This window comes from Citrobacter sp. EC_71 (assembly GCF_019584005.1).
GTDB classification, from domain to species: Bacteria; Pseudomonadota; Gammaproteobacteria; order Enterobacterales; family Enterobacteriaceae; genus Citrobacter; species Citrobacter werkmanii.
In genome coordinates, this window is sequence record NZ_VDAY01000015.1 from 57,672 (window position 1) to 115,342 (window position 57,671).

The window sequence follows — 57,671 nt, forward strand, 5'->3', positions numbered from 1 at the left end:
AAACACGCTATTCCCGCAAACATTGCGGATCGTTGCCTGATAAATCCGGAGCAGTACGCAGAGAAATACCAGCAATCCGTTAACGAACCCGACACATTTTGGGGCGAGCAGGGAAAGATTCTCGATTGGATCAAGCCGTACAGCCAGGTGAAGAACACCTCCTTCGCACCAGGCAACGTGTCTATTAAATGGTACGAAGACGGCACCCTGAACCTGGCCGCAAACTGCCTTGACCGTCACCTGCAGGCAAATGGCGATCGTACCGCCATCATCTGGGAAGGCGATGACGCTACCCAAAGCAAAAACATTACCTATCGCGAGTTGCATCGCGATGTCTGCCGTTTCGCCAATACGCTACTGGATTTAGGCATTAAAAAAGGTGACGTAGTGGCCATTTATATGCCGATGGTGCCAGAGGCTGCGGTTGCCATGCTGGCCTGTGCCCGCATTGGGGCAGTGCATTCTGTCATCTTCGGTGGTTTCTCACCGGAAGCCGTCGCCGGACGTATTATCGACTCCAATTCACGCCTGGTGATCACCGCCGACGAAGGCGTACGCGCCGGGCGCGCTATCCCACTGAAAAAGAACGTGGATGATGCGCTGAAAAATCCAAACGTGAAAACCGTTGAACATGTGGTCGTCCTCAAACGTACCGGAGGTAAAACGGAGTGGCAGGAAGGCCGTGACCTGTGGTGGTCCGATCTTATCGAGAAGGCCAGCTCAGAACACCAACCGGAAGAAATGAACGCGGAAGATCCACTGTTTATCCTGTATACCTCCGGTTCAACCGGCAAGCCGAAAGGCGTGCTGCACACTACCGGCGGGTATCTGGTCTACGCCGCAACCACCTTTAAGTACGTGTTTGACTACCATCAGGGCGATATCTATTGGTGTACCGCTGACGTGGGTTGGGTAACCGGGCACAGCTACCTGCTGTACGGTCCGCTGGCCTGCGGCGCAACCACGCTGATGTTCGAAGGCGTGCCCAACTGGCCTACTCCGGCACGAATGTCGCAGGTTGTAGACAAGCACCAGGTCAATATTCTGTATACCGCGCCGACCGCCATCCGCGCTCTGATGGCCGAAGGCGATAAAGCGATTGAAGGTACTGACCGTTCGTCGCTGCGCATCCTGGGTTCCGTTGGCGAGCCAATCAACCCGGAAGCGTGGGAATGGTACTGGAAGAAGATCGGCAACGAAAAATGTCCGGTCGTCGATACCTGGTGGCAGACCGAAACCGGTGGATTCATGATCACCCCGCTGCCGGGCGCCACTGAGCTGAAAGCCGGTTCCGCAACCCGTCCGTTCTTTGGCGTGCAGCCTGCGATTGTCGATAACGAGGGTAATCCGCTGGAAGGCGCAACCGAAGGCAACCTGGTCATTACCGACTCGTGGCCGGGCCAGGCGAGAACGCTGTTTGGCGATCATGAACGTTTTGAACAGACCTATTTCTCCACCTTCAAGAATATGTACTTCAGCGGCGACGGCGCCCGCCGTGATGAAGATGGTTATTACTGGATCACCGGACGCGTGGACGATGTGCTGAACGTCTCTGGTCACCGTCTGGGCACGGCAGAAATCGAATCGGCGTTGGTGTCGCATCCGAAGATTGCCGAAGCCGCGGTGGTCGGTATTCCGCATAATATTAAAGGCCAGGCGATCTACGCCTACGTCACGCTGAATCACGGTGAAGAGCCGTCGCCTGAGTTGTATGCAGAAGTTCGCAACTGGGTACGCAAAGAAATTGGCCCGCTGGCAACGCCAGATGTGCTGCACTGGACCGATTCACTGCCGAAAACCCGCTCCGGCAAAATTATGCGCCGCATTCTGCGCAAAATCGCGGCGGGCGATACCAGCAATCTGGGCGATACCTCAACCCTCGCCGATCCAGGCGTCGTTGAGAAACTGCTCGAAGAGAAGCAGGCCATCGCGATGCCATCATAACCATAACCGTGAAATGCCCGATGGCGCGCTGCTTATCGGGCCTACAAATCCTATCCCTACCCCTCCCCTGAGCGGGAGGGAAATATAAAAACCCTCCCCCAAAGGATTTCGTGTTACAGGAAGGCGGCAAGCGAGCACATCCTCAGGAGCATAGTTCACTATGTGACTGGGGTGACAAATCTGTCTGGAACAGATTTGAACGTTACTTGTAACGGCCCCACCGGGGCGAGGCCCAGGGATGGGCCGAGTAACGAGTGCGGCCAACGAACCTGTAGCGCGAAAGACGCAGGGGACCTCTGGAGAGCTCTGTGATGAATGACAATATTTATCAGCGGATAGAAGACAGTGCGCGTTTCAGGGAGTTAGTTGAAAAAAGGCAACGGTTTGCCACCATTCTGTCCATCATCATGCTGGCAGTTTACATCAGCTTTATTTTACTGATTGCCTTTGCGCCTGGTTGGCTGGGTACTCCGCTGCACGCGGGAACCAGCGTCACCCGGGGTATTCCGATTGGGGTCGGCGTGATCCTTATCTCCTTCATCCTGACCGGGATCTATATCTGGCGGGCAAACGGTGAATTCGATCGCCTGAACAATGCGGTTCTGCACGAGGTTAAAGCATCATGAAGAGAGTCCTGACGGCGCTTGCCGCCACGCTGCCCTTCGCCGCAAACGCGGCGGATGCTATAAGCGGAGCAGTCCAACGCCAGCCAACCAACTGGCAGGCGATTATCATGTTCCTGATTTTCGTCATCTTTACGCTTGGTATTACCTACTGGGCGTCTAAGCGCGTACGTTCGCGCAATGACTATTACACCGCTGGCGGTAACATCACCGGTTTCCAGAACGGGCTGGCGATTGCGGGCGACTATATGTCTGCTGCATCGTTCCTCGGGATTTCCGCGCTGGTCTTTACCTCCGGTTATGACGGACTGATTTACTCGCTCGGCTTCCTGGTCGGCTGGCCAATTATCCTGTTCCTGATTGCTGAACGTCTGCGTAACCTTGGTCGCTACACCTTTGCCGACGTGGCCTCTTATCGCCTGAAACAAGGTCCAATTCGTATTCTCTCGGCCTGTGGTTCCCTGGTGGTGGTCGCGCTGTATCTGATCGCGCAGATGGTCGGCGCGGGTAAGCTGATTGAGCTGCTGTTTGGCCTGAACTACCACATTGCCGTCGTACTGGTTGGCGTATTGATGATGATGTATGTCCTGTTTGGCGGCATGCTGGCAACCACCTGGGTACAGATCATCAAAGCCGTTCTGTTGCTGTTCGGCGCCAGCTTTATGGCCTTTATGGTGATGAAGCACGTTGGCTTTAGCTTCAACAATCTGTTCACCGAAGCGATGGCGATACACCCGAAAGGTTCAGCCATTATGAGTCCGGGCGGGCTGGTGAAAGATCCGATCTCCGCGCTGTCGTTAGGTCTCGGCCTGATGTTTGGTACGGCGGGCTTGCCGCACATCCTAATGCGTTTCTTCACGGTCAGCGACGCCCGCGAAGCGCGTAAGAGCGTGTTCTATGCCACCGGTTTTATGGGGTATTTCTACATCCTGACCTTTATCATCGGCTTTGGCGCGATCATGCTGGTTGGTGCCAACCCTGCGTATAAAGACGCTGCTGGCGCGCTTATCGGCGGTAACAACATGGCGGCGGTACATCTGGCGAATGCGGTGGGCGGGAACCTGTTCCTCGGCTTCATCTCGGCAGTGGCGTTTGCCACCATTCTGGCAGTGGTTGCTGGTTTGACGCTGGCGGGGGCATCGGCAGTTTCTCACGACCTGTACGCCAACGTATTCCGCAAAGGCACAACCGAGCGCGAAGAGCTGAAGGTATCGAAAATTACCGTACTGGTGCTGGGTGTGATTGCTATCGTGCTCGGCGTGCTGTTCGAAAACCAGAACATCGCCTTCATGGTGGGACTGGCATTTGCTATCGCAGCCAGCTGTAACTTCCCTATCATTCTGCTCTCCATGTACTGGTCAAAACTGACCACGCGTGGCGCAATGATGGGCGGCTGGTTAGGTCTGCTGACGGCCGTCGTGCTGATGGTGCTTGGCCCAACAATTTGGGTACAAATCCTGGGTCACGAAAAAGCCATTTTCCCGTATGAGTATCCGGCGCTGTTCTCCATCAGCGTAGCGTTCCTCGGGATCTGGTTCTTCTCTGCTACCGATAACTCAGAAGAAGGTAACCGCGAACGCGAGCAGTTCCGTGCTCAGTTCATCCGTTCCCAGACCGGGTATGGCGTAGAACAAGGTCGCGCGCACTAATCTTCCCTCTCCTCCGGCTTCCGGGCCGGAGGATTACTGCCTCTCTCAGAACATCAGCCTTGCAACCAGCGGCGCTACCAGCACCATCACCACGCCAGAAAGCATCATCACCAGGCTAGCCACTACGCCCTCCTGTTGGCCAAGCTCATATGAGCGAGCCGTGCCTGCGCCGTGCGATGCAGCGCCAAAACCTGCGCCTTTCGCCATCCCTTCGCGAATAGAGAGCCGCAAAAACAGCACATCGCCGACCGCCATCCCGAATACGCCAGTCACGACCACGAACAATGCCACCAGATCCGGTTGACCACCCAATGGCTCTGCCGCCGCCAGCGCAAATGGCGTAGTGACGGACCGCACCGCCAGACTGCGCTGAATTTCATCAGGCAGCATAAACAGGCGCGCCAACCAGACGGAACTGGTGACCGCCACCAGGGTCGCCGTAACCACACCCGCCGTCAGCGACATCCAGTGACGTTTAATCACGGAGAGGTTGTCATAGACCGGAACGGCGAAGGCAATGGTTGCAGGACCTAGCAGCCATAGCAGCCAGTGCGATTCACCAATATAGTTTTGCCAGGAGATATGTCCAAAGACCAACATCAGCACCAATAGCGCCGGAGTAAGCACTAACGGCATCAGCGGTAATTTACGAAAGCGGCGATACAGGCGCTTGTTGGCAAAATAGATGCCCAGCGTAATCACCAGACACAGCACGCTTAACTGGAAATTACTCACGGTTTAACCTGCTCATTTCATAGCGATACACTTTATCCACGACCCATGCCGTTGCGCCAAGCACCATCATCGTACTTAGCGCAATAACGGCAAAAATACGCCAGCCATCAACCAGTAGCAGTTGCGTATAGTTAACGACGGCGACCACCGCCGGGACAAAAAACAACAGCATTTCAGCCAGTAACCAGCGAGCACCCGCGCGGATCCAGTTCAGCGGGATAACCCGGCAGACAATCAACGCCAGCATCAGCACCATCCCAACCAGGTTGGCAGGAAGCGGCAGATGCAGCCAGGAGACAAGGTATTGAGCAAAAACAAAGAGACCTGCGTACAACAGAACCTGAACGGGGATCTGGAGTCGATGAATAACGGCAGGCGTCACGCGGCTTATCGCCACAGCCATGAGGGTATGTCCTTAAAAAATAGAGAGCGCCAGTATAGAGAGCCCCCGTCCAGGACTGAAATGAATTAAAATCATTGCAGGCATAGTCTTAAGGAATAATCATGGATATCAGAACGCTGCGATATTTTGTTGAGGTGGTGCGTCAGCAGAGCTTTACCCGCGCAGCGGAGAAACTCTTTGTCACCCAGCCCACCATCAGCAAAATGCTGAAGAACCTTGAAGACGAGCTTAATTGCACGCTGCTCATCCGCGACGGACGGCGGCTGTTGTTGACCGATACCGGACAGGTCGTGTTCGAACGCGGTCTGGCGATCCTCGCCGAGTTTCGCCAGCTCGAAGCAGAACTCAGCGACATCAATCACCTCAACAAGGGCGTGCTGCGCCTCGGTATCCCGCCTATGGTTGGTATGTTGATGGCTGGCCCCATCAGCCTTTTTCGCCAGCGTTATCCCGGCGTGGAACTGAAGGTGTCTGAATTTGGCGGTTTAACCGTCCAGCAGGCGGTGATGAACGGCGATCTGGATGTTGCGATGACCGCGCTACCGGTTGAAGAAGAGAGTGGTCTGGCGACTTTACCGCTTTTCAGTCATCCGCTCTGCGTGCTGGTCCCCCGCTCCGGTCAATGGACAACGTGCGACTCCATTTCCCCCGAAGCGCTGGCGGAGCATCCGCTGCTTATCTACAACGAAGATTTCGCGTTGAGCCGTCAACTGCTTGAATTGTTTAACCAGCACAACGTAAAACCGCGTATCGCTGTGCGTAGCGGACAGTGGGATTTTCTGGCGGCAATGGTCCAGGCCGGCGTCGGGATCGCCATTTTACCGGAGCCGATTTGCCAGCGACTGGATAAGCGAACGCTGCGCTGGATCCCTCTGGAAAGCGACTTACGCTGGCAGTTGGGCATGATTTGGCGCGAAGGTGTGTATCTGTCGCACAGCGCTCAGGCGTGGCTGAAATGCTGCGAAGGGTTTTGGTTAACGCAGGCGTCGTAAAATGCCGGATGCGGCGCAAACGCCTTATCCGGCCTACATCGTGCGACCCCGTAGGTCTGATAAGCGTAGCGCCATCAGGCACGTTCACCCGCATTAAAATCCATTATTTCACCTGCCCAATTTTGCGGGAACAAACCACGCCTCACATCGCGATGAAATGTTGAAAAAGGCCATGTCTGTACCTGTTTTACCCACCCGTGCTTCACTGGGTTAATGTAAATATAATCAACATGCTGGCGATAATCGTGCTCATCGCGGAGAGTGTGTTCCCAAAAGCGAGGTTGCCAAACATGTCGGGCAGACAATGATCGGGTGAAATGCTTCTTAATTTCCCGCCAGCAGGATGAAAAATCAGCGTCATTTTCAGGCAACGTCCAGATGCAATGCATATGCTCAGGCAATACGACCCAGGCATTGATCCGAAATGGTCTGGCCGTTTTGACCGCAGCGATTGCACACCGAAGCGCGTGAATGTTGGCTGTCAGAAGCTGGCTTCGACGGTCCTGCAGATTCACCGTAAAAAACCAGGTTCCTCCGTTGATGTAATTTCGTCGATAGTTGGACATGTTTCCCCCTTTTCTCAACCGTATGGAGAAAAGAGGGAATCGACAAGACAAGCAGATCAGTTCAGGAAAGCGGCTCGCAAATTACATGATGGTTAATTTTATGTAGGCCTGATAAGCGCAGCGCCATCAGGCACATCTTTCGCCGGATGCGGCGCGAACGCCTTATCCGGCCTACATCGTGCTACCGTTTATTGGTTCTCGATCAACAGCGCTTCCAGCAAATCCAGATCGTGCAATAGCTTTTGCAGCGTTTCATTGCTGATTTCACGCGTGGCGCGCAGATGATAAAGCTCGGCGCGTTCTGAACGCAGCGCCGCCAGACGGAACCGTCGCTCCAGGTTTTCTTCCTGCATCGAGCTTTCCACATCGTTGCGCCCGTCGGCGCGTCGGCGCAGGTTACCAATCACGCGTGAACTCACCTCGGTGAGCAACTGGTTATCGATGTTCTCTTCGGTGTCTGCGGCCAGTCGCTCCTCCATTTTCTGGATCGCGACAATCGCTACTTCCGCCGTGGCAGCGCGGGCAATGCGCTCCTCTTTTTGCTGTTGCGAATGGTCCGCTACTTCCAGATGTTGCAGCAGAATCGGCAGCATCACCACGCCGACAAACAGCGAGAACAGAATCACGCCCGCGGCGAGGAAGATCAGTTCATAACGCGCCGGGAAGCCGCTACCATCCGGTAACAACAGCGGAATGGAGAGCACACCGGCGAGGGTAATAGCCCCGCGAACGCCCGCAAAGGAGGCAATCAGGATTTCACGCGTTGTCCAGGAGCCAAACTCCATCGGCTTTTTCTTCAGGAAGCGCAGGCTGAACTTCTTCATGGTCCACAGCCAGCCAAAACGTACCAGCATCAGCGCGGCGTAAATCAGCACGATATCGGTAAACAGCATCCAGATTTCAACGTTCGGATCGACTTCTGCCGCCGCCAAAGATGACTCCAGAATTCCCGGCAACTGCAGTCCTAACAGTAAGAAGACCATGCCGTTAAACACAAATTCCAGCATCGCCCAGGTGCTGTTAGCACGTAAACGCATCGCCAGCGGCGCGCGGCGCATCACGCCGGAGCGGGTAATCGTCATGCCGGCAGCGACCGCCGCGAGGATACCTGAAACACCAATGTGTTCCGCAATCAGATAAGACGCAAACGGCAGCAGGAACAGAAGGACGATTTGCGTTGCTGGCTCATCACCGCCCCAGCGGCTAAGAAAACGCAGGGAGCGTCCGTATAACCAGCTGACGACAAAACCAGCCAGGATGCCGCCAATCGCCACTTTGAAGAACTCAACCGTCGCGCCGCCGACGGTAAATACCATCGTGCCCATCGCCACGGCCACGGCAAATTTCAGCGAGACCAGGCCGGACGCGTCGTTCATCAACGCTTCGCCCTGCAGGATGCCCATGATTTTCTTCGGGATACGCCCCTCACCTACAATACCGGAAAGGGCGACGGCATCGGTTGGCGACAGCACGGCCGCCAGCGCAAAAGCCGGGATGAGAGGGATCCCCGGCACCAGCCAGTAAATCATAAAGCCAATCCCGACCACCGTGACCAGAACCAGCGCCAGCGCAAGGCCGAAAATCTCTCGCCCGTGCTCCAGAAACTCACGCGTTGGCGTCTTCCAGCCATCGGCAAACAGCAGCGGCGGGATAAACAGAACCAGAAACAGCTCAGGATCGAATTCCACATGCAAACCAAACGTCGGCCACGCCAGCAAGGCGCCGATGGCGATCTGCATAAGGGGTAATGGGAGTTGGAAGGGCAATACGCGAGTAAATACCCCCGACAGCGAGACCACAAGGGTCATGATGAGTATGGTGAAAAAGATTTCCATGCGTTCCCTGTTTGCGATGTTTCTTATGATTGGTGATAAAGGCGTCGTGCCTTAATTCTATCTACTTGAGAGTAACGCAAAAGACAACGAGTGTGTTCTGAAAATAAAAACGGGCGGCCTGAGCCACCCGTTTTCAGGAGCCATCGAAGCAAAATCAAATAGCCCAACCGCCCGCGTAGAAGGCCACCAGCGCGATAGCAATCACCACCGTACCGATGTTCAGTTTGCGCCATTCACCAGAGACGATACGACCAATGACCAGGGTAGCAAAACCAATCATAATGCCGGTAACGATGTTACAGGTCAGCACGATAAATACTGCAGTGACCAGACCCGCCATCGCGTCGACAAAGTCAGCAAAGTCGATTTTCGCCACGTTGCTCAGCATCAGCAGCCCCACATACATCAGCGCAGGCGCCGTTGCGTAAACAGGAACAAGATAAGAAAGCGGAGAAAGGAACAGGATCAGCAGGAACAATACGCCAACGGTGATCGCCGTCAGGCCAGTTTTGCCACCTGCCGCCGTACCCGCTGCGGATTCAATGTAAACCGCCGCTGGTGCGGCCCCTACCAGACCAGAGAACACGCTGCTCAGGGAGTCGGTGGTCAGCGCTTTGCCGCCATCGATAATTTGTCCGTCTTTATCCAGCAGATTCGCCTGTCCGGCTACCGCGCGGATGGTTCCGGTCGCATCGAAGACAGCGGTCATGACCAGCGCCAGCACACTCGGCAGTACGATCGGGTTCAGTGCGCCCATAATATCCAGGCTGCCAATCAGCGAGTTGCCGTTTTCATCGCTCAGAGACGGCATGGCAAAAATACCGGAGAAATGCACGGCCGGATCGAAAATCAGGCCGACGATGGAGATACCGATAATGGTCAGCAGGATGCCGCCCGGTACTTTCAGTTTTTCGAGACCAATAATCACCGCCAGACCAACCAGCGACATAATCACCGGGAAGGTATCGAAGTCGCCCAGCGCAACCGGCAGGCCATCCAGCGGGTTCTTAATAACCAGACCAACGCCATTGGCCGCAATCAATAGCAGGAACAGGCCGATACCAATCCCCGTACCGTGCGCAACGCCCTGCGGCAGATTGCGCAGGATCCAGCTACGGATACCGGTCGCAGAAATGATGGTAAACAGAACCCCCATCAGGAACACCGCGCCCAACGCCACAGGCACGCTAATATGTTGTCCCAGCACCAGGCTGAATGCGGTAAACGCGGTCAGCGAAATGGCGCAGCCAATCGCCAACGGCAGGTTCGCCCACAGGCCCATAACAATAGAACCGACGCCCGCAACCAGACAGGTTGCCACAAACACAGCGGCAGGCGGGAATCCGGCTTTACCCAGCATCCCCGGAACGACGATAACGGAGTAGACCATGGCCAGGAACGTCGTTAATCCGGCAACGACTTCTTGACGAACGGTACTGCCGCGATGCGAAATTTTAAACCAGGCGTCGAGTGAGCCGCCGGTACGCGCTGAAGGCGTAGACATAGAAAACATCCCCTGAGAGTTTATTTTTTCGTCATTATGCGTGGTGGACAATCCACTGCCTGCTAAACGATTTCTCCATGTGCCAGCTTTGCGTCAATAGGGGTGTCGCAAAAAAGCAAACGTTTAGCTCCGCGCATAAAAAACGGGTGATAAAAAAAAGCAAACGATTATCCAGCGATCATACGTTGGTTTTCAACTGAACTTTGCCGCTTTTTACTCATTTCTTCTTATAATGCGCAAGAAATAGCCAGACGATGCGCAAACGTTATCGTCAATGCGCAATCTGGCAACAAATTTCGCTGAGTTATTACAAGATTTGCATTTATTTTTCACGTCTGCTCGCGCAAAAAAATGCATGAAGATGCGGAAAATTTTTTGGCTAAAAAGCAATCAATTCACTGGCAAATAGAACGGTGTGGCTTACACTTACTTTATCAACACAGACCGGAACCTCCCCAAACGTGCTCGACTGAGGGGTGTTGATGTCGGGGGAAACCCTCCCGTGAACCAACGGGATAGAGTGAAAGACAAAGACCGGAACCAAACTAAAGCGCCCTCTGTGGCGCTTTAGTTTTATACCAATCAATCGTCTTCCAGCAGGCGCGCCCCGGTCCCCTGCTCGCCAAGCTGATCGCCGGGGTTACGCAACGGGCAATCACTGCGGGATAAACAGCCGCAGCCAATACACCCATCCAGTTCATCGCGTAACGCCACCAGAGTATGAATGCGTCGGTCTAACTCCTCGCGCCATTGCGAAGAGAGTTGCTTCCACTCTTTGGCGCTGAGCGAATGCCCTTCCGGTAATACGCCTAACGCGTCGCCGATGGTGGCCAGTGGAATGCCGATACGTTGGGCAATCTTGATAATCGCGACATAACGCAACACATCGCGTTTGTATCGACGCTGATTGCCGCTGTTGCGCATACTGCTGATTAATCCTTTGCTTTCATAGAAATGCAGGGTCGATACCGCCACACCGCTACGCTTTGCAACTTCACCTGGCGTGAGCAGCGCTTTTATCCGGGGTAATTTCTTTTCCATAAATCGCTTTACCTCAAGTTAACTTGAGGAATTATACTCGCCCACAGACAAAACGACGAATCGAACACTGAGAAAGAGGCAACTCTATGTCCCATCAGCAGATTATTCAGACCCTTATTGAATGGATTGATGAACATATCGATCAACCGCTGAACATTGAGGCGGTTGCGAAAAAATCAGGTTACTCAAAGTGGTATTTGCAGAGAATGTTCCGCACGGTGATGCGCCAGACGCTGGGTGACTACATCCGCCAACGTCGGCTTCTGCTGGCCGCCGTTGAACTACGGACGACCGAACGGCCTATTTTCGATATTGCGATGGATCTTGGCTATGTATCGCAGCAAACCTTCTCGCGCGTATTTCGCCGAGAGTTTGATCGTACTCCCAGCGATTACCGCCACCGCCTGTAAAATTATTGCCCGCTCTGCGTCAGTATGGCGGGCGAGCGTTTTATCCAATCCATGAACTCCTGCGGCGGCAGCGCCTTCGCAAAATACCAGTCCTGGCAATACTGTACGCCGCGTTCAAGCAACCACGCGATTTGCTCCGCCGTTTCCACCCCTTCCGCAACCGTCTTCAGGTTTAAGCTTTGCGCCATCTCGATGATATGTTCGGCAATCAAGTGACTGGTGCTGTTAGTGGCCAGCGTGCTAATAAACGATTTGTCGATCTTCAGGATATCGATATTCAATGCTGACAAATTATGGAGGTTGGAATATCCCGTGCCAAAATCGTCAAACGCCACTTCAAAACCGGCCTGGCGGAACGCCTGGATGATGGGCGTCATTTTATGTACATCGATAAAGCCACGCTCTGTAACCTCAACTTTAATTTGCTGGGCCGCCACGGAGTACTCATGATTTTTTTCAGCAATCAGGGCAATCAGTCGTGATGAATGAAAGTCAGAAGCAGAGAGGTTAATCGAGATAGACAACTGAGGATTCGCCGAAAGAAAATACCCCAAATCGTTGAAGACTTCCTCAACAACGTAATCCGTGATCTGCTCAATCATTCCCTCTTTTTCCGCCAGCGGAATAAACTCCGTTGGGCTCATCACCTCACCTTTACAGCCTGGCCAGCGTAGCAAAGCCTCCGCCCCGACACATTGTCCATTTTTGATGTCAATGATCGGCTGGTAGTACAGGCAAAGCTGACGTTTCTTGATCGCACGTTTTAATAAGCGGCGGGGAGAGAGGTATTCCTGACGCGTGCGCCACCACATGAGCAGTATCAGGATGCTGCAGATAATCCCAAAGGGGATCGTTAACGCCGCCTCATGATAGAAAATCTGATTCACACGAGCGTCAGAGGTCGAAACAATAATCGCAATGGGTCGTTTTCCTGAATGTACGATGGTATAGAAGCGCTCGCCCTGCTGGAATGTTGAGGCCTCATCGCGTATCAGCGGCGAGAATTGCGCAATATTCGCCCCTTCGCTGGAAGAGAAAAAGGTATCTGTTACCGTGTCATACACCCCCCAGGACAGATCCGGATCATCTGACATGACTTCGCTGTAAGATAATGGATTGATGACGACAACGTAGTTTCCCCGTTGCATGTACGTCATTTTGTAGCCAGCGAAAAAGGGGGTATCGCGGTAGTAATAGATGGAGACGTCCGGCGCGCGTTTATAGTCGGCTGTCGCCATAATATATGGGACTCGCGGCATCATTGACGTAGAGCACAAAAAATGATCGCCCTGCGCATAAATTAGCTCACTGATATATAAACGACCACGAATAATATTCAGCATACTTTTCTGATGGGCAGGAGTACACATCTTACCCTGGTACAACTGGGCCATATCACGCGCTAAATCGGCCTGGAAGATCACCAATTCCGTTTTATTTAACACCAGTTGAGCAAAAGAGCTGAGTTGATTACGGGTTTCGGACATCGCCCGGATGTGAGCAAACCATAACGCCAGTACCACGGGGAGCAATACCACCATGAATGTTCCGAAGAACTTCAGCATCTTGCGTCGCGCACTGTGATTCATGTCAGCCCTATTTCCCTGTTTCGTATATGCCAGAACCCATTAGGCGGGATGCTATAAACACTGACTGATTAAGTTGCATGAATCTATCATTATTAGCAACAGACTTCTCTATGTAAAAATCTGATAATAGTTGATGATGATATTATTTTTCCGTAAGGCAAACTTAAAGTTATGCTTATTTCATAACATTATTATCAACAAGTAGTAATTTTTTATGAGCATTATCCTGGTCGCGTTTAAGAAATTCATTAAATTTTTTAACGAATAATTTAGGATAAACATAACAGGTAATTCATATGCATCTTTTTATTAGATTATTTGTTATCGGTTTTTTTATTAAACATAACCACATAGAAAGCATGGCTATTACCTTGCAAAAATAACCTCTAACACTGGTGAACAAACGAGCAAATGTGATATAGTTCACACAATTCATGTAACAGAAACAATGTTTCATTCGTGTTATTGCCCGTCGAGAGCCAGAGTACTACACCCTCGGTGAACACCCCCGCGCTGTCATGGGCATCAAGACTTTCTGAGGACGTTTTTTCATGGCAACGATAACAACTGGCGTGGTTCTTCTGCGATGGCAGCTACTCAGCGCGGTGCTGATGTTTTTAGCCAGTACGCTCAATATCCGTTTTCGTAAATCAGATTATATTGGCCTGGCCGTCATTAGTAGCGGTTTGGGACTGGTTTTCGCCTGCTGGTTTGCAACCGGGCTGCTCGGCATAACCCTGGTGGATATGTCCGCAATCTGGAAAAACATTGAAAACGTGATGGTTGAAGTGATGAGCCACACACCGCCAGACTGGCCGATGGTGTTGAACTGATAAAAAATTACATATGGCTACCCCAGTTTTGAGGTAGCCATAATTTTTCGTATAAAACAGAAAAGTTAGAACGGAATATCGTCGTCGAAATCCATCGGCGGCTCGTTAGACGGCGCTGCCGGAGCTGACTGCTGCGGGCGAGACTGCGCGCCGCCGCTGAACTGATTGCCGCCCTGCGGCTGCTGAGGCTGACCCCAACCACCCTGCTGCTGACCACCGCCTGCCGGAGCGCCACCACCCTGACGGCCGCCCAGCATTTGCATGGTGCCGCCAACGTTAACCACAACTTCAGTGGTGTACTTTTCTACGCCGGACTGATCGGTCCATTTGCGGGTACGCAGCTGGCCTTCAATATAGACCTGAGAACCTTTACGCAGATATTCGCTGGCGACTTCTGCCAGTTTGCCGAACAGCACAACACGGTGCCATTCAGTCTGCTCTTTCATTTCGCCGGTCGCTTTATCACGCCAGGATTCGGAAGTAGCCAGCGTAATGTTGGCAACTGCGCCACCATTCGGCATATAGCGTACTTCCGGGTCCTGGCCCAGATTACCGACGAGAATCACCTTGTTTACGCCTCTGCTGGCCATGATCGTGTCTCCTGAAAAACGTTACTGAATAAGTGTAAGCGCGGGATTGTAGCATTTCCAATAGCGCTTTTACTACGTTGCGAGATCGATTCCAGTAAACAACCCCGGATTGACATTGTTGCACAGACACCTGCGTTTTGCATTCCAATACTGTATATCCATTCAGGTCAGGTTGTGTCATAATTAACCGTTTGTGATCGCCGGTAGCACCATGCAGCCAGGCAAAAAAGCGTTTAATCCGGGAAAGATGAATGGATAAGATCGAAGTTCGGGGCGCCCGCACCCATAATCTCAAAAACATCAACCTCGTCATCCCGCGCGACAAGCTGATTGTCGTCACCGGGCTTTCGGGCTCAGGCAAATCTTCGCTCGCTTTCGACACCTTGTATGCCGAAGGACAGCGTCGTTACGTTGAATCCCTTTCCGCGTACGCGCGTCAGTTTTTGTCACTGATGGAAAAGCCGGATGTCGACCACATTGAGGGGCTGTCTCCCGCCATCTCAATTGAACAAAAATCGACGTCCCATAACCCGCGATCCACGGTAGGTACGATTACCGAAATTCACGACTATCTGCGCCTGCTGTTTGCCCGCGTTGGCGAACCGCGCTGTCCGGATCACGACGTTCCCCTGGCGGCGCAAACCGTTAGCCAGATGGTGGACAACGTCCTGTCGCAGCCGGAAGGTAAACGTCTGATGCTGCTGGCGCCGATTATTAAAGAGCGTAAAGGGGAGCACACTAAAACGCTGGAAAACCTGGCAGGCCAGGGCTATATCCGTGCCCGTATCGACGGGGAAGTGTGCGACCTGTCCGATCCGCCCAAGCTTGAGCTGCAAAAGAAACACACCATCGAAGTGGTGATTGACCGCTTTAAAGTACGTGACGATCTTACCCAGCGCCTGGCGGAATCGTTTGAAACCGCGCTGGAACTGTCCGGTGGTACGGCGGTGGTTGCCGATATGGACGACCCGAAAGCGGAAGAGCTGCTGTTCTCCGCCAACTTCGCCTGCCCGATCTGCGGTTACAGCATGCGCGAACTGGAACCGCGTCTGTTTTCATTCAACAACCCGGCGGGCGCATGCCCGACCTGTGACGGCCTCGGCGTACAACAGTATTTCGATCCTGACCGGGTGATTCAAAACCCGGAACTGTCGCTGGCCGGCGGCGCTATCCGCGGCTGGGATCGCCGCAACTTCTACTACTTCCAGATGCTTAAGTCACTGGCGGAACACTATAAATTCGACGTCGAAGCCCCATGGGCAAGCCTGACCCCCACCGTGCATAAAGTGGTGCTGTACGGTTCCGGTAAAGAGAATATCGAATTTAAATACATGAACGATCGCGGCGATACGTCCGTACGTCGCCATCCGTTCGAAGGCGTATTGCACAATATGGAGCGCCGTTATAAAGAGACGGAATCCAGCGCAGTACGTGAGGAATTAGCCAAATTCATCAGCAACCGCCCGTGCGCCAGCTGTGAAGGGACGCGTTTGCGCCGGGAAGCCCGTCACGTATTTGTCGAGAATACGCCGCTGCCCGCAATTTCCGACATGAGCATCGGCCATGCGATGGATTTCTTCAACAACCTGAAGCTTGCCGGCCAGCGAGCGAAGATTGCAGAGAAAATCCTGAAAGAGATTGGCGATCGTCTGAAGTTTCTGGTTAACGTCGGCCTCAACTACCTGACGCTGTCGCGTTCAGCGGAAACGCTCTCCGGCGGCGAAGCCCAACGTATTCGCCTGGCGAGCCAGATCGGCGCGGGTCTGGTCGGCGTGATGTACGTGCTGGATGAACCGTCTATTGGTCTGCATCAGCGCGATAACGAACGTCTGTTGGGCACGCTCATCCATCTGCGTAATCTGGGTAATACCGTGATTGTGGTCGAGCACGATGAAGATGCGATTCGCGCCGCTGACCACGTTATCGATATCGGCCCGGGCGCTGGCGTTCACGGCGGCCAGGTGGTTGCCGAAGGGACGCTCAATGACATCATGGCGGTGCCTGAGTCGCTGACCGGCCAGTACATGAGCGGTAAGCGTAAAATTGAAGTACCGAAACAGCGCGTGGCAGCCGATCCGGAAAAAGTGCTGAAGCTAACCGGCGCACGCGGCAACAACCTGAAAGATGTCACCCTGACGCTGCCGGTTGGCCTGTTCACCTGCATTACCGGGGTTTCCGGTTCGGGTAAATCGACGCTGATCAATGACACGCTGTTCCCGATTGCACAGACGGCGCTGAACGGCGCCACGCTGGCTGAACCTGCGCCGTACCGCGATGTTCAGGGCCTGGAACATTTCGACAAAGTGATCGACATTGACCAAAGCCCGATTGGTCGTACTCCGCGATCCAACCCGGCAACCTACACCGGTGTGTTTACGCCGGTGCGCGAACTGTTCGCTGGCGTACCAGAATCCCGCGCGCGCGGCTACACGCCGGGTCGTTTCAGCTTTAACGTTCGCGGCGGACGCTGTGAAGCCTGTCAGGGCGACGGCGTGATCAAAGTTGAAATGCACTTCCTGCCGGATATCTACGTGCCGTGCGACCAGTGTAAAGGCAAGCGCTATAACCGCGAAACGCTGGAGATTAAGTACAAGGGCAAGACCATCCACGAAGTGCTGGATATGACCATTGAAGAAGCACGCGAGTTCTTCGATGCCGTCCCGGCGCTGGCGCGTAAGCTACAAACGCTGATGGATGTGGGCCTGACGTATATCCGTCTCGGCCAGTCGGCCACTACGCTCTCCGGCGGCGAAGCGCAGCGCGTGAAGCTGGCGCGCGAACTGTCAAAACGCGGCACCGGGCAGACGTTGTATATCCTTGATGAGCCGACCACCGGTCTGCATTTTGCGGATATTCAGCAGTTGCTGGACGTGCTGCATCAGTTGCGCGATCAGGGCAACACCATCGTGGTGATTGAGCACAATCTGGACGTGATTAAAACGGCGGACTGGATTGTCGATCTCGGTCCGGAAGGCGGTAGCGGCGGCGGGGAAATTCTGGTCTCCGGCACACCAGAAACTGTCGCCGAGTGTGAAGCTTCACACACGGCACGCTTCCTCAAACCGTTGTTGTAATCATGCCCAATGGCGCAGCGCTTATCAGGGCTGCGCCAGTATCCGGCGTTTATCTTCCGGCAGCGTGTTCACCGCCAGCTGATAAGAGGCATCAACCAGATAATAAATCTGCGAATCCGGCAGCGAGCCGTCCAGATACACCGTGCTCCAGTGCGCTTTATTCAGATGCCTGCTTGGTCGTACATCGCTATGCTGCTGACGCAGTAATTCCGCCAGTTCAGGGCTGGTTTTCAGAGAGACCGCCGGGCGTTCTTCTACCTCTTTTACCATGGCAAAGAGTACATCTTCGACTTTGATTTGTGTGGCTTTCCAGTCACTGTGCACGCTCTGCTCCGCGCCCGTTTTTGCCATGCAGTATTGCAGCAACTCCGAATTCGTCATCTTTATTCCCCTTACCAGCACTCGCCTAATGAGAACATCTTTTATTCAGTGTGCAGCAAGTCCGCAAAAGGTAAAAGCCAGTAACGCAAATTTGTTTAAAAAACCACCAAATAGCAGCCTACGCCTTTAATACTCAGAATTAACGATCACCTCTTCACCAAACGCGCCAGCCTGGGGTAGCGGTTTATAGGTGGAGTTGGAGGCACGTAAAATACGAATACCGCGAATACCCACGTCGAGAGCGGCGGTGATGTCATTGTCAGAATCGCCGTAGAACATGCGCACGTTTTTATCCTGTAACCACTGCGTTTTGGTATTCTGGCCCGGCTTGTCGCCGGCAAAAATGACCGGATTCATATTGGCGGCTGGGATGTGAAAGTTATCAGCCAGCGTTTTCGATACCGTTTCAGTCTTCGTCGGGCTACGTCCGGTGACGAAGAAAATACTATCGCCACGACGCACGTGCATATCAATCAACTGACGCGCCACTTCTTTTGGAATACTGAACTCGTCCCAGCCGTTGTTCATTTTCTCCCAGAAAGCCGGATTCTTCAGGTAATCTTCACTGTCCGGAGAGTACGTTTTCTTACCGCGCCAGAAGCCAGGGCTGGAAAAAAGGACGGTGTCATCGATATCAAACCCGACGGCCATCGGCGGGCGGCCTGTCAGACTGTTTTCAATTTGCGCCACGGAAACCCAGTGAATGGGAGCCTGCTCGGCGAGTTTTGCAACGTTGGTGCCTGGATTGAGCTGCGAGGGAGAAGAAACTAATGCCTGAGCAGGCTGATTTAACGTGAACAATAAACAAACGGCACTCAGTGCCAACGTAAACTTGCGCATATTTTTCCCTAAGTAGTCAGTTAGTTATCATTTTTTTATTAACAACTGGTCAAAAAACTATCTGACCTTACCCCCTGAGGGAAGGGAAAGGAAGGATTTTCTCTGGTTTTATTACAGAAAAAGAGCACGATCACACAGAAAAGCGTGCCTGATAGCGCAACGCTCATCAGGCCTACAAACGAAAAATCCACTGCCTTTGTAGGCCGGATAAGGCGTTTACGCCGCCATCCGGCAACACTGTGCGAGAAATAACAAACCGGGTTAAATAACGGCAGCAAATGCCTTCGCCACGCGCTGCACGTTAGCGTGATTCAATCCGGCCACGCACATACGACCGCTGGCAATCAGGTACACGCCAAACTCATCACGCAGGCGATCGACCTGAGCGGCGCTAAGCCCGGTATAGCTGAACATTCCGCGCTGTTGCAGCAGGTAATCAAAGTTACGGCCAGGGATTTCAGCGCTCAGCACGTTAACCAGTTCCTGGCGCATTGCCAGGATGCGGGTCCGCATCTCTTCGACTTCTGTAAGCCAGCTGGCTTTCAGCGCGTCATCACCCAGTACCGTAGCGACCACCTGCGCACCAAAGTTCGGCGGGCTGGAGTAGTTACGACGTACGGTCGCTTTTAATTGCCCCAGAACGCGGCTGGCGGCATCGGCGTCTTCACATACCACAGACAGCCCACCGACGCGCTCGCCGTATAAAGAGAAGATTTTCGAGAATGAGTTACTGACCAGAGCGGGTAATCCGGCGCTGGCTATAGAGCGGATCGCGTAAGCATCGTCTTGCATTCCCCCGCCAAAGCCCTGATAAGCAATGTCGAGAAACGGGATCAGATCGCGCGATTTCAGAATCTCAATAACCGCATCCCATTGCGCAGGGGTTAAATCTGCACCGGTCGGGTTATGGCAGCACGGATGCAGCAGCACGATGCTGCGCGCCGGTAAGGTATTCAGCGTGGCCAGCAGGTCATTGAAACGTACCCCGTTGGTTTCGTTGTCATACCAGGGGTAAGTACTCACTTCGAATCCAGCCCCTTCAAAAATCGCGATATGGTTTTCCCATGTCGGATCGCTAACCCACACACCAGAGTCAGGGAAATAGCGTTTCAGGAAGTCTGCGCCAATTTTTAGCGCCCCGGAACCACCCAGCGTCTGAATGGTTGCGACACGCTGTTGCTGGAGAACCGGATGATCCGCGCCAAACAACAGCGGCGCAATGGTATGGCGATACGTGTTCAGACCTTCCATCGGTAGATACAACGAAGCGCCATGCGGTTTGGCATTGAGTCGGGCTTCCGCCTCCGCCACCGCTTTAAGCTGAGGAATAATGCCGTCTTCGTTGTAGTACAGGCCAATGCTGAGGTTCACTTTGTCGCTACGTGAATCTTCTTTGAATCGCTCCATGAGCGATAAAATCGGGTCGCCAGCGTAGGCGTCAACTTTTTGAAACACGAGGTGGTTCTCCAGGTTTACAGGCAGAGGATAAGAACACAATAAACCGGAAGCGGAAGAAGATCGAGAGGATGTTGCAGTTGGCGAGCATATTGCCGGATGGCGGGGTTCCCGCCTGTCCGGCATGTCATGAACTTAGTCGATATACTTCATCGCCACCCTTGAGGTCAGGCGTGTGATAAGTTCGTAAGCACTAACTTTCGTCATTTCAGCAATCCGTTCAACGGGCAAACCTTCACCCCAAAGAATCACAGAATCACCGGCCTTATCCTGCGCCCCGGGACCTAAATCGACGCAGATCATATCCATCGCGACGCGACCCACGATCGGCACTTCACGGCCATTGACCAGCACCGGTGTCCCAGACGGCGCCGCACGCGGGTAACCATCGCCATAACCCATCGCCACCACGCCTAAACGCGTGTCGCGCTCGCTCTGCCAGGTACCGCCATAGCCGACCGGTTCGCCCGCTTTGTGATCACGCACCGCAATCAGGCTGGAGGTTAGCGACATCACCGGCTGGCAGCCAAAATCGGCACCGATAGAGTGGTTTTCCAGCGGTGATACGCCGTACAGAATCAGCCCCGGGCGCGCCCAGTCGAAGTGAGACTGCGGCCACAGCAGAATACCGCCGGATGCGGCAATCGAACGCTGCCCCGGTTTGCCTTCACAGAAGCGATTAAAGATATCGAGCTGCTTTTCAGTCGCGCCACACTCAGGCTCGTCCGCGCGTGCAAAGTGGCTGACGATATTGACCGGCTGGCGCACATTTTCACATTGCGTCAGGCGCTGATAAAACGCTTCAGCCTGCTCAGGACGCACGCCCAGGCGGTGCATGCCGGTGTCGAGCTTCATCCAGACGGTAACGGGTTCAGCCAGTTTTGCGGCCTCCAGGGCCTCGAGCTGCTCCAGGTTGTGGACGGCAGTATGCAGACGCTGCGCGGAAATAGTCGGTAGATCGGAGGCATCAAAAAACCCCTCCAGCAGCAGGATGGGCTGCGTGATGCCTCCCGCGCGCAGCCGCAGGGCTTCTTCAAGACGAGCGACACCAAAAGCGTCCGCATCGGGGAGCGTTCGCGCGGTCTCTAACAGACCATGGCCGTAAGCGTTCGCTTTCACGACCGCAACCAGTTTACTGGCAGGAGCCAGTTCACGCAGACGTTGCAGGTTGTGTCGCAGAGCGCGGCGGTTAATAACTACAGTTGCCGCTTGCATTTGTATTCCTTAGAAATTACTCATCGTCATATTGAGGACCGGCATAGTTGTCGAATCGCGACCACTGTCCGTTAAACGTCAGGCGAACCGTTCCGATCGGACCGTTACGCTGCTTACCAATAATAATTTCGGCGATGCCTTTTAAGTCGCTGTTTTCGTGATAAACCTCATCACGATAGATAAACATGATTAAGTCGGCATCCTGCTCGATGGAGCCGGATTCACGCAGATCTGAGTTGACCGGACGCTTGTCGGCGCGTTGTTCCAGAGAGCGGTTAAGCTGCGACAGCGCCACCACCGGTACATGCAGTTCTTTCGCTAACGCTTTCAGCGAGCGGGAAATTTCAGCAATTTCCAGCGTACGGTTGTCGGAAAGCGACGGCACGCGCATCAGCTGCAGGTAGTCGATCATGATAAGTCCGATACCGCCGTGTTCACGGGCGATACGACGGGCACGCGAACGCACTTCCGTTGGCGTCAGGCCGGAGGAGTCATCAATATAGATGTTTCGTTTCTCCAGCAAAATACCCATTGTTCCGGAAATTCGCGCCCAGTCTTCGTCATCCAGTTGACCGGTACGGATTTTGGTTTGGTCTACGCGTGAGAGCGAGGCCAGGGAACGCATCATGATCTGTTCTGAGGGCATTTCCAGACTAAAGATAAGAACTGGCTTATCCTGCAACATCGCCGCGTTTTCGACGAGGTTCATTGCAAATGTCGTTTTACCCATCGACGGACGCGCAGCGACGATGATGAGGTCTGACGGCTGCAAACCAGCGGTTTTTTTGTTGAGGTCGTCATAACCGGTGTTCACCCCGGTAACGCCGTCGTGCGGCTGCTGGAATAGCTGCTCGATACGCGCGACGGTGGCGTCGAGCACATCGGTAATGTTTTTCGGGCCTTCGTCTTTGTTGGCGCGGCTTTCAGCGATTTTAAAGACGCGAGACTCCGCGAGATCCAGCAGGTCTTCACTGGAACGTCCTTGCGGATCGAATCCGGCTTCCGCAATTTCGTTCGCGACCGAAATCATGTCACGGACAACGGCACGTTCGCGAACGATATCCGCATAAGCGCTAATGTTGGCCGCACTTGGCGTATTTTTCGATAACTCAGCCAGGTACGCAAAACCGCCGACGCTGTCCAACTGGCCCTGAACTTCCAGCGACTCTGCCAGAGTAATCAGATCGATGGGTTTTCCCATCTCCTGCAAGCGATGCATTTCCGTGAAGATATGCCGGTGCGGGCGGGTATAAAAATCTTCCGCCACCACGCGTTCGGCCACGTCATCCCAGCGTTCGTTATCCAGCATTAAACCGCCCAACACCGACTGTTCCGCTTCAATCGAGTGCGGCGGTACTTTCAGCCCGGCGACCTGGGGATCGCGCTCACGAGCATCAGTCTGTTGTTTGTTGAAGGGTTTATTTCCTGCCATAGTGAATGGAGTTACCGAGATAATGATTGGGTCGAAAGATTACCACATTTCTTTTGGAGGAAGCATGGCAACACGTATTGAATTTCACAAGCATGGTGGGCCTGATGTACTCAAGGCTGTGGAGTTTACGCCAGTTGACCCGGCGGAAAACGAAATCCAGGTCGAGAATAAAGCGATTGGGATCAACTACATCGATACCTACATCCGCAGTGGTCTTTATCCACCACCTTCTCTGCCCAGCGGTCTGGGTACCGAAGCCGCGGGCGTGGTCAGCAAAGTTGGCAGCAAAGTGACGCACATTAAAGCTGGCGATCGCGTGGTGTATGCTCAGTCTGCGCTTGGCGCTTACAGCTCAGTGCATAACGTGCCGGCTGATAAAGCCGCTATTCTGCCTAACGCTATCTCATTTGAACAGGCAGCCGCCTCGTTTCTGAAGGGGCTGACCGTTTTTTACCTGTTACGCAAAACCTATGAAATCCAGCCTGACGAACCGTTTTTATTCCACGCAGCCGCAGGTGGCGTCGGTCTGATCGCTTGTCAGTGGGCGAAAGCGTTGGGAGCGAAACTGATTGGCACCGTCGGCAATGCGCAAAAAGCGCAAATTGCGCAGCAGGCCGGCGCGTGGCAGGTAATTAACTATCGTGAAGAAAGCATTGTTGAGCGGGTAAAAGAGATCACCGGCGGTAAAAAAGTGCGGGTGGTGTACGACTCGGTGGGGAAAGATACCTGGGAGGCGTCTCTCGATTGTCTGCAGCGCCGCGGACTGATGGTCAGTTTTGGCAACGCGTCCGGACCAGTGACCGGTGTAAATTTAGGGATTCTGAATCAGAAAGGTTCGCTATACGTGACCCGTCCCTCTCTGCAGGGTTACATCACCAACCACCGCGAATTAACCGAAGCCAGTAATGAGCTTTTCTCATTGATTGCCAGTGGGGTCATAAAAGTGGATGTCGCACCTGGTCAGACATTTGCGCTGCACGACGCGCAGCGTGCCCATGAAGTGCTGGAAAGTCGCGCCACGCAGGGATCGAGTCTGCTAATCCCGTAAAGAATTAGGGCTTCCCGCAGGAAGCCCTTTCTTTTTTTAGTTCGGCTGTATGTAGGGTACAGCTCGATGAATTCGTTAACCTGGCAATAGTGACAGATTTGATAATCAATTCCTATTTGGTTCTAAAGGCAATGTTTCAGGTTGTGACGGACCACTCAATACCTTAGTAAAATCGGCGGTTATTGCGCTGATACTGTGGGACTTTTGGCGCTTTTATCGCCTTGATCACCCACACCACGGCAACGGCCAATAGCAGCCAGGGCAACAGTTTAATCATCAAGGCAAATAGTCCGCCCAAAAACATCACGGCGGTGGCTACCACCAGCGCGGCCAGCACCCCCAGCAACGATACGCCGGTGACCATCAGCATGATAAAAAATCCAATCACAAAAAGTAGTTCCAGCATGACTCTCTCCCGAAATGAAATACTCTCCATTCCTTTACAAGAAACATGCCAAAGTTAATCTACTGATTTATAAACACAACGCCCCGTGACAAAGCACAGGGCGTGGTGAAATTAACTAACTATTAGTGAGAAACTAACGCTTATCGGCCACCAGCTTCAAAGCATGTTCCAGGACGTTAATATCGGCTCCGGCTTTATGCGCGTTCTCACTCAGGTAACGACGCCACTGACGTGCGCCGGGGATCCCCTGAAACAGTCCCAGCATATGGCGTGTGACATGCCCCAGATAAGTGCCCTGACTCAGTTCACGCTCAATATATGGGTACATGGCACGCACCACGGCGACCGGATCGGCATCATGGGTAGCGGCAGCAAAAATTTCGCGGTCGACCGACGCCAGAATTCCGGGATTTTGATAGGCTTCACGCCCCACCATCACGCCATCCATATGTTGCAGATGCTTTTTCGCTTCCTCCAGCGATTTAATACCGCCGTTGATCGACATCGTCAGATGCGGGAAATCACGCTTTAACTGATAAACACGGTCATAATCCAACGGTGGGATCTCGCGGTTTTCTTTCGGGCTTAACCCGGACAGCCAGGCCTTGCGGGCGTGGATGATAAACATCTCGCATTCGCCGTTGCCAGACACCGTGTTGATGAAGTCGCACAGGAATTCGTAGCTGTCCTGATCATCAATGCCGATTCGGGTCTTCACCGTCACCGGAATCGACACCACATCGCGCATCGCCTTGACGCAATCGGCGACCAGTTGCGCATTCCCCATCAGGCAGGCGCCAAACATGCCATTCTGTACGCGGTCGGAAGGACAACCCACATTGAGGTTAATTTCGTCATAGCCCCGCTGTTCAGCGAGCTTCGCACACTGCGCTAGCGCAGCCGGATCGCTCCCGCCCAGTTGCAACGCCACCGGATGTTCTTCTTCGCTATACGCCAGATAATCGCCTTTACCATGAATGATCGCTCCGGTGGTCACCATCTCCGTATACAGCAGCGTCTGGCGGGACAGTAGGCGCAAAAAGTAGCGGCAATGTCTGTCCGTCCAGTCGAGCATCGGCGCGATAGAAAAACGATGAGCGGGAAAAGCGGTAGACTGAGATTCAGGCAGCATGGCGAATATTCAAGCATCCGGTTAAAAAAGGGGCGCTACTATAGCATAGACCGGTGCGATAGTGCGCCTCATCATCGTGGCTACCGCAGCATATTCTCACAGTGCGTTATTTGCGCCCCGGCTTGCCGTCATGTGGGCCAAAAAACTGCGGCGGATGGTCAACCCAGCGATCTTCGCGCGTGGCGGCATAGACCGGATTAAGCGGGTAATAAATGCGATTATATTTTTTGTTTGCCTCACCCACGACCAGCAGGCGCACCTCTTCACTGGTGTTATTGATAAAGGTGTGACATACCCCGGTTCCAGCCGGAAAACCGACGCTGTCGCCAGGCTCGAGCTTCCATAAATAACCGTTGATCCAAGCTTCCGGATAGCCTTCCAGCACATAGATAAACTCTTCTTCATCGCTTTCCGCATGAGGATAAGATGTGCGACGCCCCGGCGGCAGGCGTTCATGATGAATACCCAGTCTTCCTAACCCCAGTTTACGGGCAAGCGGCGCGCCAATAGCAAAAAGTTCATTGCTGTCGGGGTAGGTGGAGTCATCAGCCCCCTCCACCTCTCGCCAGTGGCGAATACAGTCGGGTCTTTTCATGTTGATTCTCCAGAATACGATGCGTCAGGTATAGCACACAGCGGCGGATCTCGGCGTTTTATGCAGAACATGATAAAGTAAGGGATTAACCTTTCACACAAATCGAGGCGCCAAATGGACAAAACCACCACGCAGGAGTTATTGGCTCAAGCTGAAAAACTCTGTGCGCAACGCAACGTGCGGCTAACGCCACAGCGCCTCGAAGTGCTGCGCCTGATGAGCCTGCAGGAAGGCGCCATTAGCGCTTACGACCTGCTCGACCTGCTACGGGAAACCGAGCCGCAGGCCAAGCCGCCAACCGTTTATCGTGCGCTCGATTTTCTGCTGGAACAAGGTTTTGTACATAAAGTGGAATCGACCAACAGCTACGTGCTGTGTCACCTGTTCGATCAACCGACCCACAGTTCTGCGATGTTTATTTGCGATCGCTGTGGCGTGGTAAAAGAAGAGTGTGCGGAAGGTGTGGAAGACATCATGCATATGCTGGCGGCAAAAATGGGTTTTGCTCTGCGGCATAACGTGATTGAAGCTCACGGACTCTGCCCGGCATGCGTGGAGGTTGAAGCCTGTCGCCATCCAGGCGAATGCCAGCATGACCACTCAATTCTGGTGAAAAAGAAAGTCGGTCGCTAAGCAAGAGAGCGTACATCCCTGTACTCTCAGGAGGGGACTAATTACCAGCGGTAATCGTTGCGGGTTTCCCAGTCAGTGACTTCTTTCTCCGCCTGATCTTTTGCATAACCGTAACGCTCCTGGACTTTACCGACCAGCTGGTCACGTTTGCCTTCAATGACCGTCATATCATCGTCGGTCAGTTTGCCCCATTGCTCTTTCACTTTACCTTTGAACTGTTTCCAGTTACCGCCGACTTCGTCTTTATTCATCATCAAATCCTCATCGTTAGGTTGTGAATAGCCAGAGTATCTCGTCCAACTCTGCTATCTTTTCTGCTGGACGTGAGAATAAGTGTAGTCACTGATTCGGCATTCGATTCACTATTCAGAATTTTTAACCGTCAGGCTTCAACGAACCACGTCCCGTTGCGCCAGTGACGTCGCCAGATAAAGGCCAGCGAAAGCCCGCGCAGGGCAAGAAACACGGTGAGCGCCAGCCACAAGCCGTGGTTACCCAGCAGCGGTAGAGCCAGCAACGTTAATGCGAATCCCGCGGCGGCAACGGCCATGCTGTTGCGCATTTCTGCAGCCCGTGTTGCGCCGATAAACATACCGTCCAGCAAATAACACCAGACGCCAACCAGCGGCAAAATCACCTGCCAGATAAGATAGCGATCGGCCAGCAGTTGAATCTGCGGGAGCGAGGTTAGCAACGCTATAATGTGCTCGCCAAAGAGGGCATAAACCAGCGAAAACAGAATCGCCACAAGACCGGACTGTCGACAGGCTGCGCGCCAGACATCCAGTAACTGGCTGCCATCCCGTGCACCATAGGCCTGACCAGAATGCGCTTCCACTGCGTAGGCAAACCCGTCCAGCGCGTAGGCGGTAAAAGTCAGTAGAGTCATCAGAACAGCATTTACCGCAATGATATCGCTCCCCAGACGTGCGCCCAGCACCGTAATGGCACCAAAACAGAGCTGCAGCAACAGCGAGCGCAGCATGATGTCGCGGTTAAGCGCCAGTAAGCGGCGGAAATTGCCACGCCACGCTTGTTTCAACATTGCCAGCGAAATTCCGCGCATATGCAGGACTTTGCGGACCATTAACAGACCGATCAGCAAGGTGGCGTATTCAGCAATGACCGTTGCCAGCGCCGCGCCCTGCACGTTCATATGCAGGCCCATTACCAGCCATAAATCGAGCACAATGTTGAGAACATTACCGACTATCAGCAGGATAACCGGCGCCCGCGCATACTGAACGCCAAGCAGCCAGCCGAGCAGCACCAGATTCGCCAGAGACGCGGGTGCGCTTAACCAACGGATTTCCAGGAAACGTCGGGCCTGCTCCAGTACCGCTTCACTTCCCCCGACAATATGCAGAGCCAGATCGATAATCGGCGTACGAAACAGTGCGATAAGCAGCCCCGCACCCAGCGCCAGCATTAGCGGCTGCACCAGCGCACGCGCCAGTGCCTGCGGATTTTTCGCGCCAAATGCCTGGGCGGTAAGGCCCGTGGTGCTCATGCGTAAAAAAAGCAGCAGCATAAAGAGAAAACTGGTCGCGGTGGCGCCAACGGCAACGCCGCCAAGATAAATCGGGCTATCCAGATGACCAATGACCGCAGTATCGACCAATCCCAGCAAGGGAACGGTGATATTGGAGAAGATCATCGGTAAGGCTAGACGCCAGAGTGCTTTGTCGGAGGAGGTAAAGAAAGGCATGAAATAGCGCCTGAAAAGAAGTTAGACGTACTGGAAGATGTTGCTCAGGCCCGGTAAGCACAGCACCACCGGGCTAGTTGCCGGATGGCGACGCAAACGTCTTATCCGGCTGTCGGGAAAGCAACCTGTGATTACAGCCATTCACCGTTACGAATGACGCCTACCGCCAGCCCTTCAATAGTGAAGTTTTGCTCGCGCAGGTCGACCACAATCGGTTTGAATTCGCTGTTTTCTGGCAGAAGCTCAACCTTGTTGCCCTGTTTTTTCAGGCGTTTCACCGTCACTTCGTCGTCAATGCGCGCGACAACAACCTGACCGTTACGCACATCCTGTGTTTTATGCACGGCCAGCAAATCACCGTCCATAATCCCGATGTCTTTCATCGACATACCGCTGACGCGCAGCAGAAAATCGGCGTTCGGTTTGAACAGTGAAGGATCGACCTGATAATGGCCTTCGATGTGTTGCTGCGCCAGAAGTGGCTCCCCTGCCGCAACGCGACCGACAAGCGGTAAACCTTCTTCTTCTTCCTGCAACAGACGAATACCACGCGATGCGCCGGATACAATTTCCAGCACGCCTTTACGCGCCAGCGCTTTCAGATGTTCTTCAGCAGCGTTTGGGGAACGGAACCCCAAACGCTGCGCGATCTCCGCACGCGTCGGTGGCATACCTGTCTGGCTGATGTGATCTCTAATAAGATCAAACACCTCTTGCTGCCTGGCCGTTAACGCTTTCATTCCGCCCCCTGGGTGTATATACAGTTATGCTGTGAGTATATACAGCTAAAGGTGATTTTGGAACCGCAAACTGCACAAAAAACAGGAGAATGATGAAGTTGTGGAATCTTTATCGCAAATGCGACCACAACAGGATGCCCCAGGTGATCAGGGCGACAAAAATTGACAGCAATACCGCCGCCGACCCCATATCTTTCGCACGACCAGACAGTTCGTGGTACTCGGAACCGATACGATCAACCACCGCCTCTATCGCACTGTTAAGAATTTCAACGATCATCACCAGCATCACGGAACCAATCAGCAACACACGCGTAATGGCGTCGACGTCCAGCCAGCAGGCGATGGCAACGCCTAGCAGAACGGCAACGCTTTCCTGGCGAAATGCCGCTTCATTAATCCATGCGGCGCGAAAACCTTTCCAGGAATAGCCTGCAGCTTTGATAATTCGGGTGAATCCAGTGGTATTATTGGCCATCAAAAAGAACCTTTTTACATTATTAGCGTCAATGTCATTGTAACGTTACCCCGTTTGTTTCAGGGTGTGGCAAAGCAGCGCGAAGTATGACCGGATACACCAGAAATTCACTAAACTTTCTGATATCCTTGCAGCGCATTTGCATTATTAACCAGAGGCTTTACATCGTTTATGTCCGGCTGGCCACGAATTTACTACAAATTACTGAATTTACCATTAAGCGTGCTGGTAAAAAGCAAGTCTATTCCGGCGGAACCTGCACCGGAATTGGGGCTCGATACTTCTCGCCCCATTATGTACGTCCTACCGTACAACTCCAAAGCAGACTTGCTGACGCTACGCGCCCAATGTCTGGCGCACGATCTCCCGGATCCCCTGGAACCGCTGGAGATAGACGGAACTCTATTGCCGCGCTACGTGTTTATTCACGGCGGCCCACGTGTTTTCACCTATTACACGCCAAAAGAAGAGTCTATTAAGCTGTTCCATAACTATCTCGACTTGCATCGCAGCAATCCAGACCTGGATGTGCAGATGGTGCCGGTTTCGGTGATGTTTGGCCGTGCGCCTGGACGCGAAAAAGGCGAGGTCAACCCGCCGCTGCGTATGCTGAACGGCGTACAAAAATTCTTTGCTGTGTCCTGGCTGGGTCGCGACAGCTTTGTCCGCTTCTCCCCGTCGGTTTCCCTGCGTCGCATGGCGGATGAACACGGTACAGATAAAATTATCGCCCAGAAATTGGCGCGCGTAGCGCGTATGCACTTTGCTCGCCAGCGCCTGGCCGCAGTCGGGCCGCGCCTCCCTGCCCGTCAGGATCTGTTTAACAAACTGTTGGCCTCAAAAGCTATCGCGCGTGCGGTAGAAGATGAAGCGCGCAGTAAAAAAATCTCCCACGAAAAAGCGCAGCAAAATGCGATAGCGTTGATGGAAGAGATTGCCGCCAACTTCTCCTACGAGATGATCCGTCTGACAGACCGTATTCTGGGCTTTACCTGGAACCGTCTGTATCAGGGGATTAACGTTCATAATGCAGAGCGTGTACGCCAGTTGGCACACGATGGACACGAAATCGTCTATGTTCCGTGCCATCGCAGCCATATGGACTATATGCTGCTGTCGTACGTGCTGTATCATCAGGGTCTGGTTCCGCCGCATATCGCGGCAGGCATCAACCTGAATTTCTGGCCGGCAGGTCCGATTTTCCGCCGCCTGGGCGCGTTCTTTATTCGTCGTACCTTCAAGGGCAACAAGCTTTATTCCACTGTTTTCCGCGAATATCTGGGCGAGTTGTTCAGCCGCGGCTACTCGGTTGAGTACTTTGTCGAAGGCGGTCGTTCACGTACTGGTCGTTTGCTCGACCCGAAAACCGGCACGCTGTCGATGACCATTCAGGCGATGCTGCGCGGCGGTACGCGTCCGATTACCCTCGTACCGATCTACATCGGCTACGAACACGTAATGGAAGTGGGCACGTATGCGAAAGAACTGCGGGGCGCGACGAAAGAGAAAGAGAGCCTGCCGCAAATGCTGCGTGGCTTAAGCAAACTGCGTAATCTGGGTCAGGGCTACGTTAACTTTGGCGAGCCGATGCCGTTGATGACTTACCTCAACCAGCATGTGCCGGAGTGGCGTGAATCAATCGATCCTATCGAGTCTATCCGTCCTGCCTGGCTGACGCCGACGGTAAATAACATTGCCGCCGATCTGATGGTACGCATTAACAACGCAGGCGCAGCCAACGCCATGAACCTGTGCTGTACCGCGTTGCTGGCTTCCCGCCAGCGCTCTCTGACCCGTGAGCAGTTGACTGAACAACTCGATTGCTATCTGAGTCTGCTGCGCAACGTACCGTATGCCCCGGATGCGACGGTTCCTGCGCAGAGCGCCAGTGAATTGATTGACCATGCCTTGCAGATGAACAAGTTTGAGGTCGAGAAAGACACCATCGGCGACATCATCATTCTGCCGCGCGAGCAGGCGGTATTGATGACGTACTACCGCAACAACATTGCGCATATGCTGGTTCTGCCTTCGTTGATGGCGGCCATCGTAACCCAGCATCGTCATATTTCACGCGCCGCGCTGCAACAGCATATTGAAGCGCTGTACCCGATGCTGAAAGCGGAGCTGTTCCTGCGCTGGGAGCGTGACGAACTCGCTGGCGTGATCGACGAACTGGCCAGCGAAATGCAGCGCCAGGGACTCATCACCCTGGACGATGACGAACTGCATATCAATCCGGCCCGCTCCCGTACGCTACAGCTGCTGGCGGCGGGTGCTCGTGAGACGTTGCAGCGCTATGCTATTACCTTCTGGCTGCTGAGCGCTAATCCGTCTATCAACCGCGGTACGCTGGAGAAAGAGAGCCGCACCGTGGCACAGCGTCTTTCCGTCCTGCACGGCATTAACGCGCCAGAATTCTTCGACAAGGCCGTGTTCAGTTCTCTGGTGCTGACGCTGCGTGACGAGGGATATATCAGCGATACCGGAGATGCCGAACCGGAAGAGACGATGAAGATCTATCAGATGCTGGCCGAACTGGTCACGTCGGATGTGCGTCTGACCATCGAGAGCGCCACACAAGGCGAGTAAGCATAAAAAAACCGGTCAAAATGACCGGTTTTTATTTTGCAGGCTAAGCCAAACTCAAAAATGCCAGTAGCTCATTGCCAGGCCTAAAAACAGCACCAGACCAACATAGTTATTGTTCATAAACGCTTTAAAGCAGGCGTCACGTTCGCGATTGACGATCAGTTTCTGCTGATACACAAACAGCGCGCCCGCCACCAGCAGAGACCAGTAATAACCCAGCCCTAACCCGTTTAGCCAACCCACCAGCGCCATCAGCGCCAGCACGCCCACCTGCAGAATACCAATGATTAGCTTGTCGTTCTGGCCGAACAGAATCGCGGTCGATTTAATACCAATCTTGAGGTCATCATCGCGGTCAACCATGGCGTACTGCGTATCATAGGCCACAGCCCAGAGGATGTTGGCAAGGAACATCAGCCAGCAGCTCAGCGGTACGGACTCGCTCACGGCGGCGAACGCCATCGGGATCGACCAGCCAAACGCCGCCCCCAGCACCACCTGTGGCAGATGCGTATAGCGCTTCATAAACGGGTAAACCCACGCCAGCGCTAATGCCGCAACGGACAACAAAATGGTCATCGTATTAAGGGTCAGGACCAGCAGGAAGGCCAGTAATACCAATACGACAAACAGCGTTCGGGCTTCTTTCTCGGTGACTGCGCCGCTCGGCAGCGGTCGATTCGCGGTACGTTTAACATGGCCGTCAAACTTCCTGTCGGCATAGTCATTCACCACGCATCCGGCAGCGCGCATTAACCATACGCCGGCGACAAAAACCGCCAGGATCCACAGTTGCGGCATACCAGGGGTTGCTACCCATAATGCCCACAGCGTAGGCCAGAGCAGCAGTAAGGCGCCGATTGGCTTATCCGTACGCATCAAGCGGTGAAACGCCAGCAGCTTATTCTGCGTCAGACTCCACTCCATCTTTATCTTCCTCTCAGTACAACGGCGATGCAGGCAGAAAAAGCTCGGTAAGCATCAACGGCTTACCGCTCAGCCGCAGGCGGGAACGACGCCCCCACAGCGCTGCATCTTGGCCAATCTCAATAAAATCTCGGGTCAATGTCGATGACGTAAACAGGTAGCGTCCGAGCGGGGTTTTCCCCAGGTTTTGTAAGGCCAGTTCAGGGCCACACAGGGTGGATTCAGGCACCACGGTACGCCCGGCAAGCCAGGGTTCACCATCCGCGCATAACAGGATTTCGCGTAACCAATAGCGGGACTCTTTGGGCAGCAGCGTCAGTTCTTCAGCCACCTCATTTTGCCCAACGAACGCTTCGCGAATCAACGTGACGGTGACTTCTTTGCCCTGCTGCTCAAAACGTTTGGTCATGGAATCTTCCAGTAACAACCAGTCGAGCAGTTGCGGGTCCAGCGCCGGGATCGCATCAAAATAACGCAGCGCACGCAGTTGCGTTAACGCAGGGTGTGGCATGCCTTACTCTCCGATTTATAACCTAAAGGCATTGTATCGCAGAAAAGGCATTACGGGGTGAGCAAACACAATTAAGTGATCGGCAGAGCAACATAAGCGTAACAATTCGCACTGAAGGATAAAAAAAGGTGCGCCAGGAGACGCACCAGTTGTTGCAAAATCAACAATGTGGGGTGATGTTTACCCCTTGCCTTTTACACTGCTGATAAAGGTGGATCGGGCTGATTTGGATCCCAGACGTTCAGCTTCATCAAGCAGCTTCAGCGCTTTATCAACATCGCCTTTCGCCACGGCATCCTTAATCGCCTGATTAAAATAGCTTTCGGTGTCGTTCAGCATCGGCTCACTTTTCTTCACCGGCTGCGGCGCTGGAGCGGCAACCGCAGCTGCCGGAGCCGCATAAGTCACTGCAGGCGCTGCGGTATTGCCGACAGTGACAGGGCCAGGGCCGGAAGAACCGAACAGCGGCCCCACCAACACACTGGAGGACGAGCTGGTTTTGACTTTTAATTTCAACAGACCATCGGTGGTATGACGCGCGATCGGGTCCGGAATATCGGGAACAGCGTTACCGACACCCTTGGCATAAGCTTTCGCCGGATCAAGCAGGGTCGTGGTCTGTTGGAGGTCTTTATCCGTCGTAAAGACCAGAACATAGAGCTTTTGCTGGCCCAGCGCTGGCGTCAGACGCATTACGCCTTCCAGACGATCGGCACTCATCACGCCGGGCTCCTGGTAGGTGAAATAGCTGCTGGGGAAGAACGCAGATGGCGTCATGTTCTGATCAAGAATTAAGACATTTGGCGCAAATACGCTGGTTTGTTTGTTTACTTCACTGGTCAGCGTCAGGGTTAACTCGCCAATATTGGCCGGTACGCTCCAGGCCGCGACCGGACCGGTAATACCAGCAACATCCAAACGCTGGCCCGCGCTCGCAAGCTGCGTGGACTGAGTTTTAGATTGATCAACCGGCGTCCAGGTTAACTGTTGCAACGCAGCTGTCGGAATAGCAGGCGCCGCGGTGGTGTTCTGCGGAACAATATTCACATCGGCCAGGCTGATGCCAGGTGCGCTGGCAAATAACCCTGCAGATAAACAAAGGGCAACGAGACTTTTCTTCATTTTCATTGTTATCACCTCAGATAGCATGGGTTCAGCGGTGGCCAGGCAATAGCGCGCTAAACCGTAATCAAGAGGGGCTTACGCCCCTCTTTCGGTCTTTACGTCAGGTTAGTGCTGAATTACCACCAGATTTCCATCTGAGCACCGAAGGACCACTCATCGCTGTCGCCACGGCTGGTGGTGCTGATACCAGAATTCGTTGCAGCTGCGTATTTGGTTACGTCGTTACCATTTTTGACGTAGCCCCACTCCTCATCCCATTTTGCATAGGTTGCAAAGACACGAATTGCCGGGCGGGACCAGATGCTGTCGCCAGCCTGCCATTGTTGCGCGAGGGTGATTTTGTACTGGCTGTTGCGATCACCAGTCTGCTGAGATTTGACGTTGTCGTAGCCGACTTCCATCAGGGTGCTCATGATTGGCGTCCATTTGTACATTGGGCGGATACCGACGGTGTACCATTCGGTACCCAGATCGTTATCCATATCGAGGTTCTGATACATACCGACGTACATCAGATCCCATTTGTCGCCCAGGGAGATGGCGCCGTGGTCAAGAATACGAACCAGGCTACCGTTGTTATTAATCACGTTATTGGCGTAATTGGTTTTACTACCATCTGGGTTAGTAATGGTGAAGGAAGAAGAACCGTAAGAACCCTGGTTCAAACCTTTACCCTGCGTGGTCATGGAGTCTGTCGCGTACTGAACAACAAACTTGTTGTAGCCCTTCAGCATGCTCTGGGTATGTTCAGCAGTGAACATCCAGCCATCTTTTGATGCGCCGTCTGCCAGGCTGTAATCATCTGTCGTATTCGCACGACCATAGTCAACACCCAGTTCCAACATACCATCAGTGTTCGTTGCCAACTGCGCTAAACGAACGTCAAATACGTCGTTAGCGGTGTCTTTGGTACGATCATAGATATTCTGGCTGCTGAACGCGTATGAACCACCCGCTTCCTGAGAACGGCTCGCGGCCAGAGACAGTTTACCGAAGCCCAGATCAATGTTTTCAATACCGGCACCAGGACCTGAAATATCCCAGTAGTAGAAGTCGATCATGTGCACGTCATGACGTTGGTAGAAGCGCTTACCGGCCCAGATAGTAGAGCCTGGCAGCCATTCAATCAGGTTTTTACCCTGCACGTTGGCTTCACGGAAGGCCGGGTCAGTCCCTTCCCAGTCATTCTGCTGTGCTACGGAGTAGGCGACGTTGGTGTCGAAGTAGAAGCTCTTATCGCCTTCTTTCCACACTTCCTGGCCTAATTTGATTTCCGCATAGGTTTCACATTCGTTACCGAGACGGTATTTACTTTGTGCACCTGTTGCCTGGAAACATTGTTGTTCGCCGCCACTACCCGTCCAGCCGATACCGGAACGAGCATAACCATGGAAATCCACAGCCATTGCCTGAACAGACATAATGCCTGCTGCCACAGCAACCGCCAGAGGAAGTTTGCGCAGAGTAATCATCGTTCTATCTCCTGAGATCATTGCTTTTCTTTAAACGCTGCCACCTTCTAAAACTGCGAATGGTTTTGCGTTTCGTTTTTTATGGGGACCTTAAACGCCCGGCTCCTGGTGCAACCGACGACATGCAGTGCCATCCTCACGGAACAGATGGCAACGCTCTGGCGGCAGGCCGATAGCGAATGTGGCACCCTCTTCTACCAACACCACGTCGTTCTGGCGGTAAACCAGGTTTTGACGGATGGCGGGGATCTGGATATGAATTTGTGTTTCGTGACCAAGTTGTTCGACCACCTGGACTTCACCTTCGAGGGTGACATCGGCGATTTCGCTGGGCAGCAGATGTTCCGGGCGGATACCTAAAGACATATTGGCGCCAACCTGAACGCGGGCACTGTCGACGGGTAACCAGACTTGCTGGCGGTTTGGTAATTCAACCTGCACCTGATCAATCGCCGTTGCGGTAACTTTCACCGGCAGGAAGTTCATTTTTGGCGAACCGATAAAGCCCGCGACAAAGCGGTCGGCAGGATAGTGGTACAGCTCCAGGGGTTTACCGACCTGCGCCACACGACCGGCATCCAACACCACAATTTTGTCTGCCAGGGTCATCGCTTCGACCTGATCGTGGGTGACGTAAATCATCGTGCGGCCAAGACGTTTATGCAGGCGGGAGATTTCAATACGCATCTGGACACGCAGCGCGGCGTCAAGGTTCGACAACGGTTCGTCCAGCAGGAATACTCGCGGCTCGGCAACCAACGTACGGCCAATCGCCACACGCTGACGTTGGCCGCCGGAAAGCGCTTTCGGTTTACGGTCCAGCAGGTGCGCCAGTTGCAGAACTTCAGCTACCTGATTAACACGCTGGTTCATTACCTCTTTTTTCGCACCGGCCAGTTTGAGGCCAAACGACATGTTTTCCGCGACAGATAAATGGGGATATAACGCATAGGACTGGAAGACCATACCCACACCGCGTTCGGCGGGCGGAATGTCGTTCATCCGGGTCTCCCCGATAAACAGGTCGCCACTGGTGATGGTTTCAAGTCCGGCGATCATACGCAGCAAGGTCGACTTACCACAGCCTGACGGTCCGACAAACACCACGAATTCCCCTTCGTGAATGTCGAGATTGATATCCTTCGATACCACCACGTCACCCCAGGCTTTCGTTACATTTCGCAGCTGTACGCTCGCCATGCCCTTCTCCCTTCGTTACAACCTGTCATTGACAGCAACATTCATGATGGACTGACTATGCGTTATCCCTCACGGGCGTGAATCCTCCACCCCCCAGCTTTTTTATGGGGGAGGAGGCGGGAGGATGAGAGCGCAGCGTCTGAGACCCGGACCACCAGCCTCAGAGGAATTTCGTGATGCAGCTTGCAAAAATGGGTGGGGTTTTATGTGCGCCAGTGCGCAATACTCACATTTATGTAACACAGATCACATAAAGAGCGGGTGGGGCGTAGGAGTAAGGAGGATGGAAAGAGGTTGCCGTATAAAGAAACTAGTACCCGTTAAGCCACCTCTGCAAAATCACCAAACAGGATGGGAACTATGAATATCAAAACTGGCGCACGCATCCTCGCATTGTCTGCATTGACGACGATGATGTTTTCCGCCTCGGCTCTCGCCAAGATTGAAGAAGGTAAGCTGGTCATCTGGATTAACGGCGACAAAGGCTATAACGGCCTCGCTGAAGTGGGTAAAAAATTCGAGAAAGACACGGGTATCAAAGTTACCATTGAGCACCCGGACAAGCTGGAAGAGAAGTTCCCGCAGGTTGCCGCGACTGGCGACGGCCCGGACATTATCTTCTGGGCGCATGACCGTTTTGGCGGCTACGCACAATCTGGCCTGCTGGCTGAAATCACCCCAGACAAAGCGTTCCAGGCCAAGCTCTATCCATTCACCTGGGATGCCGTACGCTATAACGGCAAGCTGATTGCTTACCCGATCGCCGTTGAAGCGCTGTCGCTGATTTACAACAAAGACCTCGTTCCGAACCCACCGAAAACCTGGGAAGAAATTCCGGCGCTGGATAAGGAGCTGAAAGCGAAAGGTAAATCCGCGCTGATGTTCAACCTGCAAGAACCGTACTTCACCTGGCCGCTGATTGCCGCCGACGGCGGTTACGCGTTCAAGTTTGAAAACGGCAAGTACGACGTGAAAGACGTGGGCGTGGATAGCGCTGGCGCGAAAGCGGGCCTGACCTTCCTGGTCGACCTGATCAAAAATAAACACATGAATGCGGATACCGACTACTCCATCGCCGAAGCGGCCTTTAACAAAGGCGATACCGCGATGACCATCAACGGTCCGTGGGCGTGGTCCAACATCGATAAGAGCAAGGTGAACTACGGCGTCACGCTGCTGCCAACCTTCAAAGGCAAGCCGTCTAAACCGTTCGTTGGCGTACTGAGTGCGGGTATCAACGCCGCCAGCCCGAACAAAGAACTGGCGAAAGAATTCCTCGAAAACTACCTGCTGACCGACCAGGGCCTGGATGAAGTGAACAAGGACAAACCGCTGGGCGCGGTTGCGCTGAAATCCTTCCAGGAACAGTTAGCGAAAGACCCGCGTATCGCGGCCACCATGGATAACGCCCAGAAAGGCGAAATCATGCCGAACATCCCGCAGATGTCCGCATTCTGGTATGCCGTGCGTACCGCAGTGATCAACGCCGCCAGCGGTCGTCAGACCGTCGATGCCGCGCTGAAAGACGCGCAGGGTCGTATCACCAAGTAATACAGTTGTGAACGTGCCGGATGGCGGCATACATGCCTTATCCGGCCTACAACGTATGTAGGCCTGATAAGCGCAGCGCCATCAGGCACGCTGACCAACAGGTTTTCATTGTTGTTGAGGATTGAACCCCATGGATGTCATTAAAAAGAAACACTGGTGGCAAAGCGACATGCTGAAATGGTCAGTAATGGGTCTGCTTGGTCTGCTGGTCGGTTACCTTGTTGTTTTGATGTACGCTCAGGGGGAGTATCTGTTTGCCATCATGACGCTAATTTTAAGCTCTGTTGGCCTGTATATTTTCGCTAACCGTAAAGCCTATGCCTGGCGCTATGTTTATCCTGGCGTGGCCGGTATGGGGCTGTTTGTCCTGTTTCCGCTCATTTGTACCATCGCCATTGCTTTTACCAACTACAGCAGCACCAACCAGCTGACCTTTGAACGTGCTCAACAAGTCCTGATGGATCGTTCTTATCAGGCAGGTAAAACTTACAACTTTGGCCTGTATCCGGCGGGTGATGAGTGGCAACTGGCCCTCACCGACGGTGAAACGGGAAAAAATTATGTTTCCGACACCTTTAAATTTGGTGGCGAACAGAAGCTGCAGTTAAAAGAAACCGAGGCGCTGCCAGCGGGCGAACGTGCGACGCTGCGCATCATCACCCAGAATCGTCAGGCGCTGACTCAGCTAACGGCTATTCTGCCGGACGAGAGCAAAGTCATCATGAGTTCACTGCGTCAGTTCTCTGGTACGCAGCCGCTCTACTCCCTGGCCGATGATGGGACGCTCACCAACAATCAAAGCGGCGTGAAGTACCGCGCTAATAACGATATTGGTTATTATCAGGCCATTAACGCAGACGGTAGCTGGGGTACTGAAAAACTCAGCCCGGGCTATACCGTCACCATCGGCTGGGACAATTTCACCCGCGTATTTACCGACGAGGGCATCCAGAAACCGTTTTTCGCCATCTTTGTCTGGACGGTAGTGTTCTCAGTCCTGACGGTGATTCTGACCGTGGCTGTGGGTATGGTGCTGGCCTGTCTGGTGCAGTGGGAATCTCTGAAGGGCAAAGCGATTTACCGCGTCCTGCTGATTCTGCCCTACGCCGTACCGTCGTTTATCTCGATTCTGATTTTCAAAGGACTGTTCAACCAGAGTTTTGGTGAAATTAACATGATGCTCAGCGCGCTGTTTGGTATCAAGCCGGCCTGGTTTAGCGATCCAACCACCGCGCGTTCGATGATTATCATCGTTAACACCTGGCTGGGTTATCCGTACATGATGATCCTGTGCATGGGGCTGCTGAAAGCGATTCCTGATGATCTGTATGAAGCCTCGGCAATGGACGGCGCAGGTCCGTTCCAGAACTTCTTTAAAATTACATTACCGCTGCTGATTAAGCCGCTGACGCCGCTGATGATCGCCAGCTTCGCCTTTAACTTTAATAACTTCGTGCTGATTCAACTGTTGACCAACGGCGGCCCGGATCGCCTCGGCACCACCACGCCTGCCGGTTACACCGACCTGCTCGTCAGCTACACCTACCGTATCGCCTTTGAAGGCGGCGGCGGTCAGGACTTCGGTCTGGCGGCAGCGATTGCTACGCTGATCTTCCTGCTGGTAGGCGCGCTGGCCATCGTGAACCTGAAAGCCACGCGTATGAAGTTTGATTAAGGGAGATAACGACAATGGCTATGGTCCAACCGAAATCACAAAAGTTACGTTTATTCGCAACGCACTTAGGGCTGCTGATTTTTATCGCGGCGATCATGTTCCCGCTGCTGATGGTTATCGCCATTTCGCTGCGTGAAGGTAACTTCGCTACCGGCAGCCTGATCCCGGATAATATTTCCTGGGAACACTGGAAACTGGCGCTGGGCTTTAGCGTAGAACACGCGGATGGCCGCGTCACTCCGCCGCCGTTCCCGGTGCTGCTGTGGCTGTGGAACTCGGTGAAAGTCGCCACCATTACCGCGATTGGTATTGTGACGCTTTCCACCACCTGTGCTTACGCCTTTGCCCGTATGCGCTTCCCGGGTAAAGCGACCCTGCTGAAAGGGATGCTGATTTTCCAGATGTTCCCGGCGGTACTGTCGCTGGTTGCCCTGTACGCGTTGTTTGACCGCCTGGGCCAGTACATTCCGTTTATCGGCCTGAACACTCACGGCGGCGTGATCTTCGCCTATCTCGGCGGTATCGCACTGCATGTCTGGACGATTAAGGGCTATTTTGAAACCATCGACGGTTCGCTGGAAGAAGCGGCCGCGCTGGATGGCGCCACACCGTGGCAGGCATTCCGCCTGGTACTGCTGCCGCTTTCCGTACCGATTCTGGCGGTCGTATTTATTCTGTCATTCATTGCCGCTATTACCGAAGTACCGGTCGCGTCACTGCTGCTGCGTGATGTGAACAGCTACACCCTTGCGGTTGGTATGCAGCAGTACCTCAATCCACAGAACTACTTGTGGGGCGACTTTGCCGCCGCAGCTGTACTTTCAGCCATTCCGATTACTCTGGTGTTCCTGCTGGCACAGCGCTGGCTGGTCAACGGCCTGACGGCGGGTGGTGTGAAAGGTTAAGTTTTATCGAAGTACCTGCCCGGCAACGGGCAATGCCACTGCAACCCTCAACTTATGTTATCCCAACCTGTGACTGTTATTCGGCGCTCTACGGAGCGCCCTTTTTTATGTTATTTTGCATTGCTGTTACGATTATTTCCTTTCGTGGCCCGCATCACTGCAATTATATTTACCGCCTGAAAACAGACAAATTAAACAGAATTAAGATCACAGAAAAGACAAAACATAATTGCAATGTAAAAAATGATAATTGTCTTCCCTGCCTGTTAAATCCACCATCACGACACTGATCAAAAGAGCTGTATCCTCTAAGGCAGGTCTGAATGAACACCCAATATAATTCCAGTTATATTTTTTCGATTACATTAGTAGCAACATTAGGAGGGCTATTATTCGGCTATGACACCGCCGTCATATCCGGAACGGTAGAATCCTTAAATACCGTGTTTGTCGCCCCGCAACATTTAAGTGAATCCGCCGCCAACTCGCTGTTAGGCTTTTGCGTTGCCAGCGCGTTGATTGGCTGCATCATCGGCGGTGCGCTGGGCGGTTATTGCAGTAACCGCTTCGGTCGCCGGGACTCGCTGAAAATCGCCGCCCTGCTGTTCTTTATTTCCGGTATTGGTTCTGCGTGGCCAGAATTAGGATTTACCACGATTAACCCAGATAATGCCGTGCCTGTTTATTTGGCCGGATACGTCCCCGAATTTGTTATTTATCGCATCATTGGTGGTATTGGCGTTGGTTTAGCCTCAATGCTCTCACCGATGTATATTGCAGAACTGGCTCCAGCGCATATTCGTGGAAAACTGGTTTCCTTTAACCAGTTCGCCATTATTTTTGGTCAACTGTTGGTGTATTGCGTTAACTATTTCATTGCCCGTTCCGGGGACGCTAACTGGCTAAATACCGATGGCTGGCGATATATGTTTGCTTCCGAAAGTATTCCCGCCCTGCTGTTTTTACTGCTGCTGTATACCGTACCGGAAAGCCCGCGCTGGCTGATGGCGCGTGGCAGACACGAGCAGGCGGAGGGCATTCTGCGCAAAATTATGGGCAACAGCCTTGCCACCCAGGCCATGCAGGAGATCAATCAGTCACTGGAGCATAGCCGTAAAACCGGCGGACGTCTGTTGATGTTTGGCGTGGGCGTAATCGTCATCGGCGTGATGTTATCTATCTTCCAGCAGTTTGTCGGTATTAACGTCGTGCTGTACTACGCGCCGGAAGTGTTTAAAACGTTAGGGGCCAGCACCGACGTGGCGCTCTTGCAGACTATTATTGTCGGCGTAATCAACCTGAGCTTCACCGTGCTGGCAATCATGACGGTGGACAAATTTGGTCGCAAACCGCTGCAAATAATTGGCGCATTGGGTATGGCTATTGGGATGTTCAGCCTTGGCACCGCGTTTTACACCCAGGCTTCCGGGCTGATAGCGCTGCTGTCGATGCTGTTTTACGTCGCCGCATTCGCCATGTCCTGGGGACCGGTTTGTTGGGTGCTGTTGGCAGAAATCTTCCCGAACGCGATTCGTGGCAAAGCGCTCGCCATTGCCGTCGCCGCTCAGTGGCTGGCGAACTACTTTGTCTCCTGGACCTTCCCGATGATGGACAAAAATTCGTGGCTGGTTTCCCATTTCCACAACGGTTTCTCCTACTGGATTTACGGTTGTATGGGTATTCTGGCGGCGTTGTTTATGTGGAAGTTCGTGCCGGAAACCAAAGGCAAAACGCTGGAAGAACTTGAAGAGCTGTGGGAACCCGCAGCAGAGAAAACCCAGCCAGCCTCTGCGCAGTAACCCTGACATACAATACGCCGCAGCCGGATTGCGGCGTGTTGTCTTTTACTCTCGCTTCAGCCGTTTAGAATTACACAGCCACAGAGTGATCACCAACAGCAGGATCGCTGCAGAATAGATCAGCACATCCATCGGCGCTTTATGATCGACGATGATCAACCGCACAATCGCGGTGATCCCGATATAGACAAAGTAGCGCAGCGGAAAATGAAATCCTGACTGAAAGTATTTCACAATCAAGGCGATAAATTCAAAGTAGAGAAAGTAAACCACCAGCCCTTCCACCAGCTCATACTTGCTGGTCTGTTCAGGCGCGAACAGCACATCCGCCAGGTGTAGCGTTTCTTTCCCCAGGAATACGACCAGGATCAGGCCCAGACTCAACAACCCCAGATTCAACACGGTCTGTAAGATGGTGGAGATAAACTCCACGCGCGGACGAGATAGCGACGTCATAACGGCCCCTCCTGTTCAGTAACAAGGTTCCTGTATAACGCAGAAATGTGACAGAGATCTACATTTTTTGTTTATGTTTTGTGCAGCTCAATAATAGTGCAACAATGCTTCTGACTCTAACATCTTGAACGGAATAGAAATGCTTAAGATTCAAATGGCAACCGTCGACGATGCCAGCTTGCTAAGCTCAATGGGCTATACCAGCTATCGACATCACTTTGCGCCTTTGTGGGAAAACCCGAGCGAGCTCGACGCTTATCTTGAGCAGGAATATTCCTTACCAGCGATATCCAGCAGTTTGGCCGAGCCAGGAACCTTCTGGCTTATCGCCTTTGCCGATGCATCGGTTGGCTTTGCCAAATACAGTCTCCGCCACTCTGTTGATCCAGAAGGGCGTTCAGGGGCATTGCTACATAAGATCTACCTGATGCCAGATGCAACGGGCAAACAGTACGGTGAGCAGCTTTTTGCCGAAGTTATTCGCCAGGCCAAAGAGCAGGATGAAAAATGGCTCTGGCTTGAGGTACTGGCTGATAATCCTAAGGCACGGCAGTTCTATGAACGGCAAGGGATGACGTTTGTAAAGGAAATTGCTTTCACTACCGCCTCCCAGACCAGCATTTTGTACGTTATGGAAAAGCAGATTTAAGAGGATATAAATGGTGAATATTCGTCAATCCGCTGTTCGCAACGTCACGTGCGGTGAGAATGTAGTGGTTTATGAACCGGCGAACCTGTACGACTGCATACTGGAGGATAACGTTTTTGTCGGACCATTTGTTGAAATCCAGGGCAACACGCAGATTGGCGCAGACAGCAAAATTCAGTCTCACACCTTCATCTGCGAATATGTCACCATCGGTTCCCGCTGTTTTATCGGGCATGGCGTGATGTTCGCCAATGATATGTTTCGGCAAGGAAAACCCAATGCCGACCGCACCAGTTGGGGAAGAATTACGATTGGCAATGATGTCTCGATCAGCAGTGGGGCGACCATTCTGGCAGTCACAATCTGCGATGGCGCAGTCATCGGCGCGGGAAGCGTGGTGACAAAATCGATTACCGAGAAAGGCGTGTACGCGGGCAACCCGGCAAAATTATTGCGTCGTTTGTAAATCGCCGGATGGCGGCATAAATGCCTTATCCGACCTGCAATGTAGGCCGGATAAGCGCAGCGCACCGGGCGATCAAGCATTAACGGAAGTTCTCGCTTCTGTCGCTGGTCATATCATACAGACCAAACTTACGTCCAAGCTGCTGCCCACCGTCACGCGTCAACGGCGTCCAGCCAATCGCCGCACGGCTGCGGGTTGGGCCTGAAGAGAAGAGATCCAGCGGCACGGAAACGTACACCCCTTTGGTAAAATCACCCTCGCCATATTCATCCGGCGAGGCGTCGGTGATGGTCGCATAGCCTCCTACCACCACACCGCTGTCGAAGCGTTTGGCAATTTCCAGCGTTCCCCCCTTATCTCCCGCCAGATACTGACCCACGCTGGCTTTTACCAGTACATCCTGAGCGAATGAAGGATTCCAGTAAGCCGTCAAATGCCCGGTCTTCACGCTGTAGTCGGTGAATTTCATCATATCCTGCGCACTACGCCAGTCACGCTGTTTCACATAGTTGGCGTCAATGCCAAACGCCCAGTTGCTGTCTAACGGACGATACAACACTTCTGCCCCCGCCCCGCCGTACATGGTCTCCAGATAACCAGCGTAAACCTGTCCGTAGAACCCGTTTCCGAGTGACTGGAAGTAGTTGGCCTGCAGGTTATTCACGTAGACATCGTTTTGCACATACTCGCGCACATGAGTACGCACGCGTGGTAAATGCGAATCCTGCGGCGGGTTGGTGTAGTTAAATTTGTCATAGTTATTGGCGAGGTTGGCGAACAAACTCCCGGTGGTCAGCAGATGATCGGTCACCCACCAATCCGCAGTTCCCATTACGCCCAACTGGTACATATAGAAGTTTTCCGGGCCGCCCACCGACTGATTGAGCACCGGATCGATATGAAAATCAAAGCGAGACTTATCAATATACCAACCCTGCTCAGTCGTTTTCGGCACCACAGGCTCAACGCGTTTTTGCGCCAGTTGTGTTTCATGACCCAACGGCTCACCTTCCAGGTGTCGCTTAAGGCTGGAAACCTCCGTTTCGGTCGTCACCTGCGGCAAGTTAAGGCGATTTTCGGTAATACGGATCGTGCGGATCCCGTCGGGAAGATCGTTCATCACGATCCGGTTGGCGCGTTCGATCCCTTCACGCGAATTACGGTATTTCACCTGTTCGCCGGTCACATACAGCGTATCGCCCTGTACCTGAATTTTAGGATCCGCCAGCCCGGCGTTATATTTCAGCAGCGTTAGCTGATTCGCCACTACCGAATGTTGCAGAATCGCATCCTGCGGCTGTGGCTGATACTTCGGACGGGCGTTATCGTTATAGTTTGGTCGCAAGTCGTTGAAGTTAGTCCGCAGCGTAAACCCAAACATAAAAGTGTTCCCGCGCTCATAGCTGAGGTTAACGTCGGCCCAATCGGTGACGCGATAGATAGCGCCGACGTTAAACTTGCTCTTTTGATCCAGCTTGCCCGCAAAATCCTGCTGGTAATTATTGCCTTCATACTCCAGTTTCAGGCGCAGCGGCTGCCAGGGTGTCTGATATTCCACGCCGCCAAATAACGATGCCGGACCATGAAACATCTGACTGCCGTCAATAGAACCAGCCTGCTTGTAGCTGTTATCGCGATGACAGAATTTATCGCTGTATGAGCAAAACGGATTGCTGACGTTGCCGCTGGTACCAAGATATCCCCAGCCCAGACCGAGCGAGAAATCAAACGGGCCCCAGGCTTTGTTCGCTACAATATACTCCGCATCAAACAGACCCGTCCCGCCGATATCCCGCGCGCCAACGGCCACCTGCGGCATCCAGTAGCTCTCTTCCCACAGCCGAAGTTTGAGATCAAACGCTTTATCCTTATATGTCTGATCGCCAGAAAATGACTCTACGCTGCTGTATTTTTTGGTACGCACATCGGTATAGCGCAGCGTGGTTTCCAGCCATGGGAACAGTTGCACCGACGCAGAGTAGTAGCGGTACTGATCGTTGTCCCGGTAGTTGAGGCTCATTTCCCCTTCACGCGCCATCCGTGCAGTCGGGGTTTGCAGCAGACCTACGCCGCCAAAATCGGACTGGGATGGACCAATGGGCGCAGGCCATGTTTCACCGTGACAGGCAACGCTTACGCCCAGCGCCAGTAAGCTGAGCAGATAAGTTTTTCTCATTATTCAGGTATCCGCTGGGTCAGGGTGTGAAGAATATCGGCATTGATTTCATCCGGGGTACTGCTCCAGAAGGCATCAGAGAGTCCGACAAAAATGATGCTGCCGGGCATCGGCTCAACGTGACGTTTGTTCCAGTAAGCGATAGGGACTTTTTGCGAGCGCCCATCGGGATAGATGACCCACGCGTAGCTGCGATCCGCACCGCTGAGCCGACTTTGCCCATCGAGATAGCTGGCGACATCACGCCCGGGCACAAACGGTTGTTTACCCGGACGGCTTAGCAAACCAAACAATGTGATATCCGTTGGCTGCGATCCAACCCATAGCGTGTAATTGCCCTGCAACGGCGGGTTGCCTCGCTCGCTGACGCGCACCACATCCGGGTCAAGGTTGATTTTCTGTCTACCGGTCACCTTCAGTGCCTGAATTTGCTGGCGTAATGTGTTGATAGCCGCGGCATCGTCACCGCTTTCTTCAGCACTCAGCGCTGCCAGACGAGCCAGTAATGCCTGCTGCTGGCGTTCTGCCGCCGCCGTTGCCCGCTCTTCGCTGATGACCGCTCCGGGCCACCAGCTATTACTCAACCGCGGCTGTCCAACCAGATCGATCAGATGCTCCGCACCGGTCAATATTTTGGGTTCAGCGCTGCCTGCAATCATTACTTTGACATTGCCCGCAGCAAAAACAGAGGGTGCGCTCAGGCTAAAAATCAGCGCCATTACGGCTCGTTTCATCATGATTTTGCCGCCTTAATCAGCGTGGTTTTCACCGGGAAGAAGTTAGCTCCCAGATACTGTTCCGACTGACGGATTTGCCCTTCGCTATCGACCCAGTAGCGGTTATGCCAGCGCGTTTGATCGGTCGTTATCTCTTCATCAAGGATGCGCACTGGCGTTTCATCACTGCCGACCTGAATGCTGTCAGTGCCATCCCATGTGAAAACAGAGCGGGCGGTGGCATAGCGCACCTGCTGATGTTCAGTCCAGCCCATCGTGCGGGTCCATGTTGCGCCATCGGTTATCTGATTGGGTTTGATGAGCGGGTCTGCTGCCAGATTATTCACCTCAATCAGGTTGTCACCGCCGAGCTGCGTTTTCACAATGCGCCCATGCTGCGTCACGAGAATGGCCTGATCCTGAGTCACCCATTTCTGTTGTCCGTTTTCTGCAAACGCGAGTACGACAAACAGCTGTGGGCCACCATTGAGCTGCATATACTGGCTGGCGTAGGGCATGTTTTGGATTTCATCATCAGTCATTTGAACGCCGGGAGTACCAAACACGCTATCCCACAGCGAATGGCCCAGCCCTTCGGTGGTGGCTGAGCACGCCTGTAGTAACAGGCAAACCAATATGAGCGCTGGTCGCTTCACGACACTTCTCCGCATTATTGCCGGGTGCGCAACGCTTACCCGGCCTACAAATCCCGCAGGCTTTTGGTAATTCAAAATAACCACACCGAAGTGTGGTTAGAATTAAACGTACCGGTATTACTGGGTACTGGTGGTTGTCGTGGTTGTGGTTCCGGTATTAGAACCATCACCACCACCGGTTGCCGCAAGGGCAACCCCCACCGCAGAACTTACGGTGCTCACGCTAGTAGCGGAGGAACTTCCTGCCGAAACCGACGCGGCAGCCGACCCTGCAGCCTCACCCACCTGAATGGGAGCAGCATAGACAGAGGTCACCGCAAGCGCAGATATAGCCCAAAGGCCATACAGAACTTTTTTCATCACAAATTCCCTTCATTTAATGAATGGAGATTTACCCAAAAGAATTTCGGGCGAGATCGAGTATACACAAACCAAAGTGTGCAAATTACGTCAGGCGGGAATTTAGGATAATTAGAAAAGAAAGCAAATCGTCATTATTAATTAATAATATTAAACATTAAAATCAATCAGTTAAAATATAAACATCAGATATGCAATATCCGTAAATTCCGAAAATAACAGAGATGGAATTCCGGTAAGTTAATTACTTTAGGATTAAGCTCAATTAGGGAGTGAAGTAACAACGTAGATATCCTGGAGCAATCTTATAAAAAAAGCCGATATTAATATCGGCTTTTATATTTCATTAATGCCGGATGGCGGCTAAACGCCTTATCCGGCCTACAAATGTGTGCCTGTAGGCCGGATAAGCGCAGCGTCATCAGGCGCGCCAGGACTTATAACGGTTAATCAAACCGTTAGTCGAGCAATCATGGCTGGTGATCTCTTTATCATCATTCAGCTCCGGCAGGATGCGATTTGCCAGCTGTTTGCCCAGCTCCACGCCCCACTGGTCGAAAGTGAAGATGTTCAGGATAGCGCCCTGAGTAAAGATTTTGTGCTCGTACAGGGCAATCAGCGCACCCAGGCTGAACGGCGTGATTTCGCGCAGCAGGATGGAGTTGGTTGGACGGTTGCCTTCGAACACTTTGAACGGCACAACGTGGTCCAGCGTTGCCGGATCTTTACCCTGGTCGCGGTATTCCTGCTCTACCACCTCGCGGGATTTACCGAACGCCAGCGCTTCGGTCTGAGCGAAGAAGTTGGACAGTAGCTTCGGATGGTGGTCGGACAGCGGGTTATGGGTGATAGCCGGCGCGATGAAATCGCACGGTACCATTTTGGTGCCCTGGTGAATCAGCTGGTAGAACGCATGCTGGCCGTTAGTCCCCGGCTCACCCCAGATAATTGGGCCCGTCTGGTAGTCCACCGCGTTGCCGTTACGGTCAACGTATTTACCGTTGGATTCCATATTGCCCTGCTGGAAGTAGGCCGCGAAACGGTGCATATACTGGTCGTACGGCAGGATCGCTTCGGTTTCAGCGCCGAAGAAGTTGTTGTACCAGATCCCGATCAGCGCCAGCAGCACCGGCAGGTTTTTCTCCGCCGGGGTAGTGGAGAAGTGTTTGTCCATCGCATGCGCGCCGGACAGCAGCTCAACGAAGTTATCGAAACCAACGGACAGGATGATCGACAGACCAATTGCTGACCACAGAGAGTAACGACCGCCAACCCAGTCCCAGAACTCAAACATGTTGGCGGTATCAATACCGAATTCGCCGACCGCTTTCGCGTTAGTGGAGAGGGCTGCGAAGTGCTTGGCAACGTGTTTTTCATCACCGGCGGTTTTCAGGAACCAGTCGCGCGCGCTATGGGCGTTGGTCATGGTTTCCTGGGTGGTGAAGGTTTTCGAAGCGACCAGGAACAGCGTGGTTTCCGGGTTCACTTTCTTCAGCACTTCAGCGATGTGCGTCCCATCGACGTTAGACACAAAGTGCATGTTCAGATGGTTTTTATACGGACGCAGCGCTTCGGTCACCATGAACGGACCAAGGTCGGAACCGCCGATACCGATGTTCACCACATCAGTAATAGCTTTGCCGGTATAGCCTTTCCAGCTTCCGGAAATGATCGCTTCCGAGAAGGATTTCATCTTCTCCAGCACCGCGTTCACTTCCGGCATCACATCTTTGCCGTCAACGATGATTGGGGTATTGCTACGGTTACGCAGCGCCACGTGCAGCACGGCACGGTCTTCGGTACGGTTGATTTTCTCACCGGAGAACATGGACTTGATGGCGCCTGCCAAATCGGTCTCTTTCGCCAGATCCTGCAGTTTGGCCAGCGTCTCTTCAGTGATGCGGTTTTTGGAGAAATCCACCAGCATCAGATCGTCAAACGTCGCGGAAAATTTGGTGAAACGATCGCTATCTTTCGCGAACAGATCGGCGATAGTAACGTCTTTCATCTCTTCAAAGTGTTTTTGTAGTGCCTGCCAGGCTGAGGTCTGCGTTGGATTGATGTTTTTCATTAGCAATACTCTTCTGATTTTGAGAATTGTGACTGAGATCGATTGTAACGCCAGTCACAGAAAAGTGTGATTGTTTTAATGCCATTGCCAGGGCATCCGCCAAACGAGGTTAAAAAGTATAGCCGTTATCAGCGTTGTTATTAGTACCGTTACTCAACGCAGTTGCAGCATGAAAAATCCGCATAATCCCAGCGTTGACAGTGCAAGCTACACATTTTATTTATAAATACGGTATTTGCATTTGCGCCTGCACCGGTTTCCGTTCTGCCTTATGTGCCATGGTCGCTCTATTCACTCCCTGACACGAGGTAGTTATGACTGATGTAGTTGTCTCCAAGTTTGGCGGTACCAGCGTGGCGGATTTTGATGCCATGAATCGCAGCGCCGATGTGGTGCTTTCTGATGCGAACGTCCGATTAGTGGTGCTTTCCGCATCGGCAGGCATTACTAACCTGCTGGTCGCGCTGGCCGAAGGGCTGGAGCCAACCGAGCGCTTCGAAAAACTCGACGCCATTCGTCAAATTCAGTTCAATATTCTGGAACGCCTGCGTTATCCAAACGTGATTCGTGAAGAGATCGAACGCCTGCTGGAAAACATCACCACGCTGGCAGAGGCGGCGTCACTGGCGACCTCAACCGCGCTGACCGACGAACTGGTCAGCCACGGTGAGCTGATGTCTACCCTCCTGTTTGTTGAGATCCTGCGTGAGCGCAACGTCCAAGCGCAGTGGTTTGATGTGCGTAAAGTGATGCGCACTAACGATCGTTTCGGTCGTGCAGAACCCGACGTCGCAGCGCTGGCCGAACTGACCACGCTCCAGTTAGCCCCGCGTCTGAGCGAAGGCCTGGTGATTACCCAAGGCTTTATCGGCAGCGAAAGCAAGGGCCGCACCACCACGCTGGGACGCGGCGGCAGTGATTATACGGCCGCCCTGCTGGCTGAAGCGCTGCACGCAACGCGCGTCGATATCTGGACCGATGTTCCCGGCATTTACACCACCGATCCGCGCGTCGTTCCAGCCGCTAAACGTATTGATGAAATCGCCTTCGAAGAAGCCGCGGAAATGGCGACCTTCGGCGCGAAAGTGCTGCACCCGGCAACCCTGTTACCTGCTGTACGTAGCGATATCCCGGTGTTTGTTGGCTCCAGTAAGGATCCAAAAGCAGGCGGTACGCTGGTATGCAATAAAACCCAAAATCCACCGTTGTTCCGTGCCCTGGCGCTACGCCGTAAGCAAACGCTGCTAACGCTGCATAGCCTGAATATGCTGCACTCTCGCGGCTTTTTAGCGGAAGTGTTCGGCATCCTGGCGCGCCACAACATCTCGGTAGATTTAATTACTACATCGGAAGTCAGCGTGGCGCTGACGCTGGATACCACCGGTTCAACGTCTACCGGCGATACGCTGTTAACACAGTCTCTGCTGATGGAACTGTCTGCCCTGTGTCGGGTTGAAGTGGAAGAAGACCTGGCGCTGGTGGCGCTGATTGGCAACGACCTGTCCAAAGCCTGTGGCGTGGGTAAAGAGGTGTTCGGTGTACTGGAGCCGTTCAACATCCGCATGATTTGCTACGGCGCGTCCAGCCATAACCTGTGCTTCCTGGTGCCCGGAACCGAAGCCGAACAGGTGGTACAGAAGCTGCACCATAATTTGTTTGAATAATATTTCATCACGCGATAAATAATAACTATAGCCGGGCTCGAACCCGGCTTTTTTATAACAACACAACACATTTCAATCGCAAGGAATATAACATGCTCGCTACTCTGACGCGGCTGTTCCCATTATGGGCGCTGCTGCTCTCTGTTATTGCGTATTACACGCCCTCCACCTTTACGCCTGTCGGGCCATTCGTGCCGTCGTTACTGATGCTGATTATGTTCGGCATGGGCGTCCATTTGAAAGTGGATGACTTTAAACGCGTACTCTCACGTCCTGCGCCGGTCGCCGCGGGTATTTTCCTGCATTATCTGGTGATGCCGCTCGCCGCCTGGATTTTGGCGCTGGCTTTTAATATGCCGCCGGAACTGTCCGCAGGCATGGTGCTGGTCGGTAGCGTCGCCAGCGGAACAGCTTCTAACGTCATGATCTATCTGGCAAAAGGTGATGTGGCGCTCTCCGTGACTATTTCATCCGTTTCGACGTTGGTCGGCGTTGTCGCCACACCGCTGCTGACACGGCTGTATGTCGATGCGCATATTCAGGTGGATGTGATGGGTATGCTGCTGAGTATTCTGCAGATCGTGGTCATTCCGATTGCCCTGGGACTGGTCATTCACCATCTGTTCCCACGCGTCGTAAAAGCCGTCGAGCCGTATCTGCCCGCGTTTTCTATGGTGTGCATCCTGGCGATCATCAGCGCCGTCGTGGCAGGCTCCGCTTCGCACATTGCGTCCGTCGGCTTTGTGGTGATTATCGCCGTTATCCTGCATAACACCATTGGCCTGCTCGGCGGCTACTGGGGCGGAAAACTGTTTGGTTTCGACGAGTCGACCTGCCGTACGTTAGCTATCGAAGTCGGCATGCAGAATTCAGGGCTGGCCGCTGCGCTGGGCAAAATCTACTTTGGCCCGCTCGCCGCCCTGCCCGGTGCGCTGTTCTCCGTCTGGCACAACCTTTCTGGTTCGCTGCTGGCGGGTTACTGGTCCGGTAAACCGATTGATGAGAAAAAACGCCGCTAATTGTCGGCTGTAGGCCCGATAAGCGTAACGCTATCAGGCACAATGCGTGCAAATCGCCGGATGGTGGCTAACGCCTTATCCGGCCTACCCAGCCTCTGCACTTTGCCGTACACTGAGGATACCGGCTAACAGAGGGCACCCCTATGGCACTCCCCCGCATTACCCAAAAAGAGATGACCGAGCGCGAGCAGCGTGAACTGAAAACGCTGCTCGACCGCGCGCGCATCGCGCATGGTCGGCTGCTGACCAACGCAGAGACCAACAGCATCAAGAAAGAGTACATCGATAAACTGATGGCCTTGCGCGAAGCGGAAGCAAAAAAAGCCCGCCAGTTAAAGAAAAAGCAGGCTTATAAACCGGATGCGGAAGCATCGTTTTCCTGGTCAGCGAATACGCCCACGCGCGGCAGACGTTAACGCCCTTTCTTCTTACGCCCCGGTGAGGTAAAGCGTTTACCGTTTGCTGCCGGGCGCGATTTCTCTTTCTCCGCAGATTTTTCGATTTTCACTACCGGGCGCTTAATGCCTGCGGTTTTTGGCTTCGCTTTCGCCTTCGGTTTGGCTTCTGAGGACGAGTTCTCAATCAACTTGAACAGATCGATCAGTTCGTCATCCGTCAGGTCGCGCCATTCACCAAGCGGCAGGCCAGACAAGCCAACGTTCATGATACGCGTACGCTCAAGTTTGGTAACTTCATAGCCAAAGTGCTCGCACATACGACGGATCTGACGGTTCAGCCCCTGAATCAGCGTGATGCGAAACACAAACGGCGCTTCTTTCTTCACCTTACATTTCTTGGTGACGGTGCCGAGGATTGGCACACCGGCCCCCATCCCACGGATAAAGTCATCAGTGACCGGCTTATCTACCGTCACCAGATACTCTTTTTCATGATCGTTACCGGCACGCAGGATTTTATTCACCAGGTCGCCGTGGTTGGTCAGAAAGATAAGTCCCTGGGAATCTTTGTCCAGACGACCGATTGGGAACACACGCTTGCTGTGATTCACGAAATCAACAATGTTGTCGCGCTCGCTGTCTTCGGTGGTGCTGACAATCCCTACTGGCTTGTTCAGCGCGATAAAAACCAGATCTTCCGCTTCACGCGGCTCAATCAACCGACCATTCACTTTTACGACGTCGCCAGGCTTTACCTGATCGCCAATGGTGGCGCGTTTACCATTCAGGAAGACATTCCCTTGTTCGATAAAGCGATCCGCCTCGCGACGCGAGCAGATTCCGCTTTCACTGATGTATTTATTTAATCGGATGGATGAGTCGGGCAGCATAGTTTCTCCTTTGACAGCGAAATATACCCTACCTTGTGGGCGATAAAAAATAATCGTGTTCAAATGCCCGAGCGCTATTTGTGATCCGCCCCACCTTTTGACACAAAAGTGTCGGTAATACATATCTGCAATTTTGTTGGATGAAAACAAGCAGAATCAATACATTAGAGCAGCATGCACATCTGTGCCGACAACGCGCAATCTCCACATCAAATGTGCAACACAATCGGTCAGTTCTTAACGCTGAAATAAGTGAAAATAGCTTTGAGATGTGAAACAGATGGGGTTATATCAGTTCAAGAAGGCAATTTCGTGATTTGCACAAATGTGCAGGAGTCCAAAAATGGCGACGGAAAACAGCGATGATATCCGCCTGATCGTAAAAATAGCGCAGCTTTATTACGAGCAGGATATGACACAAGCGCAAATCGCCCGCGAGCTGGGGATTTACCGCACCACGATCAGCCGATTACTAAAACGTGGCCGCGAGCAGGGTATCGTCACCATCGCCATTAATTACGACTACAACGAAAATCTGTGGCTGGAACAGCAGCTAAAACAGAAATTTGGTCTGAAAGAAGCGGTCGTAGTCTCCTGCGACAGCGAACAGGAAGATGAACAACTTAATATGATGGGCGTGCACGGCGCGCAGTTGCTGGAACGCTTACTGGAACCCGGCGACATTATTGGTTTTTCATGGGGTCGCGCGGTACGGGGACTGGTGGAAGGATTATCTCCGGCCAGCCAGTCACGCCAGCTTATCTGTGTGCCGATTATCGGCGGACCGTCCGGTAAACTTGAAAGCCGCTACCACGTCAATACGCTGACCTACGGCGCCGCGGCAAAGCTGAAAGGGGAATCACACCTGGCCGATTTCCCGGCGCTTCTGGAAAACCCGCTGATCCGTAACGGCATTATGCAGTCCCGGCACTTCAAATCGATTTCCGCTTACTGGGATAATCTGGATGTCGCGCTGGTTGGAATTGGGTCTCCGGCAATACGCGATGGTGCCAACTGGCACGCTTTTTACGGCAGTGAAGAGAGTGATGACCTGCATGCCCGCCATGTCGCCGGAGACATTTGCTCGCGCTTTTACGATATCAACGGTGTGACCGTAGAGACCAGGATGAGTGAAAAGACGCTCGCCATCGAAACCGATAAATTAAAGCAGGCACGTTACTCCATTGGTATTGCGATGGGTGAAGAAAAATACAGTGGGATATTAGGCGCATTACGTGGGAATTATATTAACTGTTTAGTCACCAACAGTCATACCGCTGAATTATTGTTGAAGTAAATAAATTCTAATTGGTCCTGCCATAATTAATTTTATGTGGGATCCCCTTATCTGAAATCGGGAGTTTATTATGCAAACGTGGTTAAACTTGCAGGGAAAAGTCATTATTGTTACCGGTGGTGCATCCGGAATTGGCCTGGCCATTGTCGAGGAGCTATTAGCGCAAGGCGCTAATGTACAAATGGCGGATATTCATGGCGGAGAAGGTAAATATGACAGCCATAGCGGATATCATTTCTGGCCAACGGATATTTCCAGTGCCAAAGAGGTTAATCATACTGTTGCTGAAATTATCCAACGCTACGGACGTATTGATGGACTGGTAAATAATGCTGGCGTTAACTTCCCACGGCTACTGGTTGATGAAAAAGCACCCGCCGGACAATACGAACTCAACGAAGCTGCTTTTGAAAAAATGGTTAATATCAACCAGAAAGGTGTGTTCTTAATGTCGCAAGCAACGGCACGCCAAATGGTAAAACAGCATAACGGCGTGATCGTGAATGTCTCTTCCGAAAGCGGGCTGGAAGGTTCAGAGGGCCAAAGCTGCTATGCCGCCACCAAAGCCGCGTTGAATAGCTTTACCCGCTCCTGGTCGAAAGAGTTGGGCAAACACGGCATTCGTGTGGTGGGAATTGCGCCTGGCATTCTGGAAAAAACCGGTCTGCGCACCCCCGAGTATGAAGAAGCGCTGGCCTGGACCCGCAACATCACCGTCGAACAGCTGCGTGAGGGTTATACCAAGAACGCGATCCCGATAGGTCGTTCAGGACGTTTAAGTGAAGTCGCTGATTTTGTTTGTTATCTCCTCTCAGAGCGCGCCAGTTATATCACCGGAGTAACCACTAACATTGCGGGCGGAAAAACGCGCGGCTAAGGAGGTTTTATGGTCAATGCAATCTTCTGTGCTCACGGCAATCTGGCCTGCGCCATGCTGGAATCAGTACAGATGGTCTACGGCGATGTCAACGTCGAAGCGGTGGCATTTGTCCCTGGGGAGAACGCCAGCAACATCGTGGAAAAGCTGGAAAAGTTAGTAAGTATTCACACTAGTGATGAATGGCTGATTGCCGTCGATCTGCAGTGTGGCAGTCCCTGGAATGCTGCCGCTTCGCTGGCAATGCAAAACCCCACCATTCGCGTCATTAGCGGGTTGTCGCTGCCATTAGCGCTGGAACTGGTAGACAACCAAAGCTGTATGAATGTGGATGAACTGTGCGAACACCTGACGACCATTGCTCAACA

Annotated in this window: 54 protein-coding genes (2 of these 54 cut by a window edge); 22 read left to right on the top strand and 32 right to left on the bottom strand. The window is 53.0% G+C overall.

What is annotated here, in order from left to right:
- The 3 genes from acs to actP form a co-directional block, all read left to right on the top strand.
- Positions 1-1,944, top strand: partial view of an acetate--CoA ligase gene (gene acs / locus FHD02_RS16610; RefSeq protein WP_003826645.1) — the 3' portion only. 15 nt of this gene lie to the left of the window's left edge; the window shows 1,944 of its 1,959 coding nt (coding positions 16-1,959); its start codon lies beyond the left edge, outside the window; its stop codon occupies positions 1,942-1,944.
- Between the two features lie 311 nt (positions 1,945-2,255).
- A complete protein-coding gene (locus tag FHD02_RS16615; RefSeq protein WP_006688274.1) occupies positions 2,256-2,570 on the top strand; it encodes a DUF485 domain-containing protein in 315 nt (104 codons plus the stop codon).
- Positions 2,567-4,216 carry a cation/acetate symporter ActP gene (gene actP / locus FHD02_RS16620; RefSeq protein ID WP_220394104.1) on the top strand — a complete coding sequence of 550 codons (1,650 nt, stop codon included), beginning with the start codon at positions 2,567-2,569 and terminating at the stop codon, positions 4,214-4,216. The genes FHD02_RS16615 and actP overlap by 4 nt, the downstream gene beginning before the upstream one ends.
- 45 nt (positions 4,217-4,261) lie before the next feature.
- Here actP and FHD02_RS16625 read toward each other — a convergent pair whose 3' ends face one another.
- Together FHD02_RS16625 and FHD02_RS16630 are read right to left on the bottom strand one after the other, a co-directional pair.
- Positions 4,262-4,951, bottom strand: coding sequence for an LrgB family protein (locus FHD02_RS16625; RefSeq protein WP_137370419.1), 690 nt, complete (start codon positions 4,949-4,951; stop codon positions 4,262-4,264).
- Positions 4,944-5,354, bottom strand: coding sequence for a CidA/LrgA family protein (locus FHD02_RS16630; protein WP_042312969.1), 411 nt, complete (start codon positions 5,352-5,354; stop codon positions 4,944-4,946). Before FHD02_RS16630 ends, FHD02_RS16625 begins: the two co-directional genes overlap by 8 nt.
- A 101-nt stretch (positions 5,355-5,455) precedes the next feature.
- On the opposite strand from FHD02_RS16630, the gene FHD02_RS16635 reads away from it, so the two are divergent.
- The gene (locus FHD02_RS16635; protein ID WP_137361118.1) at positions 5,456-6,346 is read left to right on the top strand and encodes a LysR family transcriptional regulator; all 891 of its coding nucleotides are present in this window, start codon (positions 5,456-5,458) and stop codon (positions 6,344-6,346) included.
- A gap of 74 nt (positions 6,347-6,420) precedes the next feature.
- Here the strand turns inward: FHD02_RS16635 and FHD02_RS16640 are convergent, their stop codons facing one another.
- The 4 genes from FHD02_RS16640 to soxR form a co-directional block, all read right to left on the bottom strand.
- A complete protein-coding gene (locus FHD02_RS16640) occupies positions 6,421-6,912 on the bottom strand; it encodes a transposase (RefSeq protein WP_220394105.1) in 492 nt (163 codons plus the stop codon).
- A gap of 188 nt (positions 6,913-7,100) precedes the next feature.
- A complete protein-coding gene (locus tag FHD02_RS16645; RefSeq protein WP_137361116.1) occupies positions 7,101-8,747 on the bottom strand; it encodes a Na+/H+ antiporter in 1,647 nt (548 codons plus the stop codon).
- 154 nt (positions 8,748-8,901) lie between these two features.
- The gene (gene ghxP / locus FHD02_RS16650) at positions 8,902-10,251 is read right to left on the bottom strand and encodes a guanine/hypoxanthine transporter GhxP (RefSeq protein ID WP_038636284.1); all 1,350 of its coding nucleotides are present in this window, start codon (positions 10,249-10,251) and stop codon (positions 8,902-8,904) included.
- A 582-nt stretch (positions 10,252-10,833) separates the two neighbouring features.
- The gene (soxR, locus tag FHD02_RS16655; protein ID WP_003826630.1) at positions 10,834-11,292 is read right to left on the bottom strand and encodes a redox-sensitive transcriptional activator SoxR; all 459 of its coding nucleotides are present in this window, start codon (positions 11,290-11,292) and stop codon (positions 10,834-10,836) included.
- 86 nt (positions 11,293-11,378) lie between these two features.
- Between soxR and soxS the strand changes: the two genes are divergently transcribed.
- A complete protein-coding gene (soxS, locus tag FHD02_RS16660) occupies positions 11,379-11,702 on the top strand; it encodes a superoxide response transcriptional regulator SoxS (protein WP_005132611.1) in 324 nt (107 codons plus the stop codon).
- Between the two features lie 2 nt (positions 11,703-11,704).
- Here the strand turns inward: soxS and FHD02_RS16665 are convergent, their stop codons facing one another.
- Positions 11,705-13,291, bottom strand: coding sequence for an EAL domain-containing protein (locus FHD02_RS16665; RefSeq protein ID WP_220394106.1), 1,587 nt, complete (start codon positions 13,289-13,291; stop codon positions 11,705-11,707).
- 551 nt (positions 13,292-13,842) lie between these two features.
- Between FHD02_RS16665 and FHD02_RS16670 the strand changes: the two genes are divergently transcribed.
- Positions 13,843-14,124, top strand: a complete 282-nt coding sequence (locus FHD02_RS16670; protein ID WP_038636276.1) for a YjcB family protein — start codon at positions 13,843-13,845, stop codon at positions 14,122-14,124.
- A gap of 65 nt (positions 14,125-14,189) precedes the next feature.
- On the opposite strand, the gene ssb1 is transcribed toward FHD02_RS16670, so the two are convergent.
- Complete coding sequence (gene ssb1, locus FHD02_RS16675; RefSeq protein ID WP_003826621.1) at positions 14,190-14,714, bottom strand: single-stranded DNA-binding protein SSB1; 525 nt, start codon at positions 14,712-14,714, stop codon at positions 14,190-14,192.
- A gap of 251 nt (positions 14,715-14,965) precedes the next feature.
- Between ssb1 and uvrA the strand changes: the two genes are divergently transcribed.
- Positions 14,966-17,788: an excinuclease ABC subunit UvrA gene (gene uvrA / locus FHD02_RS16680; RefSeq protein WP_137370417.1), complete on the top strand. Its 2,823-nt coding sequence runs from the start codon at positions 14,966-14,968 to the stop codon at positions 17,786-17,788.
- Positions 17,789-17,812: 24 nt separating this feature from the next.
- On the opposite strand, the gene FHD02_RS16685 is transcribed toward uvrA, so the two are convergent.
- The 5 genes from FHD02_RS16685 to dnaB all read right to left on the bottom strand — a co-directional run bounded on the left by FHD02_RS16685 (position 17,813) and on the right by dnaB (position 23,111).
- Complete coding sequence (locus FHD02_RS16685; RefSeq protein ID WP_038636271.1) at positions 17,813-18,169, bottom strand: MmcQ/YjbR family DNA-binding protein; 357 nt, start codon at positions 18,167-18,169, stop codon at positions 17,813-17,815.
- A gap of 126 nt (positions 18,170-18,295) precedes the next feature.
- Positions 18,296-19,009, bottom strand: coding sequence for an acid phosphatase AphA (gene aphA, locus FHD02_RS16690; RefSeq protein WP_061382690.1), 714 nt, complete (start codon positions 19,007-19,009; stop codon positions 18,296-18,298).
- Positions 19,010-19,270: 261 nt separating this feature from the next.
- Positions 19,271-20,464 carry an aromatic amino acid transaminase gene (tyrB, locus tag FHD02_RS16695; protein WP_137361114.1) on the bottom strand — a complete coding sequence of 398 codons (1,194 nt, stop codon included), beginning with the start codon at positions 20,462-20,464 and terminating at the stop codon, positions 19,271-19,273.
- 135 nt (positions 20,465-20,599) lie between these two features.
- On the bottom strand, positions 20,600-21,679 hold the full coding sequence (gene alr, locus FHD02_RS16700) for an alanine racemase (RefSeq protein ID WP_137348844.1): 1,080 nt from the start codon (positions 21,677-21,679) through the stop codon (positions 20,600-20,602).
- Positions 21,680-21,695: 16 nt separating this feature from the next.
- Positions 21,696-23,111 carry a replicative DNA helicase gene (gene dnaB, locus FHD02_RS16705; RefSeq protein WP_003826610.1) on the bottom strand — a complete coding sequence of 472 codons (1,416 nt, stop codon included), beginning with the start codon at positions 23,109-23,111 and terminating at the stop codon, positions 21,696-21,698.
- A 64-nt stretch (positions 23,112-23,175) separates the two neighbouring features.
- Here dnaB and FHD02_RS16710 point away from each other — a divergent pair, with 64 nt between their 5' ends.
- Positions 23,176-24,159 (top strand): quinone oxidoreductase, encoded by a 984-nt coding sequence (locus FHD02_RS16710; protein WP_079226193.1) that lies wholly within the window; start codon positions 23,176-23,178, stop codon positions 24,157-24,159.
- Positions 24,160-24,322: 163 nt separating this feature from the next.
- Here FHD02_RS16710 and pspG read toward each other — a convergent pair whose 3' ends face one another.
- The 3 genes from pspG to FHD02_RS16725 form a co-directional block, all read right to left on the bottom strand.
- Positions 24,323-24,565, bottom strand: coding sequence for an envelope stress response protein PspG (pspG, locus tag FHD02_RS16715; RefSeq protein WP_003031713.1), 243 nt, complete (start codon positions 24,563-24,565; stop codon positions 24,323-24,325).
- A gap of 133 nt (positions 24,566-24,698) precedes the next feature.
- Positions 24,699-25,697: a tRNA dihydrouridine(20/20a) synthase DusA gene (gene dusA, locus FHD02_RS16720; RefSeq protein ID WP_038636262.1), complete on the bottom strand. Its 999-nt coding sequence runs from the start codon at positions 25,695-25,697 to the stop codon at positions 24,699-24,701.
- Positions 25,698-25,803: 106 nt separating this feature from the next.
- Positions 25,804-26,292, bottom strand: a complete 489-nt coding sequence (locus tag FHD02_RS16725; protein WP_038636260.1) for a cupin domain-containing protein — start codon at positions 26,290-26,292, stop codon at positions 25,804-25,806.
- A gap of 114 nt (positions 26,293-26,406) precedes the next feature.
- Between FHD02_RS16725 and zur the strand changes: the two genes are divergently transcribed.
- On the top strand, positions 26,407-26,925 hold the full coding sequence (zur, locus tag FHD02_RS16730) for a zinc uptake transcriptional repressor Zur (protein ID WP_038636258.1): 519 nt from the start codon (positions 26,407-26,409) through the stop codon (positions 26,923-26,925).
- Between the two features lie 41 nt (positions 26,926-26,966).
- Here zur and FHD02_RS16735 read toward each other — a convergent pair whose 3' ends face one another.
- From FHD02_RS16735 to FHD02_RS16750, 4 genes are all read right to left on the bottom strand, one after another.
- On the bottom strand, positions 26,967-27,176 hold the full coding sequence (locus tag FHD02_RS16735) for a CsbD family protein (protein ID WP_006688302.1): 210 nt from the start codon (positions 27,174-27,176) through the stop codon (positions 26,967-26,969).
- Positions 27,177-27,307: 131 nt separating this feature from the next.
- Complete coding sequence (gene dinF, locus FHD02_RS16740; protein ID WP_061382695.1) at positions 27,308-28,633, bottom strand: MATE family efflux transporter DinF; 1,326 nt, start codon at positions 28,631-28,633, stop codon at positions 27,308-27,310.
- Between the two features lie 131 nt (positions 28,634-28,764).
- Positions 28,765-29,373: a transcriptional repressor LexA gene (gene lexA, locus FHD02_RS16745; protein ID WP_003826596.1), complete on the bottom strand. Its 609-nt coding sequence runs from the start codon at positions 29,371-29,373 to the stop codon at positions 28,765-28,767.
- A gap of 109 nt (positions 29,374-29,482) precedes the next feature.
- Complete coding sequence (locus tag FHD02_RS16750; protein ID WP_003826594.1) at positions 29,483-29,851, bottom strand: diacylglycerol kinase; 369 nt, start codon at positions 29,849-29,851, stop codon at positions 29,483-29,485.
- Between the two features lie 171 nt (positions 29,852-30,022).
- On the opposite strand from FHD02_RS16750, the gene plsB reads away from it, so the two are divergent.
- On the top strand, positions 30,023-32,443 hold the full coding sequence (gene plsB / locus FHD02_RS16755; RefSeq protein ID WP_137361111.1) for a glycerol-3-phosphate 1-O-acyltransferase PlsB: 2,421 nt from the start codon (positions 30,023-30,025) through the stop codon (positions 32,441-32,443).
- Between the two features lie 54 nt (positions 32,444-32,497).
- On the opposite strand, the gene ubiA is transcribed toward plsB, so the two are convergent.
- The 5 genes from ubiA to malK form a co-directional block, all read right to left on the bottom strand.
- A complete protein-coding gene (gene ubiA, locus FHD02_RS16760) occupies positions 32,498-33,370 on the bottom strand; it encodes a 4-hydroxybenzoate octaprenyltransferase (protein ID WP_042313002.1) in 873 nt (290 codons plus the stop codon).
- A gap of 13 nt (positions 33,371-33,383) precedes the next feature.
- A complete protein-coding gene (gene ubiC / locus FHD02_RS16765) occupies positions 33,384-33,881 on the bottom strand; it encodes a chorismate lyase (RefSeq protein WP_042313004.1) in 498 nt (165 codons plus the stop codon).
- Between the two features lie 180 nt (positions 33,882-34,061).
- Positions 34,062-35,009, bottom strand: coding sequence for a maltose operon protein MalM (gene malM / locus FHD02_RS16770; protein WP_069325183.1), 948 nt, complete (start codon positions 35,007-35,009; stop codon positions 34,062-34,064).
- 113 nt (positions 35,010-35,122) lie between these two features.
- Positions 35,123-36,478, bottom strand: coding sequence for a maltoporin (locus FHD02_RS16775; RefSeq protein ID WP_038636248.1), 1,356 nt, complete (start codon positions 36,476-36,478; stop codon positions 35,123-35,125).
- 90 nt (positions 36,479-36,568) lie between these two features.
- Positions 36,569-37,678: a maltose/maltodextrin ABC transporter ATP-binding protein MalK gene (malK, locus tag FHD02_RS16780; RefSeq protein ID WP_038636246.1), complete on the bottom strand. Its 1,110-nt coding sequence runs from the start codon at positions 37,676-37,678 to the stop codon at positions 36,569-36,571.
- A 360-nt stretch (positions 37,679-38,038) separates the two neighbouring features.
- Here malK and malE point away from each other — a divergent pair, with 360 nt between their 5' ends.
- The 4 genes from malE to xylE all read left to right on the top strand — a co-directional run bounded on the left by malE (position 38,039) and on the right by xylE (position 43,608).
- Positions 38,039-39,229: a maltose/maltodextrin ABC transporter substrate-binding protein MalE gene (malE, locus tag FHD02_RS16785; protein ID WP_220394107.1), complete on the top strand. Its 1,191-nt coding sequence runs from the start codon at positions 38,039-38,041 to the stop codon at positions 39,227-39,229.
- A 130-nt stretch (positions 39,230-39,359) separates the two neighbouring features.
- The gene (malF, locus tag FHD02_RS16790; protein ID WP_137361110.1) at positions 39,360-40,904 is read left to right on the top strand and encodes a maltose ABC transporter permease MalF; all 1,545 of its coding nucleotides are present in this window, start codon (positions 39,360-39,362) and stop codon (positions 40,902-40,904) included.
- 14 nt (positions 40,905-40,918) lie between these two features.
- Positions 40,919-41,809 (top strand): maltose ABC transporter permease MalG, encoded by an 891-nt coding sequence (gene malG, locus FHD02_RS16795; RefSeq protein ID WP_038636242.1) that lies wholly within the window; start codon positions 40,919-40,921, stop codon positions 41,807-41,809.
- Between the two features lie 323 nt (positions 41,810-42,132).
- On the top strand, positions 42,133-43,608 hold the full coding sequence (gene xylE / locus FHD02_RS16800) for a D-xylose transporter XylE (RefSeq protein ID WP_220394108.1): 1,476 nt from the start codon (positions 42,133-42,135) through the stop codon (positions 43,606-43,608).
- 45 nt (positions 43,609-43,653) lie between these two features.
- Here the strand turns inward: xylE and psiE are convergent, their stop codons facing one another.
- Positions 43,654-44,064, bottom strand: a complete 411-nt coding sequence (gene psiE, locus FHD02_RS16805) for a phosphate-starvation-inducible protein PsiE (protein ID WP_003031674.1) — start codon at positions 44,062-44,064, stop codon at positions 43,654-43,656.
- A 139-nt stretch (positions 44,065-44,203) separates the two neighbouring features.
- Between psiE and FHD02_RS16810 the strand changes: the two genes are divergently transcribed.
- Positions 44,204-44,713 carry a GNAT family N-acetyltransferase gene (locus FHD02_RS16810; protein WP_220394109.1) on the top strand — a complete coding sequence of 170 codons (510 nt, stop codon included), beginning with the start codon at positions 44,204-44,206 and terminating at the stop codon, positions 44,711-44,713.
- 10 nt (positions 44,714-44,723) lie between these two features.
- The gene (locus FHD02_RS16815; RefSeq protein ID WP_220394110.1) at positions 44,724-45,179 is read left to right on the top strand and encodes an acyltransferase; all 456 of its coding nucleotides are present in this window, start codon (positions 44,724-44,726) and stop codon (positions 45,177-45,179) included.
- Between the two features lie 79 nt (positions 45,180-45,258).
- Here FHD02_RS16815 and FHD02_RS16820 read toward each other — a convergent pair whose 3' ends face one another.
- The 5 genes from FHD02_RS16820 to pgi all read right to left on the bottom strand — a co-directional run bounded on the left by FHD02_RS16820 (position 45,259) and on the right by pgi (position 51,158).
- A complete protein-coding gene (locus FHD02_RS16820) occupies positions 45,259-47,355 on the bottom strand; it encodes a YjbH domain-containing protein (protein ID WP_137361107.1) in 2,097 nt (698 codons plus the stop codon).
- Positions 47,355-48,092 (bottom strand): capsule biosynthesis GfcC D2 domain-containing protein, encoded by a 738-nt coding sequence (locus FHD02_RS16825; RefSeq protein WP_137361106.1) that lies wholly within the window; start codon positions 48,090-48,092, stop codon positions 47,355-47,357. The genes FHD02_RS16820 and FHD02_RS16825 overlap by 1 nt, the downstream gene beginning before the upstream one ends.
- Positions 48,089-48,727 carry a YjbF family lipoprotein gene (locus tag FHD02_RS16830; RefSeq protein ID WP_042313028.1) on the bottom strand — a complete coding sequence of 213 codons (639 nt, stop codon included), beginning with the start codon at positions 48,725-48,727 and terminating at the stop codon, positions 48,089-48,091. The genes FHD02_RS16825 and FHD02_RS16830 overlap by 4 nt, the downstream gene beginning before the upstream one ends.
- 117 nt (positions 48,728-48,844) lie before the next feature.
- Positions 48,845-49,087 carry an exopolysaccharide production protein YjbE gene (gene yjbE / locus FHD02_RS16835; protein ID WP_220394111.1) on the bottom strand — a complete coding sequence of 81 codons (243 nt, stop codon included), beginning with the start codon at positions 49,085-49,087 and terminating at the stop codon, positions 48,845-48,847.
- A gap of 421 nt (positions 49,088-49,508) precedes the next feature.
- Positions 49,509-51,158, bottom strand: a complete 1,650-nt coding sequence (pgi, locus tag FHD02_RS16840; protein ID WP_042313030.1) for a glucose-6-phosphate isomerase — start codon at positions 51,156-51,158, stop codon at positions 49,509-49,511.
- Between the two features lie 314 nt (positions 51,159-51,472).
- Between pgi and lysC the strand changes: the two genes are divergently transcribed.
- From lysC to FHD02_RS16855, 3 genes are all read left to right on the top strand, one after another.
- A complete protein-coding gene (lysC, locus tag FHD02_RS16845; RefSeq protein WP_042313032.1) occupies positions 51,473-52,822 on the top strand; it encodes a lysine-sensitive aspartokinase 3 in 1,350 nt (449 codons plus the stop codon).
- A gap of 92 nt (positions 52,823-52,914) precedes the next feature.
- A complete protein-coding gene (gene panS / locus FHD02_RS16850) occupies positions 52,915-53,841 on the top strand; it encodes a ketopantoate/pantoate/pantothenate transporter PanS (RefSeq protein WP_137361102.1) in 927 nt (308 codons plus the stop codon).
- Between the two features lie 143 nt (positions 53,842-53,984).
- On the top strand, positions 53,985-54,257 hold the full coding sequence (locus tag FHD02_RS16855) for a DUF3811 domain-containing protein (protein WP_003826541.1): 273 nt from the start codon (positions 53,985-53,987) through the stop codon (positions 54,255-54,257).
- Here the strand turns inward: FHD02_RS16855 and rluF are convergent.
- A complete protein-coding gene (rluF, locus tag FHD02_RS16860; protein ID WP_042313037.1) occupies positions 54,254-55,129 on the bottom strand; it encodes a 23S rRNA pseudouridine(2604) synthase RluF in 876 nt (291 codons plus the stop codon). The two genes, FHD02_RS16855 and rluF, sit on opposite strands and share 4 nt — an antisense overlap.
- A 343-nt stretch (positions 55,130-55,472) precedes the next feature.
- Between rluF and FHD02_RS16865 the strand changes: the two genes are divergently transcribed.
- From FHD02_RS16865 to FHD02_RS16875, 3 genes are all read left to right on the top strand, one after another.
- Positions 55,473-56,426, top strand: a complete 954-nt coding sequence (locus FHD02_RS16865) for a sugar-binding transcriptional regulator (protein ID WP_079225678.1) — start codon at positions 55,473-55,475, stop codon at positions 56,424-56,426.
- Between the two features lie 70 nt (positions 56,427-56,496).
- Positions 56,497-57,303, top strand: a complete 807-nt coding sequence (locus tag FHD02_RS16870; protein ID WP_137348851.1) for an SDR family oxidoreductase — start codon at positions 56,497-56,499, stop codon at positions 57,301-57,303.
- Positions 57,304-57,312: 9 nt separating this feature from the next.
- Positions 57,313-57,671, top strand: the 5' portion of a protein-coding gene (locus FHD02_RS16875; protein WP_061382705.1) for a mannose/fructose/sorbose PTS transporter subunit IIA. 49 nt of this gene lie beyond the right edge of the window; the window shows 359 of its 408 coding nt (coding positions 1-359); it begins with the start codon at positions 57,313-57,315; its stop codon lies beyond the right edge, outside the window.

What these genes read in the sequence shown, in the direction of transcription:
- FHD02_RS16615 (WP_006688274.1), top strand. Translation starts at nt 2,256, where the DNA reads ATGAATGACAATATTTATCAGCGGATAGAAGACAGTGCGCGTTTCAGG.
- actP (WP_220394104.1), top strand. Translation starts at nt 2,567, where the DNA reads ATGAAGAGAGTCCTGACGGCGCTTGCCGCCACGCTGCCCTTCGCCGCA.
- FHD02_RS16630 (WP_042312969.1), bottom strand. Translation starts at nt 5,354, where the DNA reads ATGGCTGTGGCGATAAGCCGCGTGACGCCTGCCGTTATTCATCGACTC.
- FHD02_RS16635 (WP_137361118.1), top strand. Translation starts at nt 5,456, where the DNA reads ATGGATATCAGAACGCTGCGATATTTTGTTGAGGTGGTGCGTCAGCAG.
- FHD02_RS16640 (WP_220394105.1), bottom strand. Translation starts at nt 6,912, where the DNA reads ATGTCCAACTATCGACGAAATTACATCAACGGAGGAACCTGGTTTTTT.
- FHD02_RS16645 (WP_137361116.1), bottom strand. Translation starts at nt 8,747, where the DNA reads ATGGAAATCTTTTTCACCATACTCATCATGACCCTTGTGGTCTCGCTG.
- ghxP (WP_038636284.1), bottom strand. Translation starts at nt 10,251, where the DNA reads ATGTCTACGCCTTCAGCGCGTACCGGCGGCTCACTCGACGCCTGGTTT.
- soxR (WP_003826630.1), bottom strand. Translation starts at nt 11,292, where the DNA reads ATGGAAAAGAAATTACCCCGGATAAAAGCGCTGCTCACGCCAGGTGAA.
- soxS (WP_005132611.1), top strand. Translation starts at nt 11,379, where the DNA reads ATGTCCCATCAGCAGATTATTCAGACCCTTATTGAATGGATTGATGAA.
- FHD02_RS16665 (WP_220394106.1), bottom strand. Translation starts at nt 13,291, where the DNA reads ATGAATCACAGTGCGCGACGCAAGATGCTGAAGTTCTTCGGAACATTC.
- FHD02_RS16670 (WP_038636276.1), top strand. Translation starts at nt 13,843, where the DNA reads ATGGCAACGATAACAACTGGCGTGGTTCTTCTGCGATGGCAGCTACTC.
- ssb1 (WP_003826621.1), bottom strand. Translation starts at nt 14,714, where the DNA reads ATGGCCAGCAGAGGCGTAAACAAGGTGATTCTCGTCGGTAATCTGGGC.
- uvrA (WP_137370417.1), top strand. Translation starts at nt 14,966, where the DNA reads ATGGATAAGATCGAAGTTCGGGGCGCCCGCACCCATAATCTCAAAAAC.
- FHD02_RS16685 (WP_038636271.1), bottom strand. Translation starts at nt 18,169, where the DNA reads ATGACGAATTCGGAGTTGCTGCAATACTGCATGGCAAAAACGGGCGCG.
- aphA (WP_061382690.1), bottom strand. Translation starts at nt 19,009, where the DNA reads ATGCGCAAGTTTACGTTGGCACTGAGTGCCGTTTGTTTATTGTTCACG.
- alr (WP_137348844.1), bottom strand. Translation starts at nt 21,679, where the DNA reads ATGCAAGCGGCAACTGTAGTTATTAACCGCCGCGCTCTGCGACACAAC.
- dnaB (WP_003826610.1), bottom strand. Translation starts at nt 23,111, where the DNA reads ATGGCAGGAAATAAACCCTTCAACAAACAACAGACTGATGCTCGTGAG.
- FHD02_RS16710 (WP_079226193.1), top strand. Translation starts at nt 23,176, where the DNA reads ATGGCAACACGTATTGAATTTCACAAGCATGGTGGGCCTGATGTACTC.
- pspG (WP_003031713.1), bottom strand. Translation starts at nt 24,565, where the DNA reads ATGCTGGAACTACTTTTTGTGATTGGATTTTTTATCATGCTGATGGTC.
- dusA (WP_038636262.1), bottom strand. Translation starts at nt 25,697, where the DNA reads ATGCTGCCTGAATCTCAGTCTACCGCTTTTCCCGCTCATCGTTTTTCT.
- FHD02_RS16725 (WP_038636260.1), bottom strand. Translation starts at nt 26,292, where the DNA reads ATGAAAAGACCCGACTGTATTCGCCACTGGCGAGAGGTGGAGGGGGCT.
- zur (WP_038636258.1), top strand. Translation starts at nt 26,407, where the DNA reads ATGGACAAAACCACCACGCAGGAGTTATTGGCTCAAGCTGAAAAACTC.
- FHD02_RS16735 (WP_006688302.1), bottom strand. Translation starts at nt 27,176, where the DNA reads ATGAATAAAGACGAAGTCGGCGGTAACTGGAAACAGTTCAAAGGTAAA.
- dinF (WP_061382695.1), bottom strand. Translation starts at nt 28,633, where the DNA reads ATGCCTTTCTTTACCTCCTCCGACAAAGCACTCTGGCGTCTAGCCTTA.
- lexA (WP_003826596.1), bottom strand. Translation starts at nt 29,373, where the DNA reads ATGAAAGCGTTAACGGCCAGGCAGCAAGAGGTGTTTGATCTTATTAGA.
- FHD02_RS16750 (WP_003826594.1), bottom strand. Translation starts at nt 29,851, where the DNA reads ATGGCCAATAATACCACTGGATTCACCCGAATTATCAAAGCTGCAGGC.
- plsB (WP_137361111.1), top strand. Translation starts at nt 30,023, where the DNA reads ATGTCCGGCTGGCCACGAATTTACTACAAATTACTGAATTTACCATTA.
- ubiA (WP_042313002.1), bottom strand. Translation starts at nt 33,370, where the DNA reads ATGGAGTGGAGTCTGACGCAGAATAAGCTGCTGGCGTTTCACCGCTTG.
- ubiC (WP_042313004.1), bottom strand. Translation starts at nt 33,881, where the DNA reads ATGCCACACCCTGCGTTAACGCAACTGCGTGCGCTGCGTTATTTTGAT.
- malM (WP_069325183.1), bottom strand. Translation starts at nt 35,009, where the DNA reads ATGAAAATGAAGAAAAGTCTCGTTGCCCTTTGTTTATCTGCAGGGTTA.
- FHD02_RS16775 (WP_038636248.1), bottom strand. Translation starts at nt 36,478, where the DNA reads ATGATTACTCTGCGCAAACTTCCTCTGGCGGTTGCTGTGGCAGCAGGC.
- malK (WP_038636246.1), bottom strand. Translation starts at nt 37,678, where the DNA reads ATGGCGAGCGTACAGCTGCGAAATGTAACGAAAGCCTGGGGTGACGTG.
- malE (WP_220394107.1), top strand. Translation starts at nt 38,039, where the DNA reads ATGAATATCAAAACTGGCGCACGCATCCTCGCATTGTCTGCATTGACG.
- malF (WP_137361110.1), top strand. Translation starts at nt 39,360, where the DNA reads ATGGATGTCATTAAAAAGAAACACTGGTGGCAAAGCGACATGCTGAAA.
- malG (WP_038636242.1), top strand. Translation starts at nt 40,919, where the DNA reads ATGGCTATGGTCCAACCGAAATCACAAAAGTTACGTTTATTCGCAACG.
- xylE (WP_220394108.1), top strand. Translation starts at nt 42,133, where the DNA reads ATGAACACCCAATATAATTCCAGTTATATTTTTTCGATTACATTAGTA.
- psiE (WP_003031674.1), bottom strand. Translation starts at nt 44,064, where the DNA reads ATGACGTCGCTATCTCGTCCGCGCGTGGAGTTTATCTCCACCATCTTA.
- FHD02_RS16810 (WP_220394109.1), top strand. Translation starts at nt 44,204, where the DNA reads ATGCTTAAGATTCAAATGGCAACCGTCGACGATGCCAGCTTGCTAAGC.
- FHD02_RS16815 (WP_220394110.1), top strand. Translation starts at nt 44,724, where the DNA reads ATGGTGAATATTCGTCAATCCGCTGTTCGCAACGTCACGTGCGGTGAG.
- FHD02_RS16820 (WP_137361107.1), bottom strand. Translation starts at nt 47,355, where the DNA reads ATGAGAAAAACTTATCTGCTCAGCTTACTGGCGCTGGGCGTAAGCGTT.
- FHD02_RS16825 (WP_137361106.1), bottom strand. Translation starts at nt 48,092, where the DNA reads ATGATGAAACGAGCCGTAATGGCGCTGATTTTTAGCCTGAGCGCACCC.
- yjbE (WP_220394111.1), bottom strand. Translation starts at nt 49,087, where the DNA reads ATGAAAAAAGTTCTGTATGGCCTTTGGGCTATATCTGCGCTTGCGGTG.
- pgi (WP_042313030.1), bottom strand. Translation starts at nt 51,158, where the DNA reads ATGAAAAACATCAATCCAACGCAGACCTCAGCCTGGCAGGCACTACAA.
- lysC (WP_042313032.1), top strand. Translation starts at nt 51,473, where the DNA reads ATGACTGATGTAGTTGTCTCCAAGTTTGGCGGTACCAGCGTGGCGGAT.
- panS (WP_137361102.1), top strand. Translation starts at nt 52,915, where the DNA reads ATGCTCGCTACTCTGACGCGGCTGTTCCCATTATGGGCGCTGCTGCTC.
- FHD02_RS16855 (WP_003826541.1), top strand. Translation starts at nt 53,985, where the DNA reads ATGGCACTCCCCCGCATTACCCAAAAAGAGATGACCGAGCGCGAGCAG.
- rluF (WP_042313037.1), bottom strand. Translation starts at nt 55,129, where the DNA reads ATGCTGCCCGACTCATCCATCCGATTAAATAAATACATCAGTGAAAGC.
- FHD02_RS16865 (WP_079225678.1), top strand. Translation starts at nt 55,473, where the DNA reads ATGGCGACGGAAAACAGCGATGATATCCGCCTGATCGTAAAAATAGCG.
- FHD02_RS16870 (WP_137348851.1), top strand. Translation starts at nt 56,497, where the DNA reads ATGCAAACGTGGTTAAACTTGCAGGGAAAAGTCATTATTGTTACCGGT.